Raw genomic sequence first — 57,671 nt, forward strand, 5'->3', positions numbered from 1 at the left:
GGGCTTGACGACAATACATACATACACTTTTGGAATGTTTTTTGGTTTATTTTCTCCTATTTTTTTTCTATATTTGTTTTTTTTAGCAATTAAGAATATCTTTAAAATGAAAAACACATATTCTGTTGGTGTTTTCCATTTTAGCTTATGGCGGCTTTTGTTTATTTTTATTGCGCTAATTTTATTGGGCACATCTATTTACTATGCTAAATTGAAGCCGGCACCATATAATTCTAAAAATGCTTTTTTAGCAATATTTGATAAATGGTATTCTGATTTTAAGAATGAACAAAATTTATGATTGCCAAATAAATGAAATGCAGGTTTGATTAATTCATTTATATATGTAGCGATGGCTTTTCCTGGTAATAAGATTGGAATCGTTTTATCGTTTATCATTCCTATCATTATTTTGGTAATTAGCTTATGTTTCTTTTTTATTAGTGATTCAAAATTGAAGAAAATATCACCAAAAAATAAAAAGCTAAAAAGAGATATGGAAGTAAATAATCTTAATGTTAATTTGGATAAGAAAGATATTTTTTCTGAAGATAATGCCACCAGGGAGACAATACTGATTGATGATACATCAATAGTGCAAAGTCAAGAAGTATACATTCTTGATGATAACGCCTTAAGTGATTCGAGAGAGGTAACTGCTGATAGTATATGTATAATTCCAGATGAACCTGATTTTAGCACGCAGGAATTTGAAGCATCAATGTATGATGATCAAAATCGAGAAAATATTACTAATGGCTTAATTGATGAGCAAAACATTAGTACTCTAAATTCTGGTGATTTGGATATTAATCCGGCGAGCCTAAAAAAAATTGATGAGCAACAAAAAATATTGATTGATAAACAAGAAGAATCTGTTGTTTTAAAAAATGAGGAAGTTAATAAAAAAGAAAATATTTTTGATCAGGATGATCTAGGCATTGAAAAAAAGAAAGATTTTAAAATTAATAGTGCTATTAATAATAAGAAGCAATATGAAAAGCCAAAACAAAACTTTACTTTGATAAAAGATAAAGAAGATCTATTTTAAGGAATAATTAAGATATGAATGCAAGTACTTTGGAACAAAACAAATTCAAGAAAATAGACTGAAATAAAATTTTTTCCAACCAGATTAATACTTTATACGAACCATTAGCATTTAATATTAAGCCAGCTCTTGATAAAATTTTTGAGGAAGAAGTCTATAAGAATAATGAAAACGAAATTAAAATTGTTGATGAAAATATTAATAAAATAAAAGAACTAGAGCAAGAAATTATCAAGAACAAGAAGGAAAACAAAATTAATTCTAGGAAATTTGTTAATGGTTTGATAATTTTTCTTTTCTTTTTAATAATAGGTTTATTTTTTATCCGTATCTTTAATAATAATAAAAAAACTATTAAAGATTTCAAAGAATTTAAAAGTAAAAAGCTATCTATTATTCAAACAAAAATAAATGAAAATAATAGTATACTAGCAACAATTTTTAATAAGTATTCAATGTTGGAATGAAAAAATAAAGTTTTAGCACTAATGGATATTAAAAAAATATATGGAATTTGCGAAAAGGAATTTAGTCCTATTTTTAATAGAGATGACTTTTACGGTTTTAGTGCGATAGAAAAATATAAAGTTAGAAATTCTTATTTTTATGATGTTTTATATAACATTGAAGAATGAAGAGATGTTGTAACACGAGGTGTTGGATATATTACTGTTAGGACTAAGGACTCGTGAGTAGAAGAAGCTATTTATGCCTATCATACAGAGCCTACACCATTTATAGTGCCCATGCATGCCTTAAATATTCCAACAAATTATCGCTCTGATCTAAGCTTTATTGAAACTCGAGAATATTTAAACGAGAAAGAATATAATAAGCTTTTTAGAAAAGGAGAATTTTTACTCGAAAGACCTGAATTTTATAAAAATTACAATTTTAATTATGATAATCAAATTGGTTTTATAGACTATTTTAAGGTTAAAACGCAAGAAAATTTTATTAACTATGCGCAATATTTTGGTTATCCAGGGCCACTATTTAGTAAGTATAAAAATAATATATTGCTTTCAAGAGTTTATAATGAGGAAAAAATCGGTTATTCCTCATTGCATAATTGGATGGGATTCTTATTTGATTTAAATAATTTGATTACTATTGGCGACATATATTCAAGAATGCTTTTAATCATTGCAAATAATTTAATACCTGTATTTAAGGCAATAACTAAGGCATACTTAAATCCAAATATTGCATCAGAAAAATATGAAAAACGGGGCGAGAGATATTTATCCGATTATGTTTATGAAGATGCTAGTGTTGGTGAGGATAAAACAGACTTTTTTAATTATTTTGATGTAATTAATAAAGCAATTACTGGAAATAAGTTTTCAATGAAAACAAAAGATAATGCTCGTGAATTATATGTTAAATATGTAGAACAAGTTGTTGATAGAGAATATAAGAAAGATACTGGAATAAAACGCTCAAATGCCCTTATTTTAAAGATTAGTATTGATTCATATTGAAAAGAGCAACTTATTGATGAAGTATATAAAAGCGGGATTATTATTAAGGTGCCATTTGAAAGGTTTCATTTATTTACAGAAGAAAAATTTATTATTTGAATTCCTTCTGTTTCCTTAAATGAAGATAATGATTTTGTATCATATGGTGATTTGTTTCGAGAAAATTCAATTTCAAATTCATTTATGGATGCAGCGAAATATACAGATAAATATTTAGCCTTTAATAAGAGCTTGCATAATAATAGAAGTGATGAACTAGATGATTGCCTTTTGTTTGTTAACAGAATAAAAAAATCGCTTATTGCTAATAAAGATTATAAAATATCAATTGATAGCAACGGTACATATATTTATATAAATGAAAAAATTAGTGAAGATGAGATAAATAAAATTTTTGCTATGTTTAGATAGTATAATTATTTAATCATAAAGGAGGCAATATGCTATTTGATTCAAGAACACCTCAATCAAATGAAGGGTTTAAGCCTAATGTTGATAATTCAATCAAAATTCCACAACCAACTAAAGGTGAAAGAACGTTATTTATAATTTTATGTATTATAACAATCGGAATAATACTATTAGTTGCCATTCGCAAAAGAAATGAACTACTTGAAAGAATGAATAGAATTCAAGAGGCATCTTCTCTTATTCAAGCGGCTGAAAAGAAAAGAAGAGCAACATTGATTAAACAACTTGATGTTGTTAAAGGATATGCCGAATATGAACAATCAACTCAGAAAGAAATAATTAAACTACGTTCACAATTAGTTGACATAGAGGGAGAAAAAGACGTTGCAAAAGTATCAGATACGTTAAATTCAGTTCAAAGAGCAATTAATATTCAAATTGAACAATATCCAAATCTAAAAGCTGATAGATCATATCTTCAATTTCAAACCGAAATTGCTATTCAAGAAGATGAAATTTATGCAACTATTAGAAACTATAATGCTCAAGCAAGAAGTTTTAATGCTGAGATTTATAAATTTTGAACAAACATTGTTGCTAATAAGAACAATATTTATAACCAACCACTATTTCAAGCCAGTGAAGTAGAAAGACAAGATGTTGATACTAGCAGTTTAACAGGCGCGTTTAAATAATAAAAATATCAAAACAAATCAAACACGGTCAAAAAATCCAGACACACTTGTGCCCGGATTTTTTAAAATTGAATTTAATCATGTGCGATAGCCAAATATAAAAGAACAGATTAGATCTTTTTAAACAAATAAGGGATTGCGCCCATGGCATTTAAAAGCGGTATTTAAAAGAAGCTAGCAGCTTTAAAATATAAAAAAATATGTAAAAAATATATATTTTAGCAAAAGGTAATTTAATATAAAAAGTGGCAAAGTCCTAAAAAAGGAACTGGTTTCGAAAAGGCTGAGAACTAAAAAATAATAACAATTTACGAAAAGTAGGAGAAGAAAAGGATTTAAATTTTGCACTTGTTAATTATGTAAAGATAGAGATATGTTAAATATTGTAGTTACTGATGTTTTTGTATATTAGAATACTAAAAAATATATTAATAAAGTTGTGTTTATTTGCATTTTATTCCTTAAAATGAAAAGAAAAATATCATTTGTTAGGCAGAACAACATATTAATTAGAAAATTTTACATTTATTAATATTAACCATGCTTACATAAAACCATTTTTTCATGACTTTTTGATATAATTTATTTATTATAATTGCAAAGCAATTATATTGTAAGGAGAAAAAATGCCTGAGGAAAAAAAATATGTTGCTAGTGATATTCAAGTTCTTGAAGGATTAGATCCTGTACGTGTTAGACCAGGAATGTATATTGGCTCAACCGGCTATAGAGGAATTCATCATCTTATTTGAGAAATTTTAGATAACTCGGTTGATGAAGCAATGGCTGGTTATGCTACTGAGATAAGCGTTACCTTGCATAAGGATAATTTTATTGAGATTGAGGATAATGGACGTGGCATGCCTGTCGACATCCATCCTTCAACACAAAAATCTGCTGTTGAAACAATCTTAACAGTTTTGCATGCTGGCGGAAAGTTTGACTCAAGCAACTATAAAGTTAGTGGTGGGTTACACGGCGTTGGAGCCTCTGTGGTTAATGCCTTAAGTGATTCTTTTGAAGTTTGAGTAAAAAGAGCAGGTAAATTACATTATCAAAAATATGAAAATGGTGGAAAACCCATTGATGATTTAAGAGTTATTGGTGAAGTACCTATCGGTGAAACTGGCACAAGAATTAAATTTCATCCTGATTATACAGTTATGGATAAAATAGATTTTGATTTTAGTACTATTAGCGATCATATTAAGCAGGTGGCTTATTTGAATAAGAGCCTTATGTTTAACCTAATTGATTTAACAAAAGATACTAAAAAAACTTTTTGTTTTGATGGAGGTATTGTTGACTACGTCAAAGAACTTAATAAAGGTAAAAAGACTATAAACCCAGAAGTTATTTATGCCTTAGGCACATTTAGTGATGTTGACAAACCAACTGAGGAGCAGATTGCTAATAACAAACCGCCTAAGCAAGTTGAAATTTTAGTAGAGGTTGCTTTTCAATATAATGAAGCCTATCAATCAACAGTTATTTCATATGCTAATAATATTCAAACTACTGAGGGCGGGACACATGAAAATGGGTTTTATGATTCTATAGTAAGAATCTTTAATAAATATGCTGAGGAAAATAGATTGTTTAAGGGAAATGAAAAAATAAGCAAAGAGGATTCTAAAGAAGGACTTATTGCAGTTATTTCTATTAAGCATAGTGATCCTGTTTTTGATGGTCAAACAAAATCAAAATTCGGCTCAGCAAATGCACGTTATGCAACGAACAAAGTCGTTTCAGAGTCTTTAGAAAGATATTTAGCTGAAAATCCTAATATTGCTAAAAATATTATTAACAAATGTTTGCAATCACAACGTGCTAGATTAGCTGCTAATGCTGCCAAGGAAGCTTCAAGAAAAAAAGATGGGTTGGAATTTAGCGGTCTTCCTGGGAAACTTGCCGACTGTTCATCTAAGAATGCGGAAATAAGAGAATTATTTATTGTCGAAGGGAATTCTGCTGGTGGCTCAGCTAAAGGCGGAAGGGATAGATCTATTCAAGCTATACTACCTTTAAGAGGAAAGGTAATTAATGCTGAAAAAAATGATAAGGTTAAATTTTTATCAAATCAAGAAATTCAGACCATTATTCATGCTTTAGGTACTGGTATTGGACATGATTTTAATATTAATAAACTAAAATATCATAAAATTATTATTATGACTGACGCTGACGTTGATGGTGCTCATATTTCAACATTGCTATTAACCTTCTTTTATCGTTATTTAAAACCGCTGATTGAATATGGTTTTGTATATATAGCCTTACCTCCACTATATAAAATAGTTGCAGGAAAGAGAGTTGAATACGCCTACAACGATGCTCAAAAAGAAGAAATATTAAGCAAATTTGATGATAGAAAAGCTATCTCTATACAACGTTATAAAGGGCTTGGAGAAATGGATGCTGAACAGTTGTGAGAAACCACTATGAATCCTGATGCTAGAAAAATGCTTCAGGTACAAATTAATGATGTAGCTGTTTGCGACCGCGTATTTACAACACTAATGGGTGAAGAAGTTGAACCAAGACATGACTTTATTGAAGAAAATGCTAAATATGTATCTAATATTGATTTTTAAGGAATAAGAATGAAGTTAGTTAAAAATCAAGGATATACCAACACCACATATTTTGATGAAGAAAATAAACAATTCATTAAAATAAAAAAGTTTGATTCTTTCAACCATAAGACACCTAATAGTATTTTAAATTGTTTTAGTTTTGTTCCTAAAACAATATCCGAAGATGAAACCATGGTTATTAATGAATGAATTCCAGGAGATATCCTAAATCCAAATACATTAACAAATGAACAATTAAAAGAGATAGGTAATAAATTGATTACTCTTCATAATTCGAAATTAAAGTTTTATAAGGAAAATCAAATAGCTAGAAGGTTTAAGGTTTATCGCGAAACAATATCTAAGTTAGGACGTAAAATTCCAATTTTAGACAAACATTACAAAAAAATTAACTTATTTTTAAAAAATATTGATAATTCAGCTCCTGTTCATAATGATTTATGATTATTTAACTTTATCGACAATGAAAAAGGGATATTTATAACAGATTGAGAGTATGCAACAATGGGCGATGTACATTTTGATTTAGCATATTTTATTGAATCATCAAATCTTAGCAAGGAACAGGAAAAAATATTTTTGGATGCTTATGGAGATGATTTTGAACATAAATATTTACTTGCTCATAAAATTATAGTTAATGCATTAATTGTTTTATGAATAAATAAACATGCAATAAAACCATTTGATGACAAACTTTATTTAGATAGGGTTGATAAGTTAATAGTTGAATATGATAAAGAATATAAGGCAAATTTATAAAGAAGATCTATGTATTTAGAAGAAAAAAACAATCATATTATTGATAATTCGCATTTGTTTGAAATTGAAAGAATGTTTGAAATGATTAGAACTACTTTTGATGAAGAAGTTGCAAAGAGAATTTCTCATGTCCGTTTTTATCGTCATGAATTAAATAAGACATATTTTATTGCTAAGTATAATAATCTTTGAGTACAAATAAGAATACCTAAACATAAATTTGATGCTGAATGTGAGAATGAATTTATTGTTATTAAACATTTTAAGGATTATATTTTTGCTAAAGACGGAATATATATAAAAAAATGATTTCCGGGTGAAGATTTATTTCATATAAAATTTAAAAAGGTCACTATTTATTCAATATTTAATTGTGTAAAGAGTTTTCATGAGTGTAATATTGAGGTGCAAAAATTTAATTGAAATAAGTTTATTATTCAAGACAAAAAATATCATGAATTGCTTCATAAGTGCAAAAATGAAGAACAGGTTTTGAGCCATAACAATATCCAAAAACATAATATTATAGTTAACAAGTATAACTTTGTTAAGTTGGTGGATATGGATAGCGTATCTCTTAACTCCCCATATTTTGATTTTGTGCTACTGCACATTAACATTGGAATTGATAAAAAAATGATTATTGACTATTTTAATTTAGACAAGGATGTTTTTGATGATTACATATATTTGGTTAATACATACTGCGAGGCAGAATATAAGAGTGATTATCGTTATTTAACAATTAATAAGGATATAATTCCTGAGTCCCTAAATGTATATAAAACTAGAACCTCAATAATTAACAACAAATTTATTGTGCATAAGCACCACAATCAATTTGATAACCGTCTTAAAATTAAGACAATTGAAGATTTTTATTTTGTTCCAACTTTTATTTATGAAGATGAGAATAAAATTATTTGAAGATGGTTAACTAGAAAGGATAAATTTCAATTAACTCATAGAACTATTAAGATATTGGCTAAAATTATGAGAACTTATCACGATTCAAATGTTCAATTCCCTAACTACATATTGTATGAAAAAATAAAGTGATATTTGGATAATGTAAATAAAAAAGATTTAGTTATTGAAATTGGTAGTAATGATCTCATCTCTCAAATTGTAAATTGAATAAAAGAAATTGAGATTGATGCAAATTGTCATAATAATCTTAATTTTGAAAATATTTTATGAGATGATAATCAAGGTATTTATGTGATTGACTGATCAATTGCTTATCGCAGTTCTAGGTATTTAGATATTGCATTTATGTTTGAAAATTTAAAAGTTAATAAAAATATTGAGGAACAATTTTGACGATCATATAATAAACATAAACCACTAGATTTTTATAGATATCGTATTATGGCATTATTTGTTCATTATTTGCAAAATAAGGTTTTAAATAATGATGATAAATTAGTTAGAAATATAGCTAATAGAATTAAAGAAATTTTAATTGAAGATAAGAGCTAAAACATATATAGGAGTAGTTAATGAGAAAGAATAACAAAAAAATCGAGTCTAAAGGTGATATGAATAATTCTTTATCGGCAAAACCTAAAAAGAATATTAAAAAACTATTGACAACTATTTTTATGTATTCTGGAATAATTGCATCAATTGGTGTAATTTCTGGTGTTTCGATATTTTATTCAACAAATCAGTCGAGAAGTGTAAATTACTTATATGATAGCGAACGTGATGTTAAATTTGAAAAGAGCGAAAGATCTGAAAACAACACAATTTCAACATTTGTGCTTGAAAAGGAAATACCGGCAAGCGAATTGTTTGATTTGGACAAGAAAGTTGAAATATCGAATCAAAACGGAGAATATGGAGTTCATCTTTTGACAAACTACTCGTTTTATAAGACTGGCTATAATTTAGATAGTTATTTTGATAATAAGAAATTTGTGTTTGCTTTAGATAAAAATTCCGATAAGGAAATTGCAGTGGTGAAGCTGCAAGATGAGTTTAAAAAATTTAAAGATAAAAATAAATATGACATTGATTTTAAATATTTTATTCAACAATTAACTAGTTTAAAGCTAGCTATTTCATATTATTTTACTATGAACAATAAAACATTTTTTATTGAAAATAAGAAGAATGTTACTGGTTTTGAAATAAAGACATTATTTTCTAAAATACACGAATACTTTAGAAATGTTGTGGCAAAAAAAGAAATTAAGAATGAAGACTTTATTTTCAAAATAAAGGTTATCAATAAAAACGGAATAATAGATAAGGTGAAATTTTTAGTGAAATTTTCATTTGAAACAATAGAATCTAAAAGCGATTCGAAGCAAGAAAAAAAGAATTAAAAAGCAAGGCAAATATACCAAAACAATCTTAGCATGTAAACAGAAAACCTCTTAATTAAGATGGTTTTTTGTTTATCATTTCTAAAATTTTATTTTTTCATATATGAAAATATAGTGCTTATTTTTTTGATGTCTATGCTATATAAATAATAAAATGTTCATAAAAAGAATAAAAACCAAAAAATATGTTTTTTGTTGTTTTTGTTGATTTTTATCATAAAAAAGTTTTTATCTAAGCAATATATATATATATATATATAATACTTAGTATATTATAGAGGTGATATATGGCTAAAAATTTGAATAAAAAGAGACGTAATGTATTATATACAATGGCTGGATCGGCAACATTAATGACTGCTGGGACGTGAACATATATTCTTTTGGATTCACATTTAAAAAATCAATTGGATTTAAAACAAAACTATTTTTACTTAAAGGATATATTAAAAAAACAATCCGATTCTTTATATAATGATAGCTCTCTTAAAATTGAAGTGCAAGCATTTCTAAAAAATGCTTATTTCAATAAGTATACAAAACAAAATCAAGAAAAGATCGCTTTACTGATTAATAAGGTAATAGCAGAAAACAAAAAGGATATAGAAGAAATAAAAAATCTTGCTGATAACATAGTTTCAAAATCTCTTAAAAATATTGAAAAAAATAAAGCAGATGAAATTAATTCATTAGAACAAAAAATCTACACAAAGAAAGAAGTTGTGGACTTTATAGAATATGAAAATGAAATTATTTTGTTAATTAAAAAGGTTGTTCTAATCGATAAAAATAAAGCTAAAGAATTTTATATAGAACTAGATAAAGTAGCAAATAATGAAGATTTAGCTAGACTAAAATCTAATATTTTGTTATATCTTGCTAAACGTGGTGAGCGGGGAACGTTTGAAAAAATTAAGGAAGATTTAATTAAAGAAATAACGAAAAATTCTAATTTTAGTAGTGAAGAAAAGGCAGACTTAATTAATAAAATCAAGGATACAAAATCATTAAATTACATCGAACTTATTAAACAAAAAATAGCCACACTGGATACTCTTTCAGCACTATCTTACGGATTAGAAAGAAATAATTTGGTTAAAAAAGCAAAGGATTCAACGACAATTGAACAGCTTAACGATATCAATAAAAAGATGGAAAAAATATTTAATGATAAAAAGAAAAAACTTTTGGACCTTGTATCAAAATTGATTGTCACAAGAACGAAAAACTATTTTTATAACAAGCAAAATAAGGCAATAAATCAAAATGAAATTGAAGCATTAATTAAGACCGTAGAAAATGAAATATTTTTTGAAAAAGTGTTTAATACATTTGATAGAGCAAAGAAAATTAATAAAAATGAAGCTCAATTTTTGTTATCAAGAGTATCCGATCAATATATAAAAAAAATGTATGGAGCCTTGTTAAAAAGTGATAATTTTGATCTTAAACAAATAACTGATATTAAAGATAAATTCTTTCAGGCTTTAGAGTTTGAAAATAAAGCTGATTTTATCAAAATAATTAATAGTTCCTTGATACAGAAAATTAATGATAGTTCAATTTTATCTCCTATGATCGAAGAATTAGTTAATAAGGTAAACAATTTAGATAATAAAAATTTAGATGAAGTTATGGTTGAAGTAAACGATACAATAGCTCTTTCTATTTTGCAAGCAGAAGCTAAGGATTTGATTAAAAAACTAAATATTTCAAATTTCAAGACTGCTATAGAACAAAAATTAAATACCGAAATTCATAATCCTTCACAAATTTTTGATGTTATTAATCAAATAAATACTTATATTAAGGATTTTAAGGATCGTGTTCAACATAAGGCCGATAAAATAGAAAATTCAACAACAAGGGATAAGTTTAATAGTGAATTAATTAAAGCAGAAACAGAGAATGAAATCAAAAAGATAGAAAAAGATATTGATGCATTATTAGCAAATACAGAAGATTTGAGAAAAGTTGCTTCAGAAATAGTTATGCGTCTTGCACAAAGTGACAAAAAGTCTAATTTCGAATCCATAATTGCTAATAAATCAAGCACTGAAAATGACCTACGTAACATTATAACCGAGGCCCAATCTATATTAGAAAAGGCAAAGAATGAAGCATTAATGAATGTTTCAAAATCATATAATTCTTCACAATATCATGTTTTTAAAGAGAAAATTAATGCTGAAAATACTACGCAGGATGAGTATAAAAATATCGAAATTGAAGCATTGAAATTATTTAATGATATGAAAAAGCATCTAATAAATGAACTTGGCTCATTAAGTTTTAGTATGCAATTAAGCGATTCGATAAATGATGAAATAAATGAAGCCACGAATATTTATCAGCTAAATGTTATACTAGAAAAAATCAAAGCATATTTGATTAACAATAAAATTAAAGATGTTGGCCAACGCGAAAAACAAAATGATTTAGTTAAGAAAATTAATAAAGCCTTAGATATCGCATTGGATGAAATAAAGAAAATTATTGTTGACTCAGAGCTTATTATTGCCTTGGAAGCAGGGGACGAGATTGAAATTATTAAATCTGAGATTAATAGGCTTCCTTATCCTTCTGGTAAAGATGCTCCTGCAATAAAAGAAATGATTAATGAGATAAATAATATTGAAAATGATTCTACATTAGGTCAAAATCAAAAATTAGAAAAAATTAAAAATATAGCTTCAATAATTAATAGTTTAGCTGATAAAATAAATCGCTATAAGGATGATATTAAAAAAGTAAATCCGCAAAAACAGGCACGTTTAAACAATAAACTTGATAACTCTAATTTTTTACCTCCAAATAATAATGAATTTGATGAACTTAAAAGAATAATTCAAGATGCTAAAAATGAGGATAAAAATGAGGCAATTGCCGAAATAGAAAAACTTAATTTATTGACATCTGATCAATCTAAAGAGTTTAAAGAAAAAATAAATGATAGTACTTTTAAAACATATGATGAAATTCAAAAAGTAGTAATAAACGCTAAGTTGCAAAATCAAAAAAATAAATTAATTAACGAGGTCAAGAAATTTGAATATCCGCATAAGGATAAAGCCCCAGCAGTTTTTGAAATAATTTCTCAAATTGAAGCCTTACAAGATTTGCAACAAGTAATCAATTACCAATCTATAATCGAAAAAATAAAAAGAAATATTGCTATTGTTAATACAAAAATATCTAATTTGCTAGTAATTTCTAATGAAATAAAAGAAAAATTTGATGAAGCAAATACAGATGAAGAATTTGATAATTTAAATACTTTGGTTCAAAATGTACTTGATAACCAATCAAATAAATTAGCGCTTGATAATAAGGTAGAATCTCTCCCATATCCAAAAAGGGATGGCGTTTTTAACATTGGAAGCAATGATGCCCCAGCTATTTCCAAGATTAAAAGTTATTATACTGATTCGAATGGTGTTGGAATTTCTGAAAAAATTACTGAAATAGATAACAAAATCATTAATATAACAATTAACATTGAATCAAGTAAACAAGCTATTAATAAAATATCAAAAAAGAATCAATTAGAACTTTGGAGCAAATTAAGAGATTCTTACACCGATCAAGAATTTAATGAATTAATTAAAAAGATTGCTAATGCACATGCTAGCGATGTGGTCGAGGCGAAGGCAGAAATAACTAAGTTAACCAATTTAAGCCAAGAATTAGTTAGTGCATTTAATGCTAGAATAGAGGCTAATGATGACTATGAAAATATAAAAAAGATAGTCAATGAGGCAAGGTTAAAAGATAAAAAAGAAGAAATTAAGAAACTAATTTCAATGAGCGACTATGTTAATGATAGTAATTCAGATGTATCGATTAAAAATAATTTTAATACAACAAAAGCTCAATTCGATAATATTATTGATCAAATAGTTATTGATGATAATTCTTATAATCAAACTAAGGAGCAAACTAAAGATTTTGTTGCCGAACTTCATAAGGCTAGAGACTTAATTGATTCTTTAAGTTTGCAAGATGTTATTGATGTAAATAATGTTAAATTTGAACTTAAAAAGTTAATTACCACAATAATTAATAAAAGTGATCTTGAAAAAGTTGAGGTCGAGATTGCTAAATATAAGTTAAAAAAACAAATTTTAGAACTTGATTATTATAAGGATACTCCTCAGCCGGCCCCTGCAACTATCATATTGAATTCGAAGATTGATTTAGCTAAAAATAGTAATGAAATTGAAGTACTAGAAAACCTGATTAAATCAATTCCAGAAAAAATTAAAAAGGCAAAGGAAGCAATTGATAGTTTAGATAAAAGCCCATTAAAAAATAATATAGCGCAAAGAAAACAAGCTTTAAAGGAGGAATTAAATAGATCTGTTGATAAAAATAACTTTGATCTTTTGTTGAAAAACATTAATGCAGCAAAAAATGAAAATGAGTCTCAATATCGTCAATCTCGGAAACAAAATTTAATTGAAAAAGCTAAAGGATTAGAATACCCATCAGTTAAATCAGGACAATCTGAAGCAATTACTTCAATTATTAAAAAGATTGAAGTTGATTTTAGTACTATGTCTAATGATACAAATTTATTAAATAATAAATGAGCACGAGAACTGGAAGATATTGAGAAAAATATTTTTAATTCTAAAGGAATTTTGGAAAAAATAAATCCTAAGCATTTAGATAATTTAAATATAGAATTCAATAAGGCTGATGAATCAAATAAATTTGAAATATTTAACAAAAAAATTAATCAAGCATTACAAGAAGATAAACAAGAAATAATACAAAAAATCAAAGCTTTATCTAATCTTGACAAGACAACAAAATCTTCTGAATTAATCAAAAAATTAGATAACAAATCATACAATGAAATGGTTGCGGTTTTGAATGAAGCCTACAAAATTGATCTTATTGCTAAGATTGACAAATTACCTTATCCTTTAAGTAACGCCAAAGCTAAAATTATTTTAAAATCACAACTAAGCAATATAATAAATGAAAATAGTTATTACTTAAAACTAAAGGAACTTAGCGAACTAGAAGTAGCCATTAATAACGCTAAAAATAGAATAAATTCTCTTTCTTACCCAATGGAACCTAGTTTGGCTAAGAAGAAATTAAATGATAAATTAGATGAGTCAATTAATAAAGACCAAATAAATAAATTAGCTAATAACGATTTAAAAAGCAAGATAGAAAAATATAAGGAATTAATTGAAGGCATTAAGTATCCTATTTCAGTTGAAAATCAGGCAAAATTACTTGATGAATTGAGTTCTCTAACCAATGAGCAAGAAGAAGAGTTTTTAAAACTAAATATATATAATGCAAAACGTGAAACCGCCTATAAATTAATTGATGGATTAACTGATTTAGATAATCTAGTTAAAGAAAATAAAAAACAAGAAATAACCCAAAAAATATCTGGAAATAGTTTGGATTTACAACAAGAGTTAACTGATATTAATGCAAAAATATTTGAAGCTCAAAAACAAAATTCCAAGCAAAAGATTCAAAAAATACCGTATCCTATTAATGATGTGACTTCACAGAATTCAAGAAATTTATTTAATGCAAAAATTGATTCTGTTCAGAGCGAAGAGGGCTTGTATCCTATTAACGATATTTTAGATTTATTAAAAAATGAAATAACCACAATAAATAATGAGGTTTCACTGATTGTAGATGCCTTTCGGAAAGATAAAATAAATAAGTTAATTAATAGTGTTACTGACATAAAAAATCTTGAGAATATTAGATTAGAATTACTTAGAGCCAAAGCAGCTGATGTCATTGATAATTTAGTTGATTTATCTGTCAAACAAAAAGAAGACTATAAAAGTGAAATAGATAAAAAAACTAATGATATTGGCATTAATTTAGTAGTTGAATCTGCAAAGTTACAAAATAAAAAAGAAGAAACATTTAAGTTAATTGATCGGGTTTCTTATCCTAAGAAAAATAATGATTTTGTTGCTAAGTCAATTAAAAAAATTAAGGATGAAGTTCAAGCTTTAAATAACAATAGTGAAGTTGCAATAAAGAAGCAAGAGATACAAACATTTGATACTAAGCTCAAAGAATTGATAGAATTAGCAAAAACCATTGAATATAGCGAAAGCAATTCGCATGCACTAGTTAAAATTTTGGAAGGTTTTGATTCTGCAACCTCAGTTGCCGAATTAGAACAAATTCTTCCTAAAAGTTGACATCAGCATATTAAAACACTCAAGAAATTGGCTGAGAAGTACTTTGGTATTAATTCCTATTTTGTAACCAATAAATTAAGTCATACATATCCTCAAAAGAACGCAAGTGATAGCGAAGGTTTGAGTTTGCAAGAATTTTGTCAACTATTAATAACCGAATTTAAAAAACAAGCAAAGATTAAAATTGATAGTTTATTAGTAGCTGATGAAGGTAAAAAACAACAATTGCATAAGCAAATTAATGATATCTTAGTTGATGGTATAATTTTTGCTATAGATCAAGATATTTTTGAAAAACCGCATCAAATTATTAATAAAGCTATTGCTGATGATGCGATTGAATTTATTCAAAATCTTGCTTATCCACAAGATAGTAATTCCGCCCAATCAAAAGCAACAATTAAAACTCAATTAGTTGATTCGTTTAAGATAAATCAAGTTATTTTGGTCAATGAAGAAGTCACAATTTTGCATGATAAATTAAGGAAATATAAAGAGCAGGTTGATGACTTAAATAGCCTGATAAATTTGATAACAGATATTACTAAAAAAATGTTCTACAATGATTTGTTTTCAAGAGCAGATAACTTAGAAAAACTAAAGGAACTTAAAAATAAGATCAAGTGGTATGTTGAACTACAAAGGGATATTTTATCCATTATTGATCTCGAAAAAAATGAATTTGATATTAGTTACGGTAGCAAGGCGGAAGATGTTTTAGATGTAAATCAAAACATAGTAAGTTTAAGAGAAAAATTATTAAACTACATTTTTAGCGCTAATAATCAATCTGAAATAATGCAGTTAAAATCTATTGTTAGTGAAGTAAAGGCCGCATATGATAAGCTAAAAATGTTATTTGTAAAAAGAGATACATTAATGATGTCAGTATTTTTAAAACAAATCAAAGAGGCCATTGGCGTGGGTTCAATTGAGACCATAATGAATAATGCATCTGAAGTTAAAAAGAAAATGGATGTATTTTGAAAAAAGACATCCCCTTATATCGGTTTTTATATTTTTGATCATAGAGACAAACTTTTAGAAAACGCTGCCAAGCCCGATAATGAAAGAATAATTAACGGCGCAAAATTCAAAACATTTGATGAATTCATTAAACATATAAGAACTCAAACTAATCCAAATGAGTTGCAGAGCATAATTGAACAGGTGGTTCCTTTATATCATGGTGTTATTGATTATTTATTGATTGCCAAAGATAATCTAACTCAGGCTGCTCATAAGTATTATAGGGATGAAATTCTTAAAGCAACTACGAAGCAACAAATTGAGCTCCAAGTTAATGACGCTAAAATATTTAATCAAAAAGTACTTGAATCAAGAAATGAACTAGCCCAAATTGGGAAGGTTGGAAATAGAGCTAAATTAATGATGGAAATTGAAAATGCAAATAATGCAAGCAATATTCAAAATGTGTTGAATAAGATAGAACAATTTAGAAATCAATTTAGCAATGCTACTTTAAAACTTAACGAATATAAGTCACTAAATGAGAAAGAAGAAATTAAGCTTAGAGATTTTGAAACGAGATTAGATAAATTGCAAGAAGCAGATACTTCGTCGCAACTGGCAAATGAAATTGAAGTTGAAATTGCAAGAGCAAAAGCAATTGCACAAGTAAAGCAATTGATTTTGCTAAATATCAATCAACAAAATAAATATATAATCTTGCTTAGACAAGCAGGAATAGATTATTTAAATTATCATGGTGAAATAACTAGGATAACAAATGAGGCTAAGCAATTTAATGAAAAAGTGAAAACTGCCAAAGACATTCTTTCTTTATTTGCTAAGGATAGTAACAAAACGACATTTAATAAAACAATTTCAAATGCTTTAGATATCCAAGCAATGCAAAACATAATAGTTCAAATTAATGATTTTAAAATTAAGTATAACGAATCTAAGGAGTTAGTTGAAGCCTATAAAAATTTTAATAACAAAGATGCTACAAGGTTTGATCAATATAATAAAAAACTTGACGCTATCCAAGATGGTGATGAAGCTAACTCTTTGATAAATGAAATTAAATCTGAATTTAAGAGTAAATTAAAATTAATTATTAATAATATTCCTTATCCAAATAAGAATAGTAGTGAGGCGCAACATTCAATTAATGTATTAAGTGTAGGTGTTGATAATTTAAATACAATTGATCAATTTATAAATAAAGCAATTGAATTAAGCGAACTTAATGATGAGATTAACAAAAAGGCTCCGCAAGTTGATTTACTACAATATAGTGAAAATAATGCATTTGCAAAACAAGCAATCAAAACTGAATTAAATAAAGCAACAACTATACTCCAAGTAAAGACTGCTTTTCCAGATGATTGAAGTCAAAAAGTTGCTTATTATAAGCAAGTGTTAGAAAAATATTTTGAAGCACAAAATAAAACGAATCTTGCAGCAAGATTTAATAGAACTCACCCTAAATCTTCTGACCATACGGTTAGTGAATTGGAAAAACAATTATTGCTAACAATGAAAGTATTAGCTAAAAATCATATCAACACTTTCAAACATTTAGGTGATTCCAAAAAAGTGTTTATAGCAAGAATCGATGCTATAAATGGCTTTCCAGACGAAAATAGGATGCAACAAGTTGCTTTAATTTATATTGAAGCAGTTAAGGCGAATTACAATAATTTCATTGATAAATTAGCTTTACCTAATGATAACCATAATCAAGCAAACTCCTTGAATTCAAAGAATAACTTAAAAAATATTTTGGTTAATAGTTTTACAAAAATAAGTACTAAAATTAATAATCATCAAGAAGTGCAAGCATTGGAAACCAAACTAAATAATCTCAATGAATTGGTTAATAATATTAAGACTAAAATTCAAAATATTGATGTAGCAACCAAAACATCCGTTTGAAATGAAGAATTTTCAAAAGCTGATACATCAGAAAAATTAAGATTATTACTTGCTAAAATAAATAAATTTGACCAGGTTTTAGAAAAGATTAATAGAATTACGGATTTACAATCATCTGATGTTGAAAGCGGTAATGAACTAGTTCATAGTCAACAAGTTAATGAAGAATTGTCTAAGCTTCGTGAATCTTATAAGGATAAGTTGGGTATAACAAAAGAAAATGATATTGATAAATTAAATCAATTTGTAGAAAAGGCAAATGAAGTGGTTAGATTGCTAAAAGATTCATTTAAAACCGATTTATTAGTAGAAAAAGCTTATATTAAAAAGATTGCATCTGCAGGCGATGCAGCACAGCTAGAAGAAATTAGAAATGATCTTCTAAAGTACAAAAGAGAGTTGACGAGATTTTGAAGTAGTTCTGAGAATCTTGAAAAATATATAAGAGACAACAAGGGCTTACTAAGCAAAAATGTTCTTAATGGAATTAAACGATATGAAGAGCTAGTTAATGATGCAAGAACATTTAATAGTGCAGCGGAGTTAAAGAAATTTAATGATTATACAATTCCTTTATATCATGGATATATTGATTATTTAATAATTGATAAAAGCGGAATACCTAAATCAGTATTAAATATTTTTAACCAAAGAGTTCAATTAGCTCCTGATAAAAATACAATTGAAAATGTTATTATTCCTGAGCTAAGATCATATCAAAGAAAACTAAGTGATTTAAAAACAATGATTAGTAAACTAAAAAGTAATGATTCAAAATCAAAATATAACGGTATGTTAGATGATGCTGATTCCTTAACTAAATTAGAAAATATTATATCAAATGCTAGAAAAGAATTAATTGTACAAAGGGTTGAAACTAGATTAAAACAGTTAAAAACAAGCAATTCTGATCCAGAAAAAAATAAGAAGCAAATTCTTAATGCTCCTGAAGAACAATATATAAAGGAATTTAAACAAAAGATTGAAAGAGCTTCTAACGTACAACAAGAAGAACAAATTGAACGTGAATTTATTTTTAGCAGATACTATGAATCAAAGCGTCTTTACAGTGTGCTCAATTCACTTGAGTTCATAGGCGAAATTCTTATTAGTAAAGCAAAAAAATCTTTAAATCCTAAATATATTAATTTAATTAATAAATTTAAAGAAAAGGATTTTATTAAAGGATTTAAAAATAACGGCGAAACAAAGTATCAAAATAATTATACATATACAGAATCAAATAGTTCGGATAGAACACTAGCGCAATTTGCACATATGTGAGTGCAAATTAGCAACGATCAAACTGGATATTTTAATCAGCAGGACACTAAAGATATATTCAGCGCCGCTACGCAATGAAAACCAAATTTATATAATGACAGTTATGTTCAAAATCATAAATGAAATCAATTTCCGCTAGACAATTACTATAATTTAATTGATCAGGCAATTAGTTTAGCTAAAAAAGATAAAAACCTTACGAGCATAGAGGATTTATATGCAACTGTAGATACAATTGCAGGATTTGGTTTTGCAAAATTTAAGGAAAATCCAAGTAAAGATGGAATTTTTTCCGTTGCTGCTTTATTAGATAATGCAAAAACTCATCAAGAAGTTAAAGGAAATGAATACCTTGTAGCCGCTTTTGTAGGTGGAGCAACAACATACGATTATTTCCGTAGGCAAAATAAAAATAGTAATTTATTGACGCATTACGATTTAGGTTGGAAAATATAAAAAAATGATTTATGCTTTTTTTAAAAAAGAATAAGAATAATTCAAAATATTAATAAGTTTGTAAGTTATTTTAGTAGTGCAAGCAAATTCAAAAACTAAAAAATCAAGAAGTTTTTAGCCTTATCATTGATTTATCTTTGTAGATAATCAATATATTAGTGGGGGTTAATGATAAATATTGAGCAAAATAAAGAATTAATAATTTTAAAAAATGGCATAAACAATTGTTTTAATGGAAAAATATTATATTTGGGTTGTGACCACCTATTTTGTTGATCGGGATTGCATTTATTGCAAGATGGATATGCATAATGAGACGCTTTTATGTTGCCCTTATTTATATTACCGCTTTTTACAATTGCCAGGATTCTCATATTTGTGATAGAGCATTACTATTGATATAAAAAAATGCTAGTGCAAAAAATATAGAAGAAAATAACGATGTGTAGTATGAACGCGGATTTTTAAAATAAGACATTATAATTTTTGCTGCTTTAAGATATTAATTTTTTTATAAAAAATAAACCTATATTGATATATGAAGTTTAAAAATCTAGACAAATTAATGTCTAGATTTTTGTTATTAAAAGGAATTAATTATGAAAAAAATCGAATTTTTTAAAAATTTAAAAGAATTTTACACAAGAGAAAAATTATAAAAATGTAAAAAACAAGAATTAAATTTTAAAAAAAAGTTTAAAAGCATAGTTTTAAGGTTTAAAAATTTTATTTTTTATGTTTTCGCTATTTTTTTTTTTTTTCAAAAAGCATAAAAAATAATTTAAAATTTTCGCATATCTATCGGTAAAAACTAGATAGAAAAATCCATTAGTAAATAAAAGAATAAGTTTGTAGATTCGTTTAAAAAATAAGCGTTATTTTATTTTCGAATATCAAATATTAATATAAATTGCTAATAAAAATGAAAAGGAGAATATATATGCAAGATGGAAATGTTTCGCAAGAAGAAAGAAAAAATAAAAAAAGGAAAGCATTAGCTATTGCACTTCCGCTTATTTTTGGAACGGGCGTTGTTGTTGGCGCTTTGCTAGGCGGAATTAGGATAGGTCAATCCTATCAAATGAAGAAAGAAACTGTGCTACCAGCGAAAGAAACTAAACCTTCAATGGATAGACAAAATAGTGTGGTTTTAAAAGAAGAAGTTCCATTTCAACCAGAATTATTTAAAGATTTAAAAGATAATACTAAGGTTTTAAAAATAACAAATAAGGATGAGTTAGAATATAACGAGATCAAGGTTGTTGATAAAAATTTCATTAAACAATTAAAAGACGAAAAATATATTATTAACGATCCTAGTGCTGAATTATACATTCTACTAAAATATAAGTACAAAGGCGAGGATAAACCAACCTTAAAATTTTTTGCTCTTAATTACGATGTTAAGGAACTTAATGAACAATATAATTACTTTAAAGAAAAATATAAAGATTACTACCAAAGTGACTATAGATTTAGCAAATTTCTTAATGATAATTCAGAATTTAATGATGAAAAATTCAAAATCTCAGACGGCTATTATAAGGCAGAATACTTAAATAATATTTTTAAGAATCAAATATTGCCAATTTATCTAAAAGATGTTGAAGAAGTTAAAAAAGCGGGATTGAGACATTATTATAATACCGAAGCATTTATAGAAAGATATGAGCAAGGTGTCAGACAACAAATCAGCCAGCACTTTTATAATCCTAATGACCCATCCCCACTTTATCCTAACGAACTTAAAAATGTTTTTGTTTTTAATGATAAATTAAAAAAAGTTCTAGAAAAGGATTATAACGACAAAGGACTTTATTGAAATTATGAAAAATTTATTATTAATAGACAATTAGTTAAAAATCTTGATACACCTTTATTAAAAAGATTTTTAACACTTTTATATACCCATTTTAATAGAAACAATTATGTTTATAACTTTACTAATCCTTTAACTTCTCAAGAAAATATCGAAGAAAAATATCAAAAACCATATACACCTCAAACAATGTTTTTTGATGAACTAGAAAAAGCGTTTTTAGACTTACAACTAGAGTTAAGAATACAAAGATACGGTTTATATGATGATAATTTAAATATTGATATGCCTAAATTGCAAAAATTTTATGATTTACATGATTTGTGATGGGAAAAAAGGGAAACATTTAATAAACAATTGATTGACTTTTTATTATCTGCCAATAAATTAATAGACGTTTATAAGGACAAGGTTCAAAAGGGTAGCCTTGGTAAAGAATATTATGAAAAGTTTTTATTATATCCAATCGAAATAAATTCATATCATGATGTTGTTAATATTTTATTAGATAAATTCCTTTCGACTGATGCTAATTATCAAACCGTAAAAACTAGAATTGATTTGCTTGGAAAAATTGATGAATTAGTGAATAATTTTAAAAATGATTTGACTAATGCATTTAAAGATTTAAATATTGAAACTAAAACAAAAGAAATAACGAATTATTATCTTCAAACATTTATAAAAGATATCGATACAGATAAAACCCTTCTTGAATCGCAAAACAGTCTTGAAATTTATTTTGAAGATAAAATTTTAGATTTAACAAATCATTACAATTTAGATTTTGAGGATTTTATTAAAAATATTGCTTAAAATTATGGGATTTAATATCACCATTGTATTAGTTTGCTAGAAACAATCAAAAAAATAAGGCACAACCCATTAAAAAAGGTTGTGACTTATTTTTGTTTTTATTAATAAATATAAAATTAGTTATTATTACCTTCGATCTTTTTTACAGCCTTAGCAACCCCAGATTTTTTATAAGAGCCAGCTACTCATTTGGCTTGAATTTTAATGTTTTTTAACGCATTATTCATAGCGATAAATGCCCCTACATAAGGGATTGTTGAAGTGTCATTACCTGAGTCTCCAAAATGTACAGTTTCAATTGGATTAATATCAAGAAGTCTGCAGACATAATCTATTGCTTTTCCTTTTCCTGCGTTTATGTCATTAATTTCAATCGCATAACCCTTTGAAACAATATGAAGTGAAAGGTTTCTGAATTTCTTGGCCAATTCTTCTGCTAACATTCTTATATATTTTCTGCTTCCGCCAAAGGTAATGATTTTTGTGGCATTAGTAATATGAGGAATATCATCATAAGTTTTTTGAATTAAATTTTTAATTCAAGGTCTGAATAACTTTAGTTTAGAGGATGTACCGTAGATTGTGTTACCACTATTGAAAATGAAAAATAATTTTTTTTCTTTTAGAATTTCAACAATAGACATTACAGTGTCTTTTTGAATTTCGTTTTTTAATATGGTTTCACCATTTGAATCAACAATCAAACCACCATTTTGACATATTACATATGGCGAATTTGTTTGTTTAGCTAAATTAAGAACAAAATCTGATGCGTAACGTCCAGTGGCAATGATGAAAGGTATTCCCGAGTCGTTTTTGCTTTTAACTATTTCAAAATTTTCTTTACTTAGTCCTTCTTTTGTTTTAGGTAAATCTAATAATGTACCATCTAAGTCTGTAAAATAGGCTTTTGGTTTAAAATTAATCATATTTTATTTAGTTGTTAAATTTTTTAATTAATTCTTCAGCAGGCATATATCCTTGTGAAGTATTAATTAATTTTCCATCAACATAGAAGAACAATGAAGGTATGCTTGATACGTTCATTTCACGTGCAAAATCACGATTTTGATCAATATCAAAGTCAAAAACATTAATTCCTTCATTTTCTGTGCCTAAACGTTGGATTTCTGGGCCTATCATTTGGCATGGTGGACATCAAACCGCTCTAAAAGCCAAAATCGCTTTGCCTGTCAAGTGATCGTCGTTTAATTCGTTTTGTAGTAATTTCTTGTACATATTTAATCTCCGTTCATTTAGTATGCTCTAGCAAAAATAACAACTTTATCAGTTTTTTTGTTTGTATAGAAACAATTTTCATACTCTGGCAATATATTGACATTAAAAGGTATGCAACGTGTTGAAGCTCCGGTTTCTTCCTTGATTTTATCTTCATCATCGCCGTTGCCATTAAATTTAGTTATAACTCAATACCCATCTTCAATCAGTTTCTTGAATTCTGTATAGTTTGAGGCTACTCTTATATTGTTAGTTAATCTCTTTTTTGCTTCACTTAATAGGTTATTTTGTATATCAGCCAATAACATTTGAGTTTTATTTATTGCTTCATCAATAAAGACACTAATCTTTTCGAGTGTATCTCTTCTGACAAGTGTAACCTTATTTTCATTTAGATCTCGAGGCCCTATTTCAATTCTTAAAGGTGTACCATGAATTTCGGAATTGGCAGCCTTATACCCTGCACTTTTATTAGTTTTATCTATTTTTGATTCTATATTTAATTCATTTAGTTTTTTATGAATTTGTTCAGCAACTCGTGCCACTCTTGGATCTTTCGAGGCAAATAATTCAAGAATGTCGACTTTTATTTGAGCAATTTTAGGTGGAATAATAATTCCTCTATCATCGCCATGAGTCATTATTAACGCGCCTAGCAATCTTGTCGAAACACCTCATGATGTTCCATAAGCATTTTCGAGTTTGTTTTCCTTATTTTTGAATGTGATATCAAATGCTTTTGTGAAATTTTGGCCCAAATAATGACTTGTTCCGGCTTGTAATGCTTTGCCATCCTTCATCATTGCTTCAACAGTAAAAGTATAATTGGCGCCGGCAAATTTTTCATGTTCGGTTTTTTGTCCCTTAACAACAGGTATTGCTAGATATTCTTCAATAAAGTTGGTGTATACATCTAACATTTTCTTAGTTAGTTCCTGTGCTTCTTGTGAATTAGAGTGTAGTGTATGACCTTCCTGTCATAAAAATTCTCTTGTTCTCAAAAAAGGATTTGTTGTTTTTTCCCATCTAAGGACATTGACTCATTGATTGTAAATTAAAGGTAAATCATTGTATGATTCAACTTCGTTTTTAAAGAAATCGCCGAATAAAACTTCACTTGTTGGTCTTATATAGAATTTTTCATTAAGTTTCTTTCCACCAACTTCAGTGATTGTTGCTAATTCTGGATTGAAACCTGCAATATGATTTTTTTCCTTTGCTAATAAACTTTCTGGAATCAAAAGAGGTAGATTGACATTTTGAACACCCAAGGTCTTAAATTTTTTGTCAAGGATAAGGCGAATATTATCTCAAATTCCAAATGATAATGGTTTGAATATGATCGAACCTTTCGAAGAGCCATAAGCCATTAAGTCGCCATTTTGTATGACATCGGTATACCACTTTGCAAAATTCTCTTTTTGAGTTGTAATTTTTTCTAGTTTTTTCACAATTTATAATTTTATAGTTTTTTTTGTTTTTATATTTTTATTTATAAATAAAAACAGCCAAGATAGGCCGTTATATTAAATCATCAAAAATATCATCGCCGGTTGCTACAGTAGGAATATCAAAGTTTCTAGCAACAATATTACCGGCTGTTCCTAATCCTCTTAGCGACCCTAAAACTTTCGGATGCACGAATGATTTTGAATAAACTGTTAAAGGTAGAGCTTCCCTGGTATGGTCTGGTCCAAAGGTTGGGTCATTGCCATGATCAGAAGTCATAATTAATAAGTCATCTTTTTTCATAGCATTAATTAGTTTTGCTAGTTTAATATCTAATCTTGAAACATTTTGACTATATCCAATTGGATCTTCTCGGTGCCCATAGTGGCTATCAAATTGGACTAAGTTCACAAATATAAATTGATTCTTTGATGAAGATGCAGCGATATTGATAGCAATGTCCATATTTTCATCATCAGAAGCAGGACCGTACACTTTATCAATACCAACACCACTAAAAATGTCGTTAATTTTTCCGATTGCAATAACCTCAATGCTCTTTTTTTGTAAGTCCTCAAGAATAATGTGTCCTGTTGGTTTGTTTGCAAAGTCGTGTCTGTTGAATGTTCTTGTAAATTTTCCGTTTTCATAAACGAAGGGTCTCGATATAACTCTTGCTACATTCCATTCTGGTTTTGAGGAACAAATTTTTCTTGCTCTTTTTGCATATTCGGTAAGTTTTTCAACACCTAATGTTTTTTCATCACCAATAATTTGCAAAGTCGAGTCAGGAGAAGTATAAATAATCATATCTCCCTTTTCCATATGTTGATGACCAAGTTCAGCTAAAATAACTGTACCAGAAGCGTTTCTATTACCAATAATTTTTCTTCCATCAAATGCTTTTGATAGTTCATCTACCAAATCATCAGGGAAGCCTTTTTGAGTAAATTGAGGGTTTGGAACTTCTGTATAAATTCCCATCATTTCTCAGTGCCCGGTTAGAGTATCTTTTCCATTTGATATTTCATGTATTTTTGCAACATATGCAAGCGGTTTTTTTACTTTTTGATTATGTCCTGCAATTTTGGCTACTTCGGTAACACCTAATGATTTTCATGTTGGAATTTCTAGTGGTAAGGCTTCAGAGGCATGCAATAAGCTATTTGCACCTTTGTCACCAAATTCTTCTTGACGAGGCTCAGGTCCAATTCCTAAACCATCTGTTACAATAAAAAATATACGATTAAATTTCATAATTTCTCCTTAATGTTTTATTACTTCAACTTGTTCGGTTAAATATATATCCATACTTTTTAAAATTTCTTTATCAGATTCGCTTGATATTGTGGTCCTATGTAAATATAAACCAGCAAGTTTATTAATTTGATCATATGCTTTTTTAGCTATTTTAGATGTTAGCGCACTAATTGAAAGGGCCATAAGCGTTTCTTTAACATCAAGTGATAGATGATTGTAATGTAAGTTTTGTTTTAAATCCTTAACTAATTCTATGACATCAGGATTTAGAACGTCAATTGTTGAATCAATTTTTGCAAAGTACTTTAAGGCATTTAGAACTACAGCACTATTAGAATTTAATAACTTAGATTCTTTCCCTAACAAAACATGACCAGAATTTATTTCAATAGCTGAGCAAACTACATTATTTTTATTGGTGTATTCATTTGCAAATTTTATTGATCCTATAATATTAGGGTCAATATTGTTATTTTTGATTATTTTATTTAATCTATTTAGATAGACTTTTGGACATTTATCTTGTTGGTAATTTACTTTGGTTTGATAATACCTACATACTATTTCTTTTTGAGAGGCTATGGTAACTGCTTGATCGTTGGTAATACAAAATCCTGCCATATTAACACCCATATCTGTTGGCGATTTGTACAGTGATGTATTGTATATTTTTGTTAATAAATTATTTAATATTGGAAATGCTTCAAGATCTCGATTGTAATTTGTTGCTTTGATTTTATATGCGTTCCAATGAAATGAGTCGACCATATTTATATCATTTAAATCTACTGTAGCTGCTTCATATGCTAGGTTGGTAGGATGATTTACTTGTAGATTTCAAATGGGAAAAGTTTCAAACTTAGCATAGCCAGATTTTATATTATTCTTATTGTCGTGATATAGTTGTGAAAGTATTGCACTTAATTTTCCAGATCCCGGTCCTGGCGCCGTTACGACAATGATTCTTTTTTTAGTAATAGCGTAGTCATTTTTGCCAAAACCGCTTTCAGATACAATATGTTCAATGTCGTGGGGATAGTTTTTTATATGATATTGCTTAACAACATTAATCCTTCGTTTAGTTAGCCTATGAATAAAGGACTTGATTTGAATAGAATCTTCATATTGTGTTATTACAACATTTTTAACCTCAAGGTCATATTTTTTAAATTTATTAATAATTCTAAAAATATCCTCTTCATATGTAATATTAATGTCAGACCTTATTTTTCTGTTTTTTATATCCTGGGCAGCAATTACTAACATTATTTCAACTTCGTCTTTAAGTTTTAACAGCATTTGTAATTTTGCATCATGTTTAAATCCTGGCAAAACTCTTGTGGCATGAAAGTCATTGAATAGTTTTCCACCAAATTCAACATATAATTTATTGCCAAACTTATCAATTCTCTTCCTAATTTCATCAGATTGAAGATTAATATATTTGTTATTATCAAAACCAATTTCCATAAATTTTTCCTAAAATATAAATTTATTTTAATTCTTAAATAATTTTATAACAATTTAATATTATGATATTAAGAAATTACAAATAGTCATCTTTTAAAAGGAAAACAACGCAACGCTTCATAAACTATATAATGATAATTAGTTTTTAAAGTTTAGATGAGTTTTTAAAAATTATGATTACAAAAAATTAATAAAGGGGAATTTTGACAATTAAATTACTTCTTTACATTGAACTTTGTTATATAAAAATGATTTATATTCCGCAATTAACCGTGTTGAATGCTTATTTTTAATTGCATTATCAAAGGCGCCAAGACTATAAATCCTCATACATTTTTGATTTTTAGGTAGTAAATAAACCTTTAAAAAATGCCACATCATCAGTGAAACTATTAAGATAAAATGATAGACGTTACTATTTATAGTGCAAAAAATTTTTTGATGCTTCTTAAAGAAAGATTTATTTATTTTAATTTTTAAATAATATGAAGTAAAAAGAACCTAATATGTTATTACTAATTTTTTAAATTTCGTTTTTTAAATATTTTTTCAAACTATAGTTGTATTTATAAAATTAAAATATATTGTTTTTTTAGTGCAATTTTTATTGTAAAAATATGTTTTTGGCAAAGAAAGATTCTTTAGATATAGAAACAAAATTGATTTTAGCATATAAGTTTTTTGGTGTTTCAAAAAGTTAATAATTGAATCTTATTTGTTTGTTCCCATCTTTGTGTAGATTTTTATCTACCTTATATATTTTGTCCTTAAAATTAGTAGAAAAATAATTTTTTATCTTGCTAATTTATTATTGCAGTCAAATCTTAACTAATGTAAAATTAAAAAATCTTTAAAGGAAAGTAATTTTGGTATTTTTATCATTATTTAAAAAAACAAGTTTTAAATAAAGAGTAAAATTTTATTATATAAAAAATTTCGAAAGGCATAACATGAAATTTAATGAACTAAGAACTAAGATAGTCGCTACAGTCGGACCTTCAAGTGAAAGTTATGAAACAATGAAAGCTTTAATTGAAGCTGGTGTTACAACCATTAGAGCAAATTTTTCACATGGTACAATTGACGATCATAAAAGAAAGTTTGACATTGCTAGACAAATATCAAAAGAAATAGATAGACCAATTTCATTGATGTTGGATACAAAAGGGCCAGAAATCAGAATTGGTAAGATGCAAGATGGCGTTTGCTTAATTCCTGCTAAACATAAATTAACTATTAGAACAGATAAAAAATCATATGAAAATTTAATTGGAGATGAGAATACTATTACCGTTTCATATCGTATGGACCTAGATGTTAATGAAGGTAATAAGGTATTGATTGATGATGGTAAATTGGTAACTATTGTTAAAGAAGTGAAACCTAATGAAGTTATTGTTGAAACTATAAATTCTCATAAATTAAAAACAAATAAAAGAGTTAATATTCCGGGCGTTAATTTCTCTCTACCATTTTTATCAGAAAAAGATATTAATGATATTATTTGAGGAACTCAATATAAAGTTGACTATATAGCAGCATCATTTGTTAATAATGCAGCACAGGTTAATCAAATAAGAAAAATTCTTGATGAGCATAACGGACAACATATTCAAATAATTTCAAAAATTGAATCTCAAATGGCAATTAACAATATTGACGAAATAATTAGAGCATCTGATGGAATTATGATTGCTAGAGGTGATTTAGGTTTAGAAATACCTTATTATGACGTTCCATATTGAGAAAAGAAAATTATTCGTGCAGCAAGAATTCAAGGAAAGAATGTTATCGTTGCAACACAAATGCTTGACTCAATGGAAAATAATCCTTTACCAACAAGAGCAGAAGTTACTGATGTTTATTACGCTGTTGAATTAGGTGCTGATGCAACTATGCTTTCTGGTGAATCCGCATCTGGAAAATATCCAGTTGAAGCTGTTAAAACAATGGCCAAAATAGCGAAGAGAGCTGAAAAAGAATATTTTACTGAATTATTCTATGAGAAACAAATTCAAAAGGTTGCTAATGATCAAAATTCAAGAATGCTAATTGCTTATGAAGTAGCATCAATATTGCAACCTGGCGATTATAAGTTTGCTATTGTTTTATCACATAGTGGTAAATTATTAAAAGAGGTAGCTAAGTATCGTCCTAATGCTCATATTATTGGTGTTGTAAGTGACGACAAACTTGTATGGAGTTATGGAGTAACTGCAGGCGTATTTTGTGAAAAGCATTCAGAAGCTGTAAGATCTTTAATAAAATATAATCACGATGCTGGACGTCAAGTTTTAGAGGAATATGGCGCTAAAAAAGGTGATAAATTTATTGTTGTGGATAGTTTAAATATTACTTCACATGAGTTCTAAAAGTTATTTTTATTAATAAAAAACCGCAACGTTAGGCATGCGGTTTTAATTTAAACAATTTTAATCTATTTATTTAGATCATATTTTTTTGTCAAGCTTATATGTATTTCTCAACTTTTTTAGTTGCTTAGAAATTTCTTGATTTATGATGTATGAAAAAGGGTTAAATGTAATTCTTTCATTTGTTTCAAAATATTTATCTAAAAAACCAAATGTTGTTTCACCATACATTGAGTATAGAATTTCGCCTATTTTGGTGTCTAGCCAAATATATTTATTAGCAAGAATTTTTCTATCCAAAAAAAGAATCATATTTGGCAATTTGTCAAGAATTTCTAAGGTAGTTAAACTATATAATTTTTCTTCTGATTCTGACTTTGTTAGGAAGAAATCTCTTTTTATTGAGTCAATAATTTTATGTTTACTAAGATAGTAGTAATAACAGAAAAATGTGTGGCCTCATTCTTGGTTATATTCTTCTTCCCCGTCATATAGTTTGCAAAAATCATCATGTTGTTTCTTATTTATTTCCTCAATCGAGAAAATTTTAGTGAAATCTTCATAGGAATTTAACGGCTCATTAAGTTTTTTTAACAAATTTTTTGATTCCTCATATAACACATTTTCATTTTGAATATTTTCGTTTTTCTCTGGTTGCATATTTATTCTTCCCCATTTTTAGAATAATAAAGAATTTATAATTTGATTTCTTAATAACATTTAGTTGTTAAAAATATTAAACGTTATTTATCTTATTATTTCTTTATTCATATATGGAACTAAAACTTTTGGAACAGTTATCGAACCGTCTTCATTTTGATAATTTTCTAAGATAGCAGCAACAACTCTATCAATGGCCAAACCAGAACCATTTATTGTGTATGCATATTTAGTTTTTCCCTCTTTAGTTCTATATCTAATTTTTGCTCTAATTGCTTGAAAATCCTTATAAATTGAAATTGAACTAGTTTCGCGATATCTCTGCTCAGAAGGAATTCACAACTCAAGGTCAATTGTTTTAGCTGACCCAAATCCCGTATCACCTGTTGATAATATAAGCTCTCTAAAAGGTATTTCTAGTAATTCTAAAATGCTTTTTGCATCATTGACCGTTTTTTGTCATTCCAATAAACCGTCTTCTTGTTTAACAAATTTAACTAGTTCAACTTTGTGAAATTCGTGTTGTCTAATTAAACCTTTTGTATCTTTTCCACCACTCCCAGCTTCAGATCTAAAGCATTTAGTATACGCGACATATTTGATAGGATTTTCAAGATTTAATATTTCATCGTAATGCAAATTGGTGACTGGAACTTCAGCAGTTGGTATCAGCCATAAGTCACTATTTTCGACCTTAAAAAGATCTTCGCCAAATTTTGGGAGTTGTCCTGTGCCATAAAGCATATTTGAATTAACTAGGTGCATTGGCATAATTTCTTTATATCCATTTTTTATATGTGTATCTAACATGAAATTTTCAAGCGCCCTAATTAATCTAGCCCCATCGTTTTTATAAAGTGCAAAGCGTGATTTTGAAAGTTTAACGGCTCTTTGGAAATCCACAATATCAAGCTTAGTTGCGATTTCATAATGCGGCAAGACATTTTTAACTAATCCACGTCCAAGGTTAGCATATTCGCCAATGCAAACATTATCCTCATCGCTTAATCCTATTGGTACGTCATCATACGGGATATTAGGTATTTGTAATAATAACTTATTTACTTCTTTGACAATTTGATTTGTTTCAGATTCGATTGATTCAATTTGTTTTTTGGCTTCATTTACTTCTAGCATTAGCAAGTTATAATCTTGGTTATTTCTTTTTTTGATTCCTATTTCTTCGCTTAGTTTATTTCTTTTGGCCTGAAGACCTTCTAAATTATGAATCAATGAATTTCTTTTGTCACCAAGTTCATAAATTTTATCAAGTGCTAAATGGTCAAAATTTCTGTTAGCAAGTTTTTTAATTACTTCTTCCTTATTTTTTAAAAGATATTTTAGATCAATCATATTTTAAACTCCCTGAATTAAACTATCAATAATTTTATACTTTTTTAATAAAGTATGGTTGTTATTAACTTTAATTTGCATATCCTTAAATAGGTCATAAAAAAGTATGATTGTGCTACAATTAAAAAGATATGCTTAAACAGAATTTTATAGTAACTGGAACATTTGAAAAAGTGTTATGGAGATCAAGAGATCAGCGTACAGCAATTGTGGCTTTTAAAGTTTTAGAAAATGATAAAAAAAATCCCATAATCTTAAATTCCTATAATTCAATAACCATAACTTTTTATGATCATTTATTTGACGAATTAAAAATTGAAATTCACGAAAAAAAATATGAAATAAGCGTAATTAAAAATAACCTTTCAAAATATAATGATAGTTATTTGATCGATTCCCAAATCCCCTTTAAAAAAGTTACATCTGAGCTTCTAATTGAGGAAAAAAATGAATATTTAAGTCAAGTTTTTAAATTAGAGCTATTTAATGAATTAAAAAATGTTAAGTTTAATACATTAATAAGAGATTTAGGAGAAGATGTTTTTCAAAAAATTTATGACGATAAAAAGCTTTATGGCCAAACATTTGGTATTACTGCGGAAGATTGAAAAAGACTTGTGGAAATAATAAAAAATAACTTTCAATATTTAATTGATATATCACACCTTTTTAAGATTAATGTTTCAAAGGCAACAAGCAGGTTAATTTTAAAGAAATTTAGTAGCCTTAAAAGTTTTTTAGATGAGTATTTTGATAATTTATACGATTTTTATTTTGACCTTGAAGAATATGAAAATATTAAGATATCTGATATTGATAAGATTGCAATTGAATTTAATCCTACATCGTTAGTTCAAAAAAACGCAACTTATTTATACGCATTTGTGGAAGAATATTTTTTTAATTCTGGTAATACGCGAATTAAAGTAGATAAATTTTATAAAACCCTATGTATTATTTTTAATAATGAAATTTTTAATAGTATTAAAAAACATTTTGATGAGACAGTTGCCCAATTATTAGAAAAAAGATTGCTTATTTCTTTAAAATACATTGATGGTGAGTACTATACTACTCGCGATACAATCTATAAAGAAGAATATGTTGTAAAGCGTCTTTCATATATATTAAAGAAATCAAATTACGAAGAGCCTAATATTTTAAATATTCCATCGATTTTTGATGCACAACAAGTCACAGCTATTAAATCGGCTTTAACTGAGAATTTAGTATTAATTACTGGCAATCCCGGGACTGGTAAAACATTAATAACTAATGAAATTATTGACCAATTAGCTAAAAAATATGATCATAACGATATAGCAATTTTAACTCCGACTGGTCGAGCAACAATTAATATTAATATAAAGCAAGAAAATATGAAGGCCCAAACTATTCATAGTTTTTTGCGTTGAGATCAAGAAAGTAACAGATTTTTTACTAATGAAGATTCAACCTCTGATATTAGTATTTTAATTATTGATGAGTTTTCAATGGTGTCATTGGATTTATTTTATAATCTTTTAAAAGGTATATCAAAATATACATTAGCTAAAATTATCTTAGTTGGTGACAAGGATCAATTGCCGGCCATCGGCAGTGGCTACTTAATTAAAGATTTTATTGAGAATAATATTTTTAAAACTATTATTTTAACTAATATATATCGTCAATCTGGAAACTTTGATATTGTTAAAGATGCTTTAAAAATAAATGAAGGGGTATTTCCGGATTTTGAATCAAAAAATTCTGAATTTTATCCAACAAATCGCCTTGAACTTAAAAATAAATTAATTAAGAAGATTGAAGAATTATTAGCTCAAGGCTATACAAAAAAAGACATAGCTATTCTTAGTCCAATATATCGTTATGAAACTGGTATTGATGAAGTTAATGAGGCTCTTATTAGTTATTTTAGAAATAAAGAAAAACCTGAAGTCGCTAAATATCGTGAAAGAACATTAGCAATTAATGATAAAATTATCAACCTAGTTAATGATTCTAAATTGAAGGTTTTTAATGGCGAAATAGGTTATATTTCGAAATTTATATATGCTAAATCAACAACAAAAAAGGAACCCATTTTATCACACATTTCCATTGAATTTGATAGTGATGACAAAGTGGTTACCTTACCGAGAGCCTATTTTTTTGAAAATACCTATTCAGCCTATTGTACAAGTGTTCACAAATATCAAGGTAGTGAGTGCAAGGCCGTAATTGTAATTTTATTCTCAGAAGCCAAAAAATTATTAAGTAAAAAATTAATATATACGGCAATAACAAGAGCAAAGCAATATAGTGTTATTATAGGCGAAAAAAGTGCGCTAGAATTTGGTATTGCAAATGATGATGATTCGAAAAGAATTACTAATATTCAATATCTATGAATGAAAAATCATAAATAACAAATATTTTGTTTTAATTTTTAATTATTTAAGGAGAAATTATGAAATTAATTGTTGGATTGGGAAACCCAGGTGTTGAGTATGAAAGAACAAGACATAATGTAGGTTTCATGGTTATTGACAAACTTGCTGAGAAATTAGAATGTCCCCTAAAGGAAAAAAAGTTTAATGGAATTTTTTATAAGGATAGTGAAATAATTTTAGCTAAACCCTTGACATATATGAATAATAGTGGCGAATTTATTAAAGCAATTTGCGATTATTTTGAAATAATGATCGACGATATCATTGTCGTTTATGATGATATGGATACCGAACTTGGCAAAGTTACTATTAGACAATCAGGTTCTTCGGGAGGCCATAATGGCATTAAGAGCATTATAAACCATCTAGGCACCCAAGATTTTAAACGTTTAAAAGTGGGGATCGGTAGAAAGGAAAACGCTATTAACTTTGTTTTAGGAAAATTTAGTTATAGTGATTCATTGGTAATTGAAAAAGTTATTGATGCAGCATCTGATGCCTTAATTCAATTTATTAGTAATGATATTCGTTATGTTATGAATAACTATTCAGGTAAAATTTATGGAAAATAAGTTAATTGAATTAAGACAAAAATTTTTTAATGAATTTATTAATAACCTTGTTTCATTGGATGAAACCTTTATCCTTGGCATTAGTGGTGGACCTGATTCAATGTGACTGCTCAATCTTATGAAAAATCAAAAAATTATTGTTGCTTGTGTTAATTATAATAAGCGTGAGGACTCGTGAAAAGATGAAAAAATAGTTCGAGATTTTTGCTATAAAAATAACATAGTATGCGAAATTTTTTCAATAGAAAAATCAAATGATCATGTTGGTAATTTTCAAAAAATAGCACGTGATCAAAGATATACATTTTATAAAAAAATTTATGATAAATATAAGGCTAATTATTTAGTTCTTGCGCATCACAAGGATGATTGTCTTGAAACATTCTTATTTCAGGAGCAAACTTTTAGACACCCAAAACAATATGGAATAATGCCATTAAATAAAATTAATAACATGAATATTTTTAGACCGATGATTAATTTGTGATATAAAGATGAAATTTTAGCATTCTGTAATCAATTTGCGATTCCATATGCTATTGATTATACAAATAATTTGCCTATATATACTAGAAATAAAATTAGAATTGGACTAAAAAAATGTTCTTCCTTACAAAAAGATGAATTATTTCTAAAATTAAAATTCTTGAATAAAGAATTAGAGGAAAAACAAAATCTTGTAAATAATGAATTTAAAAAGTTTAGGGAATCTAATTACAATTATAAAATTCTAAACTTTGATCATTGCTATATTAATGAAATTTTATTTGAATATTTGCACGCTAATGTTAAGGATATTAAAATTTCATTAAATAAATTAAATTCATTTAAAAAGTTTATTATGTCCCAAAAAAATTTTAAAGGTTTTAAAATTAATGATGAAGTAATTATCTATAAGAAGCAAGCGTCTCTAAAAATTTGTAAAAATTAATTTTTATTTTATAATTTTGCTAATAAATTATATTAAATTACTATAGAAAGGAGTTTTATATGGGAAATAAAAATAACTCTCCACAACCGAAAGAAAAGAAAAAAATTGGATTATTTGGAATAGTTGGGATTTTTATTGCTATTGTTGCCTTTATAGTTCTTGTTTTAATTGCAGTTGATCAAATTCGTGCTGCTTCAATCAAATACGAGAATCTAGGTTTTTTAGAAAAAGTCGTAAGAGAAACAGCAAAAAGTCAAACTGATGGTCTTTATGTTTCGCAATGATTAGAAAATACTTATTCTGATACTTTAAATATTACAGTTAATGGAACCCAGAATGAATTGCAATTTTTGCTTGGTCGAAAATTTTATCCCTTTTCATCTTATTCATTTACGATTAACTTAAGTGGATTATTAGAAAGGGAATTACCATCTTCATTAATTTCATGAACAAATACTAAAACATATTATGAAGCTCTTAGTGCCATAACTTCAACAAGTGGTGGTATTTCTGGCTCATTTAGTTCAGCACCAATTCCACAGGCTGGCATCTTCGAAAAATACATAAGTCCAGCAATTAATGTAATCTTCTTTGGAATTATTATTATTGCTATTGTATTTAGCTTAAAATCAATGTCAAGAAGAGGATTGGGCGGTGATTTTGGTATAGGTAATAAATCATTAGCACAAAGAGTATATTCAAATAAAAAATTCTCAGATATAGCAGGAAATGAGGAAGTTAAGGAAGAAGTTAAAGAATTAGTTGATTATTTAAAAAATCCTAATAAATATGATGCTGCGGGTGCCAGAATCCCTAAAGGTATTTTACTTGGAGGCCCTCCAGGAACTGGTAAAACCTTAATTGCAAAAGCTACAGCAGGGGAAGCTAATGTGCCTTTCTTCTTTATTTCTGCTTCGAATTTTGTGGAAATGTTTGTTGGTCTTGGGGCCAAACGTGTTAGAGATATGTTTGAAGAAGCAAGAAAACATGCACCTGCAATTATATTTATCGATGAATTGGATGCTGTGGGTAGATCGCGGGGCGCTGGAATTGGTGGCGGAAATGATGAAAGAGAACAAACTCTTAACCAATTGCTAGTAGAAATGGACGGCATTAAGGAAAATAGTGGAATTTTAATTATGGCAGCAACTAACAGAACAGATGTTCTTGATCCTGCCTTATTAAGACCTGGTCGTTTTGATAGAACTATTACTGTCGGACTTCCTGATATTAAAGAAAGAGAACAAATCCTAATATTACATGCGAGAGGAAAAAGAGTTGATCCTAAAATTAGTTTCTCACAATTGGCTAGAAGAACTCCTGGATTTTCGGGTGCACAACTCGAAAATGTAATTAATGAGGCTTCATTATTGAGTGTTAGAGAAAGAACTCTATTTATTACTTTAGAACAAATTGATGAAGCTATTGATAGAGTTATGTCGGGTCCTGCTAAGAAATCAAGAACAATTTCTGAAAAAGAAAATATAGCAGTTGCGTATCATGAAGCGGGTCATGCCGTTGTTGGAATTAAAATGAAAGGCGGCAATAAGGTACAAAAGATTACCATTATCCCTCGTGGTCAGGCAGGTGGATATAATTTAATGATGCCTGAGGAAGAAAAATACAATCGTTCAAAATCAGAATTAATTGCTATTATTACTTCATTTATGGGTGGCCGTGTCGCCGAGGCAATTATTTATGGAAAGGAAAATGTGTCAACTGGTGCTAGTGATGATATTGCTAAGGCAACATCTATTGCACGTAGAATGGTTACTGAATGAGGTTTATCTGATTTAGGTCCTATTAAGTATGAGGAAGATACATCAAATCCATTTTTAGGGCGTGATTATATGAAAAACGCTTCCTTTTCAAACAAGGTCGGCCAAGAAATTGATGAACAAATTCGCAAAATTATTCTTACAGCAGAACGCGAAGCACATAAAATTATTTCAGAGAATCGCGATTTATTAGAGTTAATTAAAGATGCTCTTATTATTAAAGAAACAATCGTTGCTGAGGAAATTGAATATATTGCTGAAAATATGAAATTACCAGAAGGGCTAAGCAAAACAAAAGAACAATTAAAAGTAGATTATTCAGAAGTTGATTTTAATAATTTATTTAATGAAGTTTCAGGAGCTAAAAAAATAACTGAGGATAAATATAAAAACGACTTAGCAGAGGAACTTGCAAAACATGATGTTCCATTGGATGATAATTTGTCTGGTAATGATGAAAATGATGATAATAATTAAAATTGAATAACTTTTTATTTAAAATCCCAATAGACAATAACATGGTGTCTTTTGGGATTTTAATTTAATAATTTGTCATATGTGTTATATTAAGTGTCTTTTTTAGCTTTAATTTGTTTATGTAATTGTTATATATTATAATTTAGTTAATTATAAATTACTGTATAGATAATGTAAATTAAACACGCAAAGGAAGAAAAGATTATGAAGAAGAGTTTATTAAAAATATTATTGCCCTTAACAAGTATCGGAATTGTTCCTGTTTTAGCAGTTTCGTGCTCTAATTCTGAAAAACAATTATTAGAAAAAGAAATTGAAAATGTTAATAAAACTATCAAAGAGGATAAAAGTTTAACTGCTGAAACAAAAGTTTTATTAGCGCAAAGTGTTACAAAGACAAGAAAATTATTAGCACAAGCGAAGTCAGATGCAGAAATTAAACAAATAAAGGATGCATTTATTAATGAAATTAATGAGATTAAATTAAAAAACAAACAACAACCAACACCTAAACCAGATGACAAACCAGGCGATAATCCAAGCGCTCCTATTGATGAAACAAAAAAAGAAAATCAAGTAATTAAGAAATTAAAAGATATCTTTGAGGTTAGCGAAGAAAATAAAACTAAATATGGTGCTAAATTATTAAATAAAGAAGTTTGATTATGATATGGCAGAAAAGATAAAAATATAGTTGTAACACAACAAGGTAAGAATCCTAATTGAAGCAAGCCACAACAAGTAATTTTTAGTATAAAGTCATCTGATACATTTGATGGAACACAACTTGTTAATGCTAAAGATTCTACATATGAAGGAAAAAAAGGAAAAGCGTTACAATCAAGATTAGATTATAAAATAATTAATAAACAAGAAAAAGAAGATGATAAAAAACAAAATAAACTAATTGAATTTGAAGTTGTTGTAGAATACAAGGCAGCAACATTTAATAAGAATGGAAATCATACAATATCAGATATTTCTAATACTTCTACTATAAAGTTTTCTATAGCAAAACCTTTAGAAGACCCAAAAGTAAAATCTGTTGATGAATTTATAAAGACTACTATAGGTAAATTTAAATTAAATAATGATTATTCAAAGAAATCAACCTTAAAGGATGATTTAAAACAAAAAAAGATTGATTTGTGATATTCATATAGCTCACATGCAATTATTTATACAGAAGTAAATCAACATCCTAACTGGAGGGATGTAAAATCAACCGACAATGTATTGTTATCTGAAAGCGATATTGAGTGAAATAAAGACGGAAAAAATTACCAGTTAGCAAACCCTTCTGTTCCTACATTCACTAATAAAAAAGGACTAGTTAGAATTAACAGCAAACTCGATTATGAGACAAAACAAAAAGAAGATGGTAAACTTACTTTGATAATCAAATACAAGGGTGCTGAATTTATTAATGGCGCTGCTCCTATTATTGGCAATGAAGTTGTTTCTTCCGAAATAGAAATTGCTTAAAATAAAAAGAAAAATAGAGGAAAATTCCTCTATTTTTATTAGTCTTAAATATTCTAAATATCGCCGGAATTTATTAATTGTTTTTTAATATCGTTAATAAGTTTTTTAGAAAAAATACCCCTTTTTAATCTGCTTTGTTCTTCTAAAAAATCAAGTTCATTATAGATGCGATAAATCAATTTTAAAGGATAATTTAACTTGGTTATCGATTCTTTAAAGTCAATTCAGTCAATAACGTTAAACTCATCATCGTTGTAACATTTAATATCAAGGTCAAAGTCAATGTATTTAATGATATTATCCTCAATAAAAAAAGGACTAGCTAAATTAACATAAATATTGTTTGGTCTATCATCATTAAGAGTTATCGAAGCATTATAAAATTTATTTTTGGCAAAGAAAAACAAAATAGGTTTTGAAACTAGCCAGTTGATATTTGATTCTTGCACTTTTGTTTTCATTAATAAAACAACAACAAAATCATCAAGATTAGCTATGATTTTACACCCTTCATATTGTCGATATAATGTGCCATCATACTTAAAAGCTTGAACAGAAACTAGCTGGCCCATTTGATATAGTTTCTTAGGTTTTCTTGATTCTAATTTTGATATATTTTCTTGTTTTGCTAAATCATGAAAACTCTTAATCTCATTATTAGAGCTCATGTATCCTCATTTTTAAATAATTAATATATGTATAAGAAACTAATTTTACTTAGTTAGTTATCATAAAAATTATAAACAAAAGTTACTAAAAACCATCTTTTTTAAAAAATATGCAAGAAGGTTTTATACAATTTTATCTATGAGATTAAGACATAATAAAAACGCATTAAGCACTCTCGAAAATAGTGAATTTTATATTAACCAATTCCCTTATACACCTAAAAAGAATGCTGTTGTTGAGATTGGTATGGGAAAGGGCAAAATGCTTTCAGAATTAGCACTATGTCATCCGGAAAACGAATATATAGGTATAGAGAAATACTCGACCCCAGCATTATCAGCGCTCAAGAAGATTGAACAAAAGTCTTTAAAAAATATGAAGATAATTGTGGGCGATGCTGCTAAACTTAATGAAATTATTGCCAATAAGGTAAAAACAATTTGGCTAACTTTTTCTGATCCATGGCCTAAAAAAAGGCATTTTAAGAGGAGACTAGTTTATAAAACTTTTTTAGAACAATATAAATCTGTTCTTGATAAGGAAGGCAAAGTTTATTTTAAGACTGATAATAATGGGTTATATGAATTTGCATTGGAACAATTAAAGGAATTTAACGCTGATATAATTTATCATACGTCGGATTTACATAATTGTAATTATCAAATTGAAAATAAATTGACTGATTATGAAGAAAAATTCAGAAATGAAGGCAAAAAAATTTATTTTATTGCTTTTAAATTTTAAACCATAAAAAGTTTATGGTTTTTTTTATGCCTTTAATTTTTATGTCTTTTTTGGTATAATTAATATATTACTTTGTAATATATTATAGGAGTAAATATGCTTAATGATGAAGAAAAAAAACTAGATGAACTAAAAATGAGCCAGGAAAAAAGCAAAGAGGAAACAATAGATGATTTTTATGCAGTTAGCGACGAAATTAAAAGAGTTTTTGATGACGAGCCAAAAGAAACAATAGATGATGAAGAGGAATATATTCCCCAAAATAATGAAAGCTATGTTGTCCAAAGTCAAATTCTAGATAGTGAAGTAAACGGACTAAGACCAGCTGATCTTGCAACGGTTATGAAGAGTTCGTTTCTTGAATATGCAATGAGTGTTATTGTTGCAAGGGCTTTACCTGATGCAAGGGATGGACTAAAGCCAGTTCATCGTAGAATATTATATGGTATGAGCGAATTAGGGATGTTTCATAATGTGCAACATAAAAAATCTGCTCGTATTGTTGGGGATGTGTTGGGTAAATATCACCCTCATGGTGATAGTTCAGTTTATGAAGCAATGGTTAGAATGGCTCAAGATTTTTCTTTGAGATATCCTTTAATTGATGGCCATGGTAATTTTGGTTCTATTGATGGCGATTCTGCTGCGGCTATGCGTTATACAGAAGCAAGGATGTCGAGGATTGCAGGCGCTATGGTTGATGGCATTAAGAAGAATACTGTTGATTTTATTGATAACTATGATGGAACAGAAAAAGAACCAGTAGTATTGCCTTCTAGATTTCCTAATTTATTAGTTTCTGGTTCATATGGTATTGCTGTTGGTATGGCAACAAGTATCCCACCTCATAATTTAAATGAGGTTATCGATGGTGTTTGTGCATTGGCAAAAAACCCTGATATTACAATAAGTGAATTAATGGAATATATTCAAGGGCCAGATTTTCCAACTGGGGGGATAATTTTTGACAAAGAAGGTTTAATACGCGCCTATGAAACAGGAGTTGGCCGTGTTACTATACGTTCAAAGGCAACTATTCAGGAATTGAGTAACGGCAAATCTAAAATTATTATTACAGAAATTCCATATGGTAAAAATAAAGCAAGCTTAATTGAAAGTATAAATCATTTAATTAAGGATAAAAAAATTGAAGGAATTTCCGATTTTCGTGATGAATCAAACCGTGATGGTATAAGAATTGTAATCGAAATTAGGAAGGCATATGTCCCAGAAGTTATTTTGAATAAATTATTTAAATTAACAGAATTTCAAACTAGATTTTCATTTAATATGGTAGCTCTAGTTAATAATGAACCGCAAAAACTTAATTTAAAAACTGCTTTAGAAGTATATTTAAAACACCAAATTAATGTTCTTACAAGAAGATTGCAATTTGATTTAGAAAAAGATTTAGCAAGAGCTCATATTTTGGAAGGCCTTAAAATTTGCGTTGAAAATATCGACCGTGTAATTGAAATTATAAAGAAATCAAAAACTGATGTAGAAGCGCAAACAGAATTAAGTAATAAGTTTAATTTAAGTGAAATTCAAACCAAGGCCATTGTTGATATGAGACTTGGCAGACTAACTGGATTAGCTATTACTAAGATGAATGAAGAGCTGGCATTAGTTCACGAAAGAATTGGCGAATATCAAAGAATATTGGGCGATAAAAATGCTTTAATTGATCTAATAATAAAAGAGTTAAACGAAATCAAAGAAGCATATGGAGATAGCCGTAAAACGCAAATTAATTGAGATGAAGCCTCTGATATTAATAATGAGGATTTGATTCCTAGAAAGGACGTTGTCATTACTGTTACTACAAATGGCTATTTAAAACGTTTAGATTTAGATGAGTACAAAGAACAAAACCGCGGTGGCGTTGGTGTTTCAACTGCTAAAACCTATCAAGACGATGATATTCAAGACATTCTGGTAGCTAATACACATACTGATTTATTGATATTTACTACTGGAGCTAAGGTTTATCGTGTAAGAGGATATGAAATCCCAGTGGGGACTAAGCAATCAAAAGGTACACCAATTATTAATATCATTGGTGCTTTAAGTAGTGATGAACGTGTTATAAAAATATTAAGTGTTGATGATAGTGACTATGATAAAAATAAATTCTTAGTAACTGTAACTAAGAAAGGAATTATTAAAAAATCACATTTATCATTATATAAATTAATTAATCGAAACGGAAAGCTAGCATTTGGATTGCGGGATGGAGATAGTCTTGTCGAGGCACTAGTTGCGACTGATAATGAGGATATCTTTATAGCAGCCAATAATTCAAAATTATCACGTTTTGAGGTGGCTGATATTAATTCAAAAGGTAGATTAGCAGCTGGTGTTGTGGGAATAAAATTAGGAGAAAATGAAAAGGTAGTTTCTGCTTCGACCTCGAGCGAGGGAAATTATATTTTTAGTCTTGGTGCAAGTGGATATGGAAAATTAAGCCTTGTTGATTCATTTAGAAAAACAAAAAGAAATTCAAAGGGTGTTTTAGCTTTAAATGAAGGAAAAGCTGGCGAACTTGCTTACTCAGCAACTGTAAAAGGAACTGAGGATATAATTGTTATAACCGACGAGGGTGTTACAATTAGATTTTCACTAAAAGCCGTAAGTATTACCGGAAGAAATGCAAAAGGAGTTAAATTAATCGATCTAAAGAAGAGAAATTCTTCTATTGTTGCAGTGGCAAAAGTAATTAACGAAACAGGCGAGGAAAATGAGACACGTCAATTGACTGATACTGAATTAAAAGATATTACCAGTGATGTTGATCTTGATATTCAAAATGAAGAAAAGACCAATAATAATGAATAAAAATTGTTTAAATAAAAAATATAATATTAAATTAGTTAGTCAAAATATTATAAAATATTAGATGTATTTAAACCAAGCACAAAATAAATCTTTTGTTGTTATATATTAAATACGCATAGTTGCAAGTAAAAGTCCATTTTAGGACTTTTTTATTACTTTTTTAGTGCTTTTATAATGCCTATGTTAATTATGCTATAATTTCACTATAAAATGAATAAATCAATCAGATTAAGAATTAAAATCAATAAAATCTAAGGGATAAAAAGGCCACTTTTTTGTGGCCTTTTCTTTTAAATTTACGGAGGAACTTTATGTCTAAAAATAGGAGAATTTTATTATCAATAGGGTTAATTTCACCATTAATTACCATTCCTGTGATATCAATTTCATGCAGTCAGGATGCAAAAAAAGATTTAAAAAAAATTAAGAATTTATTAAAAACTTCTGTTGAGGAAACAAACAGAATCTTTAGTGCAAATAAGGCATCGCTAGCTTTTAGCTTTGAAGAAGAGGAAGTTTATCAAAAGGCTATAGATAAAGCTAAGGACATTCTAAAAAATAGTAGTGATTTAATTATGATAGAATCTACTACTAATCATATGGAAATAGCAAAAAATGAAATGGAATCTAAAATTGCTAATTTGTCAAAAAAATCTGACCAAGAGTTGCTTAAATTAGCGGAATCGTATACAAGATTTAGTTATCCAAGTATAGAAAATACTACATTAGCACAAGCTGATTTGAGCAAAATTATTAAGATTTTGCCTAAGACTTTTGAATTTAGTCAATACAAGGCTGTTAAAAACGAAGAAACTAATGACATTACCTTTATATATCGACTACAAAAGAAAAATACCAATATAAGACATGAAAAAAATAAATTTTTCATTCTAACTGGATGAAAAAAAGGTATGAATCAAATAAACAAAGAATTAGAAGAAAAAACAAAATTAGATGAGAACCTTACAAAGTTAAAGATAAGATTTAATAATGAAAAGGCTTATCAAAACGTACTTACGAATGTATCAATTAATAATTTTGAAAATAAGCCTAACTTTGTTGTTTCGGAATATGATAAAAATTTGTATAATTTTGAACTTTCTAATCTAGTTAAGGTATCTGATAATGAATATAAAATTGATATTCTATTATATTCAAATACAGACAAAAAAATAAGTAAAAAGATAACCAAAACAATTGATAAAGAAAGATATGCGCATCCTTCTTCTATTAATCCTCATAATTTAACACAAGAAAAGCAAAAAGAATTTTTAGTTGCACAACTTAAGAATGTTCTTGTTTATCCTTATTATTCAAAAGATAAAACATTTATCGAAAAGGGCGATTATGCAAAATTAACTAATAAATCTTATTGATTAACAACAAAGAATCATCAATTACAATATGTTTTTAAAGATATAAAAGAAGAAAACGATATTAAAAAAATAACTATCGAAGTTTCCTTTGCCGATTGAAGCAAAAGCCCTATGATTTCATATGACGTGCAATTTGATTTGAATAAATTAGGCATTGAAGAATTAAATAATATAAGAAAGCAAAAAGGCCAAGAACCCCTTGAAGATATTCAAGCTCCAACTAATACCATTGAAAATAAACAATATAAACAAATAAAATTAGTCGATTTTAAGGAAACACCTTCTGATGAATATCTAACTAGTGATAATGGTTTTAAAAGAATTCATGATAAGGCTTTGAAGAATCTTAAATCAAAAGAATTAGTTTTAATAAATAATGAAATTAAAGAAAAAATTTTAAAAGATGGTAAAGAATTTATAGCAGCCCAACATTTTGAATTTAACAAAAATACTTATCAAATTGATTCGGAATTATTCTTTTACAATTACACCCAAACCTTTATTGATACACAAAATGTTTTAATATTCTCAAAACCAATTATTGAAAACAATAAAATTAAATCAATAAAAGTAAGTTTGGGTAGCTTAACTGATGTTCTGAATAAGGATTATGCAAGAATAAGCTCAACAAGAGTTAAAATTAACGATGAAAAAACAGCAGAAGAGGATATAAAAAGACTTCAATTAACTGAAGAAATAAAAGCAAGAGGTTTTGATAAAAAACTTAAATATAATGGTAGTTTTACCAAGGAAAATTTTGACCTTAAAAATTTAGTTTATGATGAAATAAATATACCTGAAGGATTTGAAATAATTAAACCTACAAAATTCGAGGTTAAGACCAAAAATTCTAAGACAAAAATTTCTGTAATTGTTCGATACAAAAAAAATAATGTTGAATCCTTTGCTTTTGTTACTGTATTTGAAGTTAATTAGCATAAATTTTATTGGAAATAAGTAATCTAAAAATTTATATAAATAAAATTCTAGGTTTTTACTACCTAGATTTTTATTTATAGTTTATAAACACAAAAGTAAAAAAAGTCTTAATTTTGAGCCGTGTTGATTTTATTAGAGACTAGAAATTATTTTTTGCAATATGTTAAAAAACACTTATTTTTTTAGATACATAATTAATTTTGTTTCTAATTATTCTAATAATTGGATAAACTGCAAATATAGCAAATGTATAAATTGGTATTTCAACTAAACTCTTAAATATGATAGGTACCATAAAGAAGAAGTAATATTCACTATGTTTTCATGTCCCGCTTCGGAAACGGTTATGATAGTTAATGTATGCATACGGACCTCATAATCATCTAGTTATGATTAGTATTCCAAATACAGTTAATAAAATATTGAATAATAGAAACATTGCATATTTAACGTGGACATTTCTTGTTACTAAATATGTTATTAAGAATGCTTCCGATATTATTCATATAGATGCTATTCCAAATGTAGATATGCCTATAACAGCGTTGATTGATAGTTTTCTTTTTCTTTTTAGAGACCCCTCACTAATTGGTAGGGAATTATATTCTTTTAGTAGGATTAAAATAAAAATTGTTGTAATAATGGTTAGAAAAATAAAACCAATTGCTCATGTTGCAGTTTCGTTTTTTTTATTTAATCCTCTCATAAAATATCCAGCAAGAAAAGCTATTAAAATAGGGACAATCGCATACTCAGGCATCCATGTTGATATTCCAAAGATCAGTTGATTAATCGTATCACATAATAAACCAATAATTGCCCCTTTTCAAGGCCCAAGCGCAAGACCAAAAATAATAAAAACTGCATATGTTATTGAAATGTTAAAAGCACCAATAAATACAAATTTTTCTATGGCTGCGGACACCATATATAATGATAATAATAGACCAAAAAGTGCTATTTCAAAAATTGAAAACCGATAGGTTTTAGTTTTGATATTTCTATGTATATCTTGAACTCAATTTATAAAGAAAGCACATACCCCCTTAATCATGATTTTTAAGATTAATTAATTATAGCAAATCAAATATAGAAATTAAGCTAATAAATTATAAATATGTATTTGCTGACTATAATTTGAATTATAAAAAGTAAACAAAATAATTATTGAATAATTTTTATAAAGAGCTAAATTTTGCTCATAATTTTAAATTATTTTAGGCAATTCGAATATTTGTACTATTTTTTAAATATTAAAATAATTGTAAATTTCATTTTTTAATGACTAATATATGTTTTATATTAATTTTAAAATCATAATGGAGGACGGCATTGAAGAAATCAAGTAAAATTTTGCTAACCATAGCTAGTTTATCAATATCAACGGTAGCCGCTTGTTCAGTAATATCATGTAGTAATTTGAACCCTATACAATCAGAAGTGGATATAAATAAAAAGTTAAAAGAAGATGAGACTAAAAAACCTAAAATCAATAAAATAAAGGAATTGAAAGAAAAAGAATTGGAAGAGTCCAAAAAATGAAACATCTAATGGTAAAACCTTAACACCTCAAGGAGATCGAATAAAACAAGAAGAAGATTCAACTAAAAAAGAACAGGAAATTGATAATTCCCAAAATTTGGGAGAATTTAATGATGAAGAATCTTTAAAATCTAAAAACAATGATAAAAATGATCAAGTTAACGACAGCGAAGATATGGATGATAAAGAATTCGATCCAAATAACCCCGAAGATAGCGAAGAAGAACTTAGCGATTCTGAATCTATTGAAGATGTGAATGATAAAAATGATGGTGATGATCTAGGCGATCTAATTATTGAAGATAGTAATGAAGAAGGTGATTTTGAGGATGCTAAAACAGGAATTAGTGAACAAGATTCAGCAACACCAAATGTTGTCCCAAGGGTCGCAAAAATAGTAGAAGAAATCAAAGAAAATGAAGAAATGATTACGCAAAAAAAGTAATCAACTTCAAATTATTTCTAAATCAGAATTGAATGATTTAAATGAAATAATAGAGGACGCAAAAGAACAAATTGCTAATCTATCTGAAAATAAGGCAGATGTTGATAATGCTAGCGAATATGAAACATTAATAAAGGAATATGAAGATTTAAAAACAAAGAACGAACAAAGAAAAACAAAAGTCGAAGAATTATTAAACTACAAGCCAGATAAGTCTGAATTTCCTAGTCAAATAGCTGAATTGGAACAAGAAAAAACTGATGCTAATACTCAAGTCGAACAAATTAAAATGGATTTACAAGAAAAAATAATCGATAAGAAAAATGCGGAAGAATTAATTAAAATTTTTGAAAAAAATGAAATAGAAATAGATGAGAGAATAGATTTATATAAACGTTTATCGGTAGCTAATTTGGTAATTAAGTATATTGATAATCAAATAGAGGGCCTAATGAAGAATAAAACAATTAGTTCCACAAATGATGATAGTAATGAAACATTATCCATGGAATTGAAGCAAAAGAAGGATAATCTTTATAGATTAAGAGAGAAAATAAAAGATCTAATTGCGAAGGTATTTCAGGAAGAAATAGAGATTTCTAAATATTTATAAGCAAAAAATATAAATATAGGCAAAATGATAATATAAGGTAGTTATATATACTATCCTATTTTTTTATCTTATTTTTTAATGCTTTTAGAACAAAACTAAAAAGCATATTTTATTATGACAAAAATAAATCTATTGTTTTTTGTTGAAAAATTTTCCAAAAAAAAAAAAAATGGTTTAATTTTTTTTATCTAAAAATTGCATTAAGGAGATATTATGAAAAAATCTAACAAAATTTTATTAACATTAACTAGCATTTCCTTGCCTTTTATAGCAGCTGCAACTGTTATTTCATGTAGTACAAACAATGATAAAAAACCTAATGATTCTAAAATAGATGATCAAAAGAAACTAGATGATCCTAAAAAGAAGGAAGAAGGCAAAGAACAAGAAAAGAAACCAGAATCAGAAATTAAGAACCAACATAAAAATGGTGAAGGTAAAAATAAATCTGAAACCGGTAAAATAAATGATGCAGATGTCCCTTCATCTTTTGAATTGTTGGGATATGATAGAGAAGATGTTAAGCTAGAAGATTTTAATCGTCAAATTTTTGGAACACCAGATGTACCAAAAGATCATCAAACACCTCCAGCATATGAGTTATTAAACTTCGGCTCGTCAGATATAAGTTATGATGATTTTGATAGACAAATTAATGGATCAATGGTAGTTAATCCTAAAGCACAAAAAATACAAAATGAAATTAAGGTTAATGAAGAAAAAATTGATAAAAAAACCGTTGAACTTGAAACTATTTCTAAATCAGAATTGAATGATTTGGAAGCAGTTATTGAGGATGCAGACGAGCAAATTGATAATTTAACTCAAAGCAAAGCCGACGATGCTGATAATGCTAAGGAATACGAAGCATTAATAAAGGAATATGAAGATTTAAAAACAAAGAGCAAACAAAAAAAAGAAGAATTATTCAATTATAAGGAAAATAACTCTAAGTTTTCTAATCAAATAGTCGAATTAGAACAAGAAAAAACCGACGCTGATTCCCAAATTGTTGAGTTAAAAAAACTATTAAATGATAATGAATTCAATAATAAAAATATTAATGATTTAATTAAAGTCTTTGAAAAAAATAAACAAGAAATTGATAAAAGAATTAATATATATAAACGCCTTTCAATAGCTAATGCCATAGCAGAAGATATCAAGAAGGAAATAGGGGAATTAGAAAAAACTACTGTTAAACATCCTGAAGATGAAGAATTAAAAACACAATTAAATAATAAAATGAAAACTTTAAATAAATTAAGTGAAGAAATTGAAGATTTAATTGCAAAGGTATTTCAAAAGGAAATAGAACTTGAACTAAATTTGTAGGTAGCACAAAAAAATTTTAATAAGATGATTTTGTAGTCATCTTATTTTTTATATTAATGGCTTAAACCAAGTAGACTTAATTGATAAAACTAAGAATAACTTTTATTTATAAAAACAGATTTTTTTGATATTTTGTTGATAAATTTCACAAAAAAAAAAAAAAAACTATGGTGTAATTTAGTAAATTGATAAACATTTTAAGGGGAAATTTATGAAAAAATCTAACAAAATTTTATTAACATTAGCAAGCATTTCAATACCTTTTATAACAGCTGCAACTGTTATTTCTTGCAGTTCAAATAATGATAATAAACCTAGCAATCCTAAAATAGATGATCAAAAGAAACCACAAGATCCTAAAAAGAAAGAAGAAAGCAAAGAACAAGAAAAGAAACCAGAAGATTCTAAAAAGAAAGAAGAAAGCAAAGAACAAGAAAAGAAACCAGAAATTAAACATTTAGGAAAAACCCTTCCAGAAGGCAGAACAGAAGATGAGGACACTAAAGACACTGTTGTATCACCATCTCTTCCAGAAGTTACACCTGACCCTAAAGAAGATGAGTTGTTAAGCAACTTGACAGATGAAGAAATAGAAGAAATGTTTAAAATAGAATCATTACAAAAAAGTTTACAAGAGATTGAAAAACAAATCAAAGAAGAGGATTTAATTAAACTTTTTAATTCTCTTAAAGAAAAGGGTTTAATCAAAACACCTGATACTAAAAAAGATGATATAACACCAAAAATTAGTCCAAAAGCACAAGAAATACAAAATGAAATTAAGGTTAACGAAGATGAAATCGATAAAAAAACCGTTGAACTTGAAACTATTTCTAAATCAGAATTGGATGATTTAAAAGCAGCTATTGAAGATGCAGAAGAACAAATTGAGAATCTAACTCAAAGTAAGGTTGACGATCCTGATAATGCTCAGGAATACGAAGAACTAAAAAAAGAATATGAAGATTTAAAAACAGAGAGTCAACAAAGAAAGCAAAAAGTTGAAGAATTATTAAACTACAAGGCAGATAAATCTGAGTTTCCTAATCAATTAGCAGAATTAGAGCAAGAAAGAACTGATGTGATTGCTCAAATTGAACAAATTAAAATGGATTTGCAAGAAGAAATAATTGATAAAAAAAATGCGGAAGAATTAATTAAAATTTTCGAAGAAAATAAGAGCGAAATAAATAAGAGAATAGATTTGTATAAGAAACTATCGGTGTCTAATTTGATAATTGAGGATATTGATAACCAAATAGCAGAATTGATGAAAAAACCTGATCCTTTAGCTAAAGAAAAACTAGAAAAATTGAATAAAAAGAAGGACCTTTTGTATAAATTAAGAAAGGAAATTAAAGAATTAATTGATAAAATTTCTCAAGAACAATTACAACTTGAAAAATACTTATAATGATTACTGAATTTAATAAGATGATTTAATAATCATCTTATTTTATTATTTATATTTTTTTAATATTACTAAGATCTAATAAAAATAGAGTTTTACATTTTAGAAATAAATGAATAGAAAATTAAATTTTAATATTTTTAAATAAATAACAATTTTAATAAAGTAGATACACTTTGCAAAAAAAAAAAAAAACTATGGTATATATTATATTGAAAAGCACATTAATTAAAAAGGGGAAAATATGAAAAGATCTAGTAGAATCTTGTTGTCACTAGCTAGTTTGTCTGTTCCATTTTTCACAACAATAGTTGTAATGTCATGTAGTAAAGGCATAACTAATAAGCTAGAAAAAATGACTGATAAAAAAGACAAGCAAATTAGCGATGCGAAAGGTTTAGAAAAAAATACCGATAGCCCAAAACCTGAAACTCCTGAGGGAACAATGCCGAATATCGAGGGTAATAATTCAAGTGAAAATAGTCCCGAAACAAGCCCTGAAATAAAAAAACCAGATATACATGAAGATGAATCTAAAACGGATGAAAATGATGGTGATGATCCTAGTGATAAGGATTTTGATCCTAATAATCCCGATGCCAGTGATAGCGAAGAATCAGATGATTCTGGATCTAATCAAGATAATTCACAAGGCAATGATAATGAAGGCAATAATGAATCCAATAATGCAAATAAGGATGATGCGAAAGACATGATTAAGCCTAATCCTGAAGCAGAAAAATTAGAAAAGAAAATTAATGAAAATGAAAAAATAATTGATCAAAAGAGCCAAGAACTAAAAAATGTTATTAATCAGGAATTAGATGAATTAAATAACGAAATTAGTGAAGCGAATGAACAAATTAAAAATCTTAATGAAGAAAAAGAATTTGATAAAGAAAATGAATCTGTTTTTCAAGAGTTGATAAAAGAATTTGAGGAAATAAAAAAGAATGATGAACAAAGAAAATCAGAAGTTATTAAACTTTTAACTTATAATCCAAATTATTCTGAATCTCGTCAGGAAATAATGGAACTTGAAGATGAAAAAGAAAATATAGATACACAAATCATGCAACTTATGGAATTAAAGAAGGAGGAACAAAATAATTCCTTTGATATTGATAATTTAATTAAGACATTTGAAGAATATAAGAAACAAATAGATAAAAGAATAGCGCTTTTTAAGGATTTATCGCTTGCTATTTCTGTTATAATGAATATTGATGACCAATTAGAACAAATAATGAAAAAAAACAGTAAAAATAGCGAAGATATGGAGCTAAGTTTAGAATTAAATAATAGAAAAACTAAACTTACTACTTTAAGAGAACAAATAAAAGATTTACTTGCCAATATTTTTCAACAAGAAGAACAATTATCTTTAATTCAGTAAATAGCACTAATGGTAAAAATATAGTTCATAAGAAAATCATCATTTTCAAGGAGGTTTTTCCAAATTGAAGCATAAAAAATCAACATTATTTACTTTTGAGATTATATCAGTAATTTCTATACCAGCAATTGTTTTGTCATGTCAAAAAATAGATGACATAAAACCAAAACCTCAACCTGAACCAGAACCAGTACCAAAACCTACTCCTGTCCCACCTGATCTAAAGCCAACCCCGCCTCATAAACCGCAAAAAACATTGGGTAATGATAGGACACAGCAAATCAAAGGAACAGAACTGGGCAAATTTTTACACAACGAGGAGGTTGTGGAATCTCTGTTTTTAAAGGATGTAAGTCCTAACTTTGCAAAATTTATTCACTATGTTAATCAAAAAGATGGTGTTGATAGCTGATGGTATGCTCATAATGATAATGAAGAAGGATGATTTGATATCAATAAGGAATTTACTCGTGGCGATAACTTTTTATGTGGTGCTATTGTAGTGGTTAATTCTTTACATTATTGAATTAAACAAAATAGGCAATATTTAGATAAATATTTACTAGATCCTAGAAAGGGAGTAATTTCATTTAAAAACTCATTGCAGGATATTACAATTGATTTTCGCAACTTGAATACCTTTGTTAATCATATAGGAAATGATGGAATTCGAACTACAAGAGAAAATAGCGTACTTTTTGAATGAATTAAAAAAGATTATGGTGGTAATGTTGATAAAAGAACTGGGAAGGGCTTTGTTACACCATTTAAATTATTTGATGAATTAATAAATGGTTATCCGTACTTTCGCATCGGACCGAAATCGCAACAGTTAAATAATCCAAATAATTGGAGTCTTAAAGCTAACTGAAAAGGATTTTTTAAAGATGTGTTTGAAAGTAATATTTTATCAAATAGATGGTCATTTAGAAATGCACATAGTGCAAAGAATCTAAGTGAAAGATTAAGAAATGAAATAATATCAAATAAGGCACTTGCTATCTCTCATACCTATGGTTCAGTTGTTGTTAATCATATTGTTAATGTTTGGGGAGCTGATTTTGATAAAGACGGGATAGTTAAGGCCCTTTATGTAACTGACTCAGATGATCAGGAAGCCTTCTTTGAACAAGACGGAATTAAAAAACGTCTTGGTATTAAGAGATACAAGGTGAATTTTGATACTCAAAAGGGGAAAGTTTTTATCGGTGCTAAAAAAGAAAATATAGCTGAGGCATTAGATATTTACACTTTTAGTTTAGGAACCACATATTGAGAGCAATACTTTAAGAATTTATCTAAAAATAAGCAATAAAATTTGGGTTATTAATAAAAACCCGATTTTTTTTCTATGCTTCAAAATGCTTTTTGAGAAAATTTTTTTCAAAAGATGCAAAAAAAAAAAAAAACTATGGTATAAATTATATTGAATGGAGCAACAAACATCGGCTCGTTTATTATGTTTTTTGCTTTGTTAAACTAATTTTAAATGAGGTATTCAATATTGAGCAAAAGGAAGTTGTTTTTATTAACTTTAGGCATTATTCCGACTTTATCTATGTCGTCTGTTGTTTTATCATGTCAAAATAGAAATGTTATGGAGCCATCCCCTAAACCAGATTCTGAACAACCACATAATAATACACATATGCATAATCCTAATGAAAATAATGTTGAGGAAGGAATCAATGATTCAAAACCTTTAACTCCTCCGCATAAAAAGAAAAAAGAAGAAAAAAATCCGCAAATTATCCTGGATCCAACTATTAAAAATAAAGGCAACAATACTAATGTTATTCCGCAAATTAAATTAGGCCCCTCTATAAAAAAGAATAAAGAAAATAATATAATTCCACAAATACCGCTCGGACCATCAATTAATAATAAAGCAGATGAACCAAAGAAAATTCCGCAGTTAGAATTAATTCCTGCCCCAAAGTCAGAAGTCCCAAATTTACCAAAAATTCCTTCACCAAACGATAAAACACAACAACTATTGAATACTCCGTTAGGTGATTTTCTAAAAAGTGAAGGTGTAGTTGAAACTTTATTTTTAAAGGGTGTAAATCCTAATTTTAGTAAATTTTTCCATTATATTAACGCAAGCGACGATATCGATAGCTGATGATACGCTCACAATGATAATGAAGAAGGATGATTTGATATCAATAAAGATTTTGACCGTGGTGATAATTTACTTTGTGCTGCAGTAGTTGCAGCAAATGCTATTCACTATTGAAGCATACAAAACAAGGACTATATTAATAAGTATTTAAATGATCCACAAAAAGGAATAATAGGAAAAAATAATGAAATAGATTTTCGCGAAATTAATAAGTTTCTTGAGGCTAATAATGATAATATAAAAACAAAAACAGAACATAGTCAATTATTTGAAATTTTTAAGAAACTTTATGTCGGGCGCACTGTTTGGCCAGATAAAATTTTTGATACTTATATAAATGGTTATGGTTATTCTAATAGGCAACAACGCAACCAAGAAATTAATTATGAAAAAGGTAAATCTGGATTTCTTGGGTTCTTTAAGGACGTTTTTGGTAAACACTTATTAACGGACCGTTGACATTTTGGTTATGGCGCTTACGCAAAACCACTCTCAGATAGACTTAGACGAGAAATTGAAGCTAATAAGGCTATTGGTATATCTCATACATATGGTAGCGTTTCAATTAATCACATTATAAATGTTTGGGGAGCTGATTTTGATAAAGACGGGATAATAAAGGCTCTTTATGTAACTGATTCAGACGATCCGAGATTTTCATTTGAACAGGAAGGCGTTAGAAAACGTCTTGGTATTAAAAGATATAGAGTTGATTTTAACGCTGCCGATGGAAAGGTATATATTGGAGCAAGAAAAGAAAATATAACGCAAGCACTAGATATATATAGTTTTGGGTTAGGCGTTAACTATTGGGAAGATTATTTTAATAATCAATCTAAAAATAAGTCATAAAAAATTCAGATTAAAAGGATCTGAATTTTTTTATTATTTTGGTATCGTAGATAATTTTGTGTAATTACTATTCTCAAATCACTTACTAAAAAGTAAGCCAGAGATTAATTTACACAAAATTTTTTTATAATACCCCTATTTATGTTATTTTGATACTAGTTCTGATATTGTTTTAACCATTGCAAACATTGGTTTTTCATTAATATCACATGTCCCGGCTATATCAAAGTGTATATATTCTATATCGTTGGTAAATTCTTTTAAAAACATCGCCGCTGAAGAAGAACCAGCATTTCCGGTAAAATCTGTATTTTTTAGATCCGCAACAATTGAACCTTTAATATATTCAGCATATTCATCATCAAGTGGCATTCTTCACACTAATTCATGTTGAATTTTTGCGGCATTTTTTGTATCTTCTCAACCCTTTTTAGTTGTTGATCATACCCCGGTGTATGTGTCGCCTAAAGCCATAATCATTGCTCCAGTTAAGGTCGCAACATCAATTAATCTTGTAGCTTTTAGTTTTGTTGCACCATAGTATAAACCATCAGCCATAACTAAACGACCTTCGGCATCAGTATTATTTACCTCAACAGTCTTTCCGCTCATTGAAGTTCAAACTGAATCAGGAAGTGAGGCGTCACCATTAACTCTATTATCGGTAATGCACATGATAGCTGCTACATTAGTTTTTGGTTTAGTTTGAGCAATTATTTTCATAACGGCAGCTACAACAGCAGATCCGCCCATATCATATTTCATTCCATTCATATGGCGACCGGTTTTAATATTGTAACCACCCGAGTCGAATGTAATACCTTTACCAACCAAAACGGTTTTTTCTTTTGATAATTCGTTACCATTATATTCTATAATAACAACACGTGGCTCGTAAATTGAACCTCTATTAACTGATAGTAGCAGACCCATGTTTAGATTTTCAATTTGTTTTTTGTTTAAAACTGTTATTTTTAGATTTTGATATTGGCTTAGTTCCTCTTGTGCAATTATTGCTAGTTGTTCAGAGTTTAGTTCATTAGGGGGTGTAACACCTAAATTTCTTGCTCAATTTAGTGCTTCAGATAGAATCACC

The 57,671-nt window shown here is 27.7% G+C and carries 36 protein-coding genes (1 of these 36 cut by a window edge); 27 read left to right on the forward strand and 9 right to left on the reverse strand.

Going from position 1 to position 57,671, the window contains the following annotated elements; all coding sequences use genetic code 4:
- Window positions 1–106 precede the first annotated feature (106 nt).
- From ACWXVQ_RS01515 to ACWXVQ_RS01555, 9 genes are all read left to right on the forward strand, one after another.
- A complete protein-coding gene (locus tag ACWXVQ_RS01515) occupies window positions 107–1,051 on the forward strand; it encodes a hypothetical protein (protein WP_455994048.1) in 945 nt (314 codons plus the stop codon).
- Window positions 1,052–1,065: 14 nt separating this feature from the next.
- Window positions 1,066–2,946 (forward strand): hypothetical protein, encoded by a 1,881-nt coding sequence (locus tag ACWXVQ_RS01520; RefSeq protein WP_456013341.1) that lies wholly within the window; start codon window positions 1,066–1,068, stop codon window positions 2,944–2,946.
- Window positions 2,947–2,975: 29 nt separating this feature from the next.
- Complete coding sequence (locus tag ACWXVQ_RS01525; protein WP_444704914.1) at window positions 2,976–3,641, forward strand: LemA family protein; 666 nt, start codon at window positions 2,976–2,978, stop codon at window positions 3,639–3,641.
- Window positions 3,642–4,267: 626 nt separating this feature from the next.
- A complete protein-coding gene (gene gyrB, locus ACWXVQ_RS01530) occupies window positions 4,268–6,235 on the forward strand; it encodes a DNA topoisomerase (ATP-hydrolyzing) subunit B (protein ID WP_438340523.1) in 1,968 nt (655 codons plus the stop codon).
- Window positions 6,236–6,244: 9 nt separating this feature from the next.
- Window positions 6,245–7,000 (forward strand): phosphotransferase family protein, encoded by a 756-nt coding sequence (locus tag ACWXVQ_RS01535; RefSeq protein ID WP_444704915.1) that lies wholly within the window; start codon window positions 6,245–6,247, stop codon window positions 6,998–7,000.
- Between the two features lie 9 nt (window positions 7,001–7,009).
- A complete protein-coding gene (locus ACWXVQ_RS01540) occupies window positions 7,010–8,482 on the forward strand; it encodes a hypothetical protein (protein WP_456013343.1) in 1,473 nt (490 codons plus the stop codon).
- Window positions 8,483–8,502: 20 nt separating this feature from the next.
- Window positions 8,503–9,333: a hypothetical protein gene (locus ACWXVQ_RS01545; RefSeq protein WP_456013345.1), complete on the forward strand. Its 831-nt coding sequence runs from the start codon at window positions 8,503–8,505 to the stop codon at window positions 9,331–9,333.
- Window positions 9,334–9,620: 287 nt separating this feature from the next.
- Window positions 9,621–20,177 carry a hypothetical protein gene (locus ACWXVQ_RS01550; RefSeq protein ID WP_456013347.1) on the forward strand — a complete coding sequence of 3,519 codons (10,557 nt, stop codon included), beginning with the start codon at window positions 9,621–9,623 and terminating at the stop codon, window positions 20,175–20,177.
- Window positions 20,178–21,117: 940 nt separating this feature from the next.
- Window positions 21,118–22,812: a hypothetical protein gene (locus ACWXVQ_RS01555; protein ID WP_456013349.1), complete on the forward strand. Its 1,695-nt coding sequence runs from the start codon at window positions 21,118–21,120 to the stop codon at window positions 22,810–22,812.
- Between the two features lie 116 nt (window positions 22,813–22,928).
- Here ACWXVQ_RS01555 and ACWXVQ_RS01560 read toward each other — a convergent pair whose 3' ends face one another.
- From ACWXVQ_RS01560 to ACWXVQ_RS01580, 5 genes are all read right to left on the reverse strand, one after another.
- Window positions 22,929–23,741 carry an HAD family hydrolase gene (locus tag ACWXVQ_RS01560; protein WP_444704933.1) on the reverse strand — a complete coding sequence of 271 codons (813 nt, stop codon included), beginning with the start codon at window positions 23,739–23,741 and terminating at the stop codon, window positions 22,929–22,931.
- 7 nt (window positions 23,742–23,748) lie between these two features.
- Window positions 23,749–24,051: a thioredoxin domain-containing protein gene (locus ACWXVQ_RS01565; protein WP_438340530.1), complete on the reverse strand. Its 303-nt coding sequence runs from the start codon at window positions 24,049–24,051 to the stop codon at window positions 23,749–23,751.
- 17 nt (window positions 24,052–24,068) lie between these two features.
- The gene (gene proS, locus ACWXVQ_RS01570; RefSeq protein WP_456013351.1) at window positions 24,069–25,502 is read right to left on the reverse strand and encodes a proline--tRNA ligase; all 1,434 of its coding nucleotides are present in this window, start codon (window positions 25,500–25,502) and stop codon (window positions 24,069–24,071) included.
- Between the two features lie 70 nt (window positions 25,503–25,572).
- Window positions 25,573–26,757 carry a phosphopentomutase gene (locus tag ACWXVQ_RS01575; RefSeq protein ID WP_456013353.1) on the reverse strand — a complete coding sequence of 395 codons (1,185 nt, stop codon included), beginning with the start codon at window positions 26,755–26,757 and terminating at the stop codon, window positions 25,573–25,575.
- 9 nt (window positions 26,758–26,766) lie between these two features.
- Complete coding sequence (locus ACWXVQ_RS01580; RefSeq protein WP_455965987.1) at window positions 26,767–28,230, reverse strand: DUF1846 domain-containing protein; 1,464 nt, start codon at window positions 28,228–28,230, stop codon at window positions 26,767–26,769.
- Between the two features lie 950 nt (window positions 28,231–29,180).
- Here ACWXVQ_RS01580 and pyk point away from each other — a divergent pair.
- Window positions 29,181–30,602, forward strand: coding sequence for a pyruvate kinase (gene pyk, locus ACWXVQ_RS01585; RefSeq protein ID WP_438340534.1), 1,422 nt, complete (start codon window positions 29,181–29,183; stop codon window positions 30,600–30,602).
- Window positions 30,603–30,671: 69 nt separating this feature from the next.
- Here the strand turns inward: pyk and ACWXVQ_RS01590 are convergent, their stop codons facing one another.
- Together ACWXVQ_RS01590 and serS are read right to left on the reverse strand one after the other, a co-directional pair.
- Window positions 30,672–31,262, reverse strand: a complete 591-nt coding sequence (locus ACWXVQ_RS01590) for a hypothetical protein (RefSeq protein ID WP_456013355.1) — start codon at window positions 31,260–31,262, stop codon at window positions 30,672–30,674.
- Window positions 31,263–31,349: 87 nt separating this feature from the next.
- Complete coding sequence (serS, locus tag ACWXVQ_RS01595) at window positions 31,350–32,615, reverse strand: serine--tRNA ligase (protein WP_438340536.1); 1,266 nt, start codon at window positions 32,613–32,615, stop codon at window positions 31,350–31,352.
- Between the two features lie 131 nt (window positions 32,616–32,746).
- Here serS and ACWXVQ_RS01600 point away from each other — a divergent pair, with 131 nt between their 5' ends.
- From ACWXVQ_RS01600 to ACWXVQ_RS01620, 5 genes are all read left to right on the forward strand, one after another.
- Window positions 32,747–35,023 carry an ATP-dependent DNA helicase gene (locus ACWXVQ_RS01600; RefSeq protein WP_456013357.1) on the forward strand — a complete coding sequence of 759 codons (2,277 nt, stop codon included), beginning with the start codon at window positions 32,747–32,749 and terminating at the stop codon, window positions 35,021–35,023.
- Window positions 35,024–35,064: 41 nt separating this feature from the next.
- Complete coding sequence (gene pth, locus ACWXVQ_RS01605) at window positions 35,065–35,619, forward strand: aminoacyl-tRNA hydrolase (RefSeq protein WP_444704941.1); 555 nt, start codon at window positions 35,065–35,067, stop codon at window positions 35,617–35,619.
- Window positions 35,609–36,550, forward strand: coding sequence for a tRNA lysidine(34) synthetase TilS (tilS, locus tag ACWXVQ_RS01610; RefSeq protein ID WP_456013359.1), 942 nt, complete (start codon window positions 35,609–35,611; stop codon window positions 36,548–36,550). The genes pth and tilS overlap by 11 nt, the downstream gene beginning before the upstream one ends.
- A gap of 59 nt (window positions 36,551–36,609) precedes the next feature.
- Entirely contained in the window at window positions 36,610–38,805 is a 2,196-nt protein-coding gene (ftsH, locus tag ACWXVQ_RS01615; RefSeq protein WP_455965999.1) for an ATP-dependent zinc metalloprotease FtsH, read from the forward strand.
- A gap of 204 nt (window positions 38,806–39,009) precedes the next feature.
- A complete protein-coding gene (locus ACWXVQ_RS01620; RefSeq protein WP_456013361.1) occupies window positions 39,010–40,290 on the forward strand; it encodes a hypothetical protein in 1,281 nt (426 codons plus the stop codon).
- Window positions 40,291–40,343: 53 nt separating this feature from the next.
- Here the strand turns inward: ACWXVQ_RS01620 and ACWXVQ_RS01625 are convergent, their stop codons facing one another.
- Entirely contained in the window at window positions 40,344–40,958 is a 615-nt protein-coding gene (locus ACWXVQ_RS01625) for a DUF402 domain-containing protein (protein WP_438340542.1), read from the reverse strand.
- Window positions 40,959–41,097: 139 nt separating this feature from the next.
- On the opposite strand from ACWXVQ_RS01625, the gene trmB reads away from it, so the two are divergent.
- The 12 genes from trmB (at window position 41,098) to ACWXVQ_RS01685 (ending at window position 56,575) form a co-directional block, all read left to right on the forward strand.
- Entirely contained in the window at window positions 41,098–41,703 is a 606-nt protein-coding gene (gene trmB, locus ACWXVQ_RS01630; protein ID WP_456013363.1) for a tRNA (guanosine(46)-N7)-methyltransferase TrmB, read from the forward strand.
- A gap of 96 nt (window positions 41,704–41,799) precedes the next feature.
- Window positions 41,800–44,541: a DNA gyrase subunit A gene (gene gyrA, locus ACWXVQ_RS01635; protein WP_456012514.1), complete on the forward strand. Its 2,742-nt coding sequence runs from the start codon at window positions 41,800–41,802 to the stop codon at window positions 44,539–44,541.
- A gap of 311 nt (window positions 44,542–44,852) precedes the next feature.
- Window positions 44,853–46,853, forward strand: a complete 2,001-nt coding sequence (locus ACWXVQ_RS01640) for a variable surface lipoprotein (protein WP_456013365.1) — start codon at window positions 44,853–44,855, stop codon at window positions 46,851–46,853.
- Between the two features lie 359 nt (window positions 46,854–47,212).
- Window positions 47,213–47,839 (forward strand): hypothetical protein, encoded by a 627-nt coding sequence (locus ACWXVQ_RS01645; protein WP_438340546.1) that lies wholly within the window; start codon window positions 47,213–47,215, stop codon window positions 47,837–47,839.
- A gap of 349 nt (window positions 47,840–48,188) precedes the next feature.
- Window positions 48,189–48,407 carry a hypothetical protein gene (locus tag ACWXVQ_RS01650; protein WP_444704948.1) on the forward strand — a complete coding sequence of 73 codons (219 nt, stop codon included), beginning with the start codon at window positions 48,189–48,191 and terminating at the stop codon, window positions 48,405–48,407.
- A gap of 88 nt (window positions 48,408–48,495) precedes the next feature.
- Entirely contained in the window at window positions 48,496–48,843 is a 348-nt protein-coding gene (locus ACWXVQ_RS01655) for a hypothetical protein (RefSeq protein WP_438340548.1), read from the forward strand.
- Window positions 48,815–49,456, forward strand: coding sequence for a hypothetical protein (locus tag ACWXVQ_RS01660; RefSeq protein ID WP_456013366.1), 642 nt, complete (start codon window positions 48,815–48,817; stop codon window positions 49,454–49,456). The genes ACWXVQ_RS01655 and ACWXVQ_RS01660 overlap by 29 nt, the downstream gene beginning before the upstream one ends.
- A 213-nt stretch (window positions 49,457–49,669) precedes the next feature.
- The gene (locus ACWXVQ_RS01665; protein WP_456013367.1) at window positions 49,670–50,791 is read left to right on the forward strand and encodes a hypothetical protein; all 1,122 of its coding nucleotides are present in this window, start codon (window positions 49,670–49,672) and stop codon (window positions 50,789–50,791) included.
- Window positions 50,792–51,002: 211 nt separating this feature from the next.
- Complete coding sequence (locus tag ACWXVQ_RS01670) at window positions 51,003–52,205, forward strand: hypothetical protein (RefSeq protein WP_456013369.1); 1,203 nt, start codon at window positions 51,003–51,005, stop codon at window positions 52,203–52,205.
- A 241-nt stretch (window positions 52,206–52,446) separates the two neighbouring features.
- Window positions 52,447–53,598, forward strand: coding sequence for a hypothetical protein (locus ACWXVQ_RS01675; RefSeq protein ID WP_456013371.1), 1,152 nt, complete (start codon window positions 52,447–52,449; stop codon window positions 53,596–53,598).
- A 64-nt stretch (window positions 53,599–53,662) separates the two neighbouring features.
- Window positions 53,663–54,913, forward strand: coding sequence for an IdeS/Mac family cysteine endopeptidase (locus tag ACWXVQ_RS01680; RefSeq protein ID WP_456013372.1), 1,251 nt, complete (start codon window positions 53,663–53,665; stop codon window positions 54,911–54,913).
- Between the two features lie 189 nt (window positions 54,914–55,102).
- A complete protein-coding gene (locus ACWXVQ_RS01685) occupies window positions 55,103–56,575 on the forward strand; it encodes an IdeS/Mac family cysteine endopeptidase (protein WP_456013374.1) in 1,473 nt (490 codons plus the stop codon).
- Between the two features lie 144 nt (window positions 56,576–56,719).
- Here the strand turns inward: ACWXVQ_RS01685 and ACWXVQ_RS01690 are convergent, their stop codons facing one another.
- Window positions 56,720–57,671, reverse strand: the 3' portion of a protein-coding gene (locus ACWXVQ_RS01690) for a M17 family metallopeptidase (protein WP_444704956.1). It continues 425 nt past the right edge of the window; the window shows 952 of its 1,377 coding nt (coding positions 426–1,377); its start codon lies beyond the right edge, outside the window; its stop codon occupies window positions 56,720–56,722.

It is taken from the genome of Mycoplasma sp. 527 (assembly GCF_053851595.1).